The 56,212-nt window shown below is 66.5% G+C and carries 55 protein-coding genes (2 of these 55 running past the window's edge); 42 read left to right on the plus strand and 13 right to left on the minus strand.

Annotation, left to right across the window (positions count from 1 at the left end):
* Positions 1-220: the 5' end (the start) of a vWA domain-containing protein gene (locus tag AC1DX5_RS13310; protein WP_478015920.1), read on the minus strand. Its footprint begins 1,229 nt before the window's first position; 220 of the gene's 1,449 nt are visible here — the first part of the coding sequence; the start codon lies at positions 218-220; the stop codon falls past the left edge of the window.
* Here AC1DX5_RS13310 and AC1DX5_RS13315 point away from each other — a divergent pair.
* The gene (locus AC1DX5_RS13315) at positions 219-458 is read left to right on the plus strand and encodes a hypothetical protein (protein WP_478015922.1); all 240 of its coding nucleotides are present in this window, start codon (positions 219-221) and stop codon (positions 456-458) included. The genes AC1DX5_RS13310 and AC1DX5_RS13315 overlap by 2 nt on opposite strands.
* A gap of 356 nt (positions 459-814) precedes the next feature.
* Here AC1DX5_RS13315 and purD read toward each other — a convergent pair whose 3' ends face one another.
* Complete coding sequence (purD, locus tag AC1DX5_RS13320) at positions 815-2,077, minus strand: phosphoribosylamine--glycine ligase (protein ID WP_478015924.1); 1,263 nt, start codon at positions 2,075-2,077, stop codon at positions 815-817.
* On the opposite strand from purD, the gene xseA reads away from it, so the two are divergent.
* From xseA to AC1DX5_RS13340, 4 genes are all read left to right on the plus strand, one after another.
* Positions 2,076-3,464: an exodeoxyribonuclease VII large subunit gene (gene xseA / locus AC1DX5_RS13325; protein ID WP_478015926.1), complete on the plus strand. Its 1,389-nt coding sequence runs from the start codon at positions 2,076-2,078 to the stop codon at positions 3,462-3,464. The genes purD and xseA overlap by 2 nt on opposite strands.
* A gap of 11 nt (positions 3,465-3,475) precedes the next feature.
* The gene (locus AC1DX5_RS13330) at positions 3,476-3,676 is read left to right on the plus strand and encodes a DUF2093 domain-containing protein (RefSeq protein WP_465171535.1); all 201 of its coding nucleotides are present in this window, start codon (positions 3,476-3,478) and stop codon (positions 3,674-3,676) included.
* Positions 3,673-4,593 (plus strand): M23 family metallopeptidase, encoded by a 921-nt coding sequence (locus tag AC1DX5_RS13335; protein ID WP_478015928.1) that lies wholly within the window; start codon positions 3,673-3,675, stop codon positions 4,591-4,593. Before AC1DX5_RS13330 ends, AC1DX5_RS13335 begins: the two co-directional genes overlap by 4 nt.
* Before the next feature lie 264 nt (positions 4,594-4,857).
* Positions 4,858-7,905, plus strand: a complete 3,048-nt coding sequence (locus AC1DX5_RS13340) for a TonB-dependent receptor domain-containing protein (RefSeq protein WP_465175482.1) — start codon at positions 4,858-4,860, stop codon at positions 7,903-7,905.
* Between the two features lie 87 nt (positions 7,906-7,992).
* Here the strand turns inward: AC1DX5_RS13340 and clpB are convergent, their stop codons facing one another.
* The gene (gene clpB / locus AC1DX5_RS13345) at positions 7,993-10,572 is read right to left on the minus strand and encodes an ATP-dependent chaperone ClpB (RefSeq protein ID WP_478015929.1); all 2,580 of its coding nucleotides are present in this window, start codon (positions 10,570-10,572) and stop codon (positions 7,993-7,995) included.
* Positions 10,573-10,819: 247 nt separating this feature from the next.
* On the opposite strand from clpB, the gene AC1DX5_RS13350 reads away from it, so the two are divergent.
* The 4 genes from AC1DX5_RS13350 to AC1DX5_RS13365 all read left to right on the plus strand — a co-directional run bounded on the left by AC1DX5_RS13350 (position 10,820) and on the right by AC1DX5_RS13365 (position 18,583).
* Entirely contained in the window at positions 10,820-13,108 is a 2,289-nt protein-coding gene (locus AC1DX5_RS13350; protein WP_465175484.1) for a TonB-dependent receptor, read from the plus strand.
* 109 nt (positions 13,109-13,217) lie between these two features.
* Positions 13,218-15,359 carry a penicillin acylase family protein gene (locus AC1DX5_RS13355; protein WP_478015931.1) on the plus strand — a complete coding sequence of 714 codons (2,142 nt, stop codon included), beginning with the start codon at positions 13,218-13,220 and terminating at the stop codon, positions 15,357-15,359.
* 72 nt (positions 15,360-15,431) lie between these two features.
* Positions 15,432-18,263 carry a M16 family metallopeptidase gene (locus tag AC1DX5_RS13360; RefSeq protein WP_478015933.1) on the plus strand — a complete coding sequence of 944 codons (2,832 nt, stop codon included), beginning with the start codon at positions 15,432-15,434 and terminating at the stop codon, positions 18,261-18,263.
* A gap of 20 nt (positions 18,264-18,283) precedes the next feature.
* Positions 18,284-18,583 (plus strand): hypothetical protein, encoded by a 300-nt coding sequence (locus tag AC1DX5_RS13365; RefSeq protein ID WP_465171542.1) that lies wholly within the window; start codon positions 18,284-18,286, stop codon positions 18,581-18,583.
* A gap of 57 nt (positions 18,584-18,640) precedes the next feature.
* On the opposite strand, the gene AC1DX5_RS13370 is transcribed toward AC1DX5_RS13365, so the two are convergent.
* The 3 genes from AC1DX5_RS13370 to gpmA form a co-directional block, all read right to left on the minus strand.
* Positions 18,641-19,711 carry a 5-(carboxyamino)imidazole ribonucleotide synthase gene (locus AC1DX5_RS13370; RefSeq protein WP_465171543.1) on the minus strand — a complete coding sequence of 357 codons (1,071 nt, stop codon included), beginning with the start codon at positions 19,709-19,711 and terminating at the stop codon, positions 18,641-18,643.
* Complete coding sequence (gene purE / locus AC1DX5_RS13375; protein ID WP_478015935.1) at positions 19,708-20,193, minus strand: 5-(carboxyamino)imidazole ribonucleotide mutase; 486 nt, start codon at positions 20,191-20,193, stop codon at positions 19,708-19,710. The genes AC1DX5_RS13370 and purE overlap by 4 nt, the downstream gene beginning before the upstream one ends.
* 73 nt (positions 20,194-20,266) lie before the next feature.
* Positions 20,267-20,953, minus strand: a complete 687-nt coding sequence (gene gpmA / locus AC1DX5_RS13380; protein WP_465171545.1) for a 2,3-diphosphoglycerate-dependent phosphoglycerate mutase — start codon at positions 20,951-20,953, stop codon at positions 20,267-20,269.
* A gap of 110 nt (positions 20,954-21,063) precedes the next feature.
* Here gpmA and AC1DX5_RS13385 point away from each other — a divergent pair, with 110 nt between their 5' ends.
* Positions 21,064-21,786, plus strand: a complete 723-nt coding sequence (locus AC1DX5_RS13385; RefSeq protein WP_478015937.1) for a dienelactone hydrolase family protein — start codon at positions 21,064-21,066, stop codon at positions 21,784-21,786.
* Between the two features lie 121 nt (positions 21,787-21,907).
* Here AC1DX5_RS13385 and AC1DX5_RS13390 read toward each other — a convergent pair whose 3' ends face one another.
* Together AC1DX5_RS13390 and AC1DX5_RS13395 are read right to left on the minus strand one after the other, a co-directional pair.
* Positions 21,908-23,026, minus strand: coding sequence for a M14 family metallopeptidase (locus AC1DX5_RS13390; RefSeq protein ID WP_478015939.1), 1,119 nt, complete (start codon positions 23,024-23,026; stop codon positions 21,908-21,910).
* On the minus strand, positions 23,023-23,643 hold the full coding sequence (locus tag AC1DX5_RS13395) for a DUF4136 domain-containing protein (RefSeq protein ID WP_465171548.1): 621 nt from the start codon (positions 23,641-23,643) through the stop codon (positions 23,023-23,025). Before AC1DX5_RS13395 ends, AC1DX5_RS13390 begins: the two co-directional genes overlap by 4 nt.
* Before the next feature lie 164 nt (positions 23,644-23,807).
* On the opposite strand from AC1DX5_RS13395, the gene ykgO reads away from it, so the two are divergent.
* From ykgO to AC1DX5_RS13415, 4 genes are all read left to right on the plus strand, one after another.
* Positions 23,808-23,933, plus strand: a complete 126-nt coding sequence (ykgO, locus tag AC1DX5_RS13400) for a type B 50S ribosomal protein L36 (protein WP_004210176.1) — start codon at positions 23,808-23,810, stop codon at positions 23,931-23,933.
* Entirely contained in the window at positions 23,934-24,551 is a 618-nt protein-coding gene (locus AC1DX5_RS13405) for an HAD family hydrolase (protein WP_465171549.1), read from the plus strand.
* Between the two features lie 357 nt (positions 24,552-24,908).
* The gene (locus tag AC1DX5_RS13410; RefSeq protein WP_465171550.1) at positions 24,909-25,193 is read left to right on the plus strand and encodes a type II toxin-antitoxin system Phd/YefM family antitoxin; all 285 of its coding nucleotides are present in this window, start codon (positions 24,909-24,911) and stop codon (positions 25,191-25,193) included.
* Positions 25,190-25,579: a type II toxin-antitoxin system VapC family toxin gene (locus AC1DX5_RS13415; RefSeq protein WP_478015941.1), complete on the plus strand. Its 390-nt coding sequence runs from the start codon at positions 25,190-25,192 to the stop codon at positions 25,577-25,579. The genes AC1DX5_RS13410 and AC1DX5_RS13415 overlap by 4 nt, the downstream gene beginning before the upstream one ends.
* 3 nt (positions 25,580-25,582) lie before the next feature.
* Here AC1DX5_RS13415 and pyk read toward each other — a convergent pair whose 3' ends face one another.
* Positions 25,583-27,040: a pyruvate kinase gene (gene pyk, locus AC1DX5_RS13420; protein WP_465171552.1), complete on the minus strand. Its 1,458-nt coding sequence runs from the start codon at positions 27,038-27,040 to the stop codon at positions 25,583-25,585.
* A 74-nt stretch (positions 27,041-27,114) separates the two neighbouring features.
* Here pyk and AC1DX5_RS13425 point away from each other — a divergent pair, with 74 nt between their 5' ends.
* From AC1DX5_RS13425 to AC1DX5_RS13450, 6 genes are all read left to right on the plus strand, one after another.
* Entirely contained in the window at positions 27,115-27,411 is a 297-nt protein-coding gene (locus AC1DX5_RS13425) for a DUF1244 domain-containing protein (protein ID WP_478015943.1), read from the plus strand.
* A gap of 64 nt (positions 27,412-27,475) precedes the next feature.
* Entirely contained in the window at positions 27,476-27,715 is a 240-nt protein-coding gene (locus tag AC1DX5_RS13430; RefSeq protein ID WP_465171554.1) for a DUF2312 domain-containing protein, read from the plus strand.
* Between the two features lie 118 nt (positions 27,716-27,833).
* Positions 27,834-28,577 carry a YebC/PmpR family DNA-binding transcriptional regulator gene (locus AC1DX5_RS13435; protein ID WP_465171555.1) on the plus strand — a complete coding sequence of 248 codons (744 nt, stop codon included), beginning with the start codon at positions 27,834-27,836 and terminating at the stop codon, positions 28,575-28,577.
* Positions 28,578-28,605: 28 nt separating this feature from the next.
* A complete protein-coding gene (gene ruvC, locus AC1DX5_RS13440; protein WP_465175491.1) occupies positions 28,606-29,100 on the plus strand; it encodes a crossover junction endodeoxyribonuclease RuvC in 495 nt (164 codons plus the stop codon).
* Between the two features lie 109 nt (positions 29,101-29,209).
* Complete coding sequence (gene ruvA, locus AC1DX5_RS13445; RefSeq protein ID WP_478015944.1) at positions 29,210-29,803, plus strand: Holliday junction branch migration protein RuvA; 594 nt, start codon at positions 29,210-29,212, stop codon at positions 29,801-29,803.
* Positions 29,800-30,102 (plus strand): antibiotic biosynthesis monooxygenase family protein, encoded by a 303-nt coding sequence (locus AC1DX5_RS13450; RefSeq protein WP_478015946.1) that lies wholly within the window; start codon positions 29,800-29,802, stop codon positions 30,100-30,102. The genes ruvA and AC1DX5_RS13450 overlap by 4 nt, the downstream gene beginning before the upstream one ends.
* Positions 30,103-30,232: 130 nt before the next feature.
* On the opposite strand, the gene AC1DX5_RS13455 is transcribed toward AC1DX5_RS13450, so the two are convergent.
* Entirely contained in the window at positions 30,233-31,135 is a 903-nt protein-coding gene (locus AC1DX5_RS13455; RefSeq protein ID WP_478015948.1) for a 2-hydroxyacid dehydrogenase, read from the minus strand.
* A 59-nt stretch (positions 31,136-31,194) separates the two neighbouring features.
* Between AC1DX5_RS13455 and ruvB the strand changes: the two genes are divergently transcribed.
* The 7 genes from ruvB (at position 31,195) to ftsH (ending at position 40,395) form a co-directional block, all read left to right on the plus strand.
* On the plus strand, positions 31,195-32,217 hold the full coding sequence (ruvB, locus tag AC1DX5_RS13460; protein ID WP_478015949.1) for a Holliday junction branch migration DNA helicase RuvB: 1,023 nt from the start codon (positions 31,195-31,197) through the stop codon (positions 32,215-32,217).
* 92 nt (positions 32,218-32,309) lie between these two features.
* Positions 32,310-32,786, plus strand: a complete 477-nt coding sequence (locus AC1DX5_RS13465; RefSeq protein ID WP_465171561.1) for a hypothetical protein — start codon at positions 32,310-32,312, stop codon at positions 32,784-32,786.
* A 130-nt stretch (positions 32,787-32,916) separates the two neighbouring features.
* Complete coding sequence (gene ptsP, locus AC1DX5_RS13470; protein ID WP_478015950.1) at positions 32,917-35,187, plus strand: phosphoenolpyruvate--protein phosphotransferase; 2,271 nt, start codon at positions 32,917-32,919, stop codon at positions 35,185-35,187.
* A 110-nt stretch (positions 35,188-35,297) separates the two neighbouring features.
* Positions 35,298-36,203: a helix-turn-helix domain-containing protein gene (locus AC1DX5_RS13475; protein WP_465171563.1), complete on the plus strand. Its 906-nt coding sequence runs from the start codon at positions 35,298-35,300 to the stop codon at positions 36,201-36,203.
* 61 nt (positions 36,204-36,264) lie between these two features.
* On the plus strand, positions 36,265-37,254 hold the full coding sequence (locus AC1DX5_RS13480) for a hypothetical protein (RefSeq protein ID WP_478015952.1): 990 nt from the start codon (positions 36,265-36,267) through the stop codon (positions 37,252-37,254).
* 54 nt (positions 37,255-37,308) lie between these two features.
* Positions 37,309-38,355: a tRNA lysidine(34) synthetase TilS gene (tilS, locus tag AC1DX5_RS13485; RefSeq protein WP_478015954.1), complete on the plus strand. Its 1,047-nt coding sequence runs from the start codon at positions 37,309-37,311 to the stop codon at positions 38,353-38,355.
* 78 nt (positions 38,356-38,433) lie between these two features.
* A complete protein-coding gene (gene ftsH / locus AC1DX5_RS13490; protein ID WP_478015955.1) occupies positions 38,434-40,395 on the plus strand; it encodes an ATP-dependent zinc metalloprotease FtsH in 1,962 nt (653 codons plus the stop codon).
* A gap of 50 nt (positions 40,396-40,445) precedes the next feature.
* Here ftsH and AC1DX5_RS13495 read toward each other — a convergent pair whose 3' ends face one another.
* On the minus strand, positions 40,446-42,830 hold the full coding sequence (locus tag AC1DX5_RS13495) for a hypothetical protein (protein WP_478015957.1): 2,385 nt from the start codon (positions 42,828-42,830) through the stop codon (positions 40,446-40,448).
* A 13-nt stretch (positions 42,831-42,843) separates the two neighbouring features.
* A complete protein-coding gene (locus AC1DX5_RS13500; protein ID WP_478015959.1) occupies positions 42,844-44,541 on the minus strand; it encodes an Hsp70 family protein in 1,698 nt (565 codons plus the stop codon).
* 152 nt (positions 44,542-44,693) lie between these two features.
* On the opposite strand from AC1DX5_RS13500, the gene AC1DX5_RS13505 reads away from it, so the two are divergent.
* A complete protein-coding gene (locus AC1DX5_RS13505) occupies positions 44,694-45,065 on the plus strand; it encodes a hypothetical protein (RefSeq protein ID WP_465171570.1) in 372 nt (123 codons plus the stop codon).
* Positions 45,066-45,101: 36 nt separating this feature from the next.
* Here AC1DX5_RS13505 and AC1DX5_RS13510 read toward each other — a convergent pair whose 3' ends face one another.
* A complete protein-coding gene (locus tag AC1DX5_RS13510) occupies positions 45,102-46,169 on the minus strand; it encodes a DUF3667 domain-containing protein (RefSeq protein WP_465171571.1) in 1,068 nt (355 codons plus the stop codon).
* Between the two features lie 79 nt (positions 46,170-46,248).
* Between AC1DX5_RS13510 and AC1DX5_RS13515 the strand changes: the two genes are divergently transcribed.
* The 14 genes from AC1DX5_RS13515 to AC1DX5_RS13580 form a co-directional block, all read left to right on the plus strand.
* The gene (locus tag AC1DX5_RS13515; RefSeq protein WP_478015961.1) at positions 46,249-47,514 is read left to right on the plus strand and encodes a glutamate-5-semialdehyde dehydrogenase; all 1,266 of its coding nucleotides are present in this window, start codon (positions 46,249-46,251) and stop codon (positions 47,512-47,514) included.
* 114 nt (positions 47,515-47,628) lie between these two features.
* A complete protein-coding gene (locus AC1DX5_RS13520; RefSeq protein WP_478015963.1) occupies positions 47,629-48,666 on the plus strand; it encodes an aldo/keto reductase in 1,038 nt (345 codons plus the stop codon).
* 31 nt (positions 48,667-48,697) lie between these two features.
* Positions 48,698-48,955: a CopG family ribbon-helix-helix protein gene (locus AC1DX5_RS13525; RefSeq protein ID WP_465171575.1), complete on the plus strand. Its 258-nt coding sequence runs from the start codon at positions 48,698-48,700 to the stop codon at positions 48,953-48,955.
* The gene (locus AC1DX5_RS13530; protein WP_465171576.1) at positions 48,955-49,236 is read left to right on the plus strand and encodes a type II toxin-antitoxin system RelE/ParE family toxin; all 282 of its coding nucleotides are present in this window, start codon (positions 48,955-48,957) and stop codon (positions 49,234-49,236) included. The genes AC1DX5_RS13525 and AC1DX5_RS13530 overlap by 1 nt, the downstream gene beginning before the upstream one ends.
* The gene (locus AC1DX5_RS13535) at positions 49,233-49,850 is read left to right on the plus strand and encodes a nicotinate-nucleotide adenylyltransferase (RefSeq protein ID WP_478015965.1); all 618 of its coding nucleotides are present in this window, start codon (positions 49,233-49,235) and stop codon (positions 49,848-49,850) included. Before AC1DX5_RS13530 ends, AC1DX5_RS13535 begins: the two co-directional genes overlap by 4 nt.
* 8 nt (positions 49,851-49,858) lie before the next feature.
* On the plus strand, positions 49,859-50,275 hold the full coding sequence (gene rsfS, locus AC1DX5_RS13540) for a ribosome silencing factor (RefSeq protein ID WP_465171578.1): 417 nt from the start codon (positions 49,859-49,861) through the stop codon (positions 50,273-50,275).
* Between the two features lie 109 nt (positions 50,276-50,384).
* Positions 50,385-50,807, plus strand: coding sequence for a 23S rRNA (pseudouridine(1915)-N(3))-methyltransferase RlmH (locus AC1DX5_RS13545; protein WP_465171579.1), 423 nt, complete (start codon positions 50,385-50,387; stop codon positions 50,805-50,807).
* Between the two features lie 3 nt (positions 50,808-50,810).
* Positions 50,811-52,004: a murein hydrolase activator EnvC family protein gene (locus AC1DX5_RS13550; protein ID WP_478015967.1), complete on the plus strand. Its 1,194-nt coding sequence runs from the start codon at positions 50,811-50,813 to the stop codon at positions 52,002-52,004.
* A gap of 125 nt (positions 52,005-52,129) precedes the next feature.
* Positions 52,130-53,461: a S41 family peptidase gene (locus AC1DX5_RS13555; RefSeq protein ID WP_465171581.1), complete on the plus strand. Its 1,332-nt coding sequence runs from the start codon at positions 52,130-52,132 to the stop codon at positions 53,459-53,461.
* Positions 53,462-53,576: 115 nt separating this feature from the next.
* Positions 53,577-54,083 carry a disulfide bond formation protein B gene (locus AC1DX5_RS13560; protein ID WP_478015969.1) on the plus strand — a complete coding sequence of 169 codons (507 nt, stop codon included), beginning with the start codon at positions 53,577-53,579 and terminating at the stop codon, positions 54,081-54,083.
* Positions 54,080-54,616, plus strand: a complete 537-nt coding sequence (locus AC1DX5_RS13565; protein ID WP_478015971.1) for a demethoxyubiquinone hydroxylase family protein — start codon at positions 54,080-54,082, stop codon at positions 54,614-54,616. Before AC1DX5_RS13560 ends, AC1DX5_RS13565 begins: the two co-directional genes overlap by 4 nt.
* Before the next feature lie 26 nt (positions 54,617-54,642).
* Positions 54,643-55,113, plus strand: a complete 471-nt coding sequence (locus AC1DX5_RS13570; protein WP_478015972.1) for a hypothetical protein — start codon at positions 54,643-54,645, stop codon at positions 55,111-55,113.
* 255 nt (positions 55,114-55,368) lie between these two features.
* Positions 55,369-55,878, plus strand: coding sequence for a DUF2306 domain-containing protein (locus AC1DX5_RS13575; protein ID WP_478015974.1), 510 nt, complete (start codon positions 55,369-55,371; stop codon positions 55,876-55,878).
* A gap of 4 nt (positions 55,879-55,882) precedes the next feature.
* On the plus strand, positions 55,883-56,212 hold the 5' end (the start) of the coding sequence (locus AC1DX5_RS13580; RefSeq protein WP_478015976.1) for a hypothetical protein. It continues 1,149 nt past the right edge of the window; 330 of the gene's 1,479 nt are visible here — the first part of the coding sequence; the start codon lies at positions 55,883-55,885; its stop codon lies beyond the right edge, outside the window.

Consider the following 56,212-nt stretch of genomic DNA (forward strand, 5'->3'; position numbering starts at 1 on the left):
TCATCTCCTCGGTGCGCACGGCCTCGGGCGGCGGGGCTTCGCCATGGTTCAGAAAGCGTCGGACATTGGCATAGGAGCCGGTGTCGACATCGACCGAGAAGGTGGAGACGGGGTTGGTCGAGACGCGCTGGATCGGGGCGACGGGCCGGCCGTCATAGCGTTCGGTGTTGCCGGGCGCACCATAAGGCGCGGTGGGGGAGGACGGCAGCGCCAGCATCATGGCGGGCGGCGCCCTGTTGAATGAGGATGTCGGCTCGACCGGCGGCGGCATGGGCTCCATGACATCCATCGATCGAAGCGCTTCGGTAAGCTTCCGCACCGGCGGTTGCGACAACGATGTGATCAACAGACTGATCAATCCTGCCGTGAGCAACAGGCTGATCGATCCGGAAGCGATAGCGGGACGAAACCTCATCGACTCTCTCCCTTATCTTCTCTCCAATGATGTAATGGTATAACATAATATAACTGTTGCCAAGCCAGCCGAGAGAATGGTGTGGCGCGTCGATTCAACATCGCAGCGAATCATGGCAGCGTGAATTTGGACGACGCCCTTGTCAGGTACGTCCCGCTCTTTCTCAGTTGAAGATTGCAGGAGATCCGCTCGAACCAATTACCGGCCGTGCCACCTGTTATCGACCTGTTTCCGACCTGTTATTCAGTAACAGGTGCTTGGGCAGTAACAGTCTGAAACATCACCACAAAAGAAGGATCGGAATCCAACATAACAGGTGAGAAAAAAATTTCGTCGAAATAACAGGTGGAACAGGTGACGCATTCTCCTCGCCGAGGCCTGGGGCGATGCGACCCGGAATCAGCGGGTTCGGGCGATCTCGCGCCAGCCGATGTCGCGGCGGCAGAAACCGGTCGGGAAATCGATCGCATCGACGGCGCGATAGGCGTCCGTCTGGGCGGTCGCGATATCGGGGCCGGTCGCAGTGACCGCCAGAACACGCCCACCTGAGGCGACCAGCTTCCCGCGGTCGAGACGCGTGCCCGCCTGGAACACCCGCGCGCCGAGCGCCTCGGCGGCATCGATCCCGGCAATGGCGCCGCCGGTCTCGGGCGTGCCGGGATAGCCCCTGGCCGCCATCACCACGGTCAGCGCGGTATCGGGCGAGAAGCGCAACGGCGCGCGACCGGCCAGCCGCCCTTCGGCGGTGTCGAGCATCAGCTCAAGCAGGTCGTCCTCGAGCCGGGTCATCAGCACCTGGCATTCGGGGTCGCCGAAGCGGGCATTATATTCGATCAGCTTGGGCCCGTCGGCGGTGAGCATCAGCCCTGCGAACAGCACGCCCGAAAAGGGCATGCCGGCCGCCTTCATCGCCGCCACGGTGGGCAGGATGATTGCGTCGATCGCCTGCTGCTCCAGTTCGGGCGTCAGCACGCGCGCCGGGCTGTACGCGCCCATCCCGCCGGTATTGGGGCCGGTATCGCCGTCGCCGACACGCTTGTGGTCCTGGGCCGATCCGAACACCAGGATAGCCTCGCCGTCGGCGAGCACGAACAGGCTGGCTTCCTCGCCGTCGAGGAATTCCTCGATGACGGCTTCGGCGCCGCGCACCGCGAACAGCTCGTCGAGTGCTGCCTCGGCCTCGGCGCGGGTGGTCGCGACCGTCACGCCCTTGCCGGCGGCGAGGCCGTCTGCCTTCACCACCACGGGCAGGCCGAACTCGCCGAGTGCCGCCTGCGCTCCGTCGCGCGAGGTGACGCGGACATAGCCGGCGGTCGGGATCTTCGCCCGCTTGCACAGATCCTTGGTGAAGCCCTTCGATCCTTCGAGCTGGGCCGCCGCCTTGTTCGGGCCGAACACTGGAATGCCCATCATCCGGATATTGTCGCCAAGCCCGTCGACCAGTGGCGCTTCGGGCCCGATCACGACCAGGCCGATCGATTGGCGGTGGCAGAAATCGATCACCGCACGGTGATCCGCCGGGTCGAGATCGGCCAGGTCGGCATGCTCGGAGATGCCCGGATTGCCGGGCGCCGCAAACAGCTTGCCGAGGCGCGGCGATTGCGCGAGGCGCCACGCGAGCGCATGTTCACGGCCACCGGAGCCGATCAGCAGGACATTCATGACCGACCCCTTTTACGACGATCTCGACGACAAGACCGGGCGGCTCGTAGCCGAGCAGATGCCGGGCGACAACGCCGCGCCGCTCGGCGTGGGCGAACTGGCGCTGAAGCTCAAGCGCGTCGTCGAGGGCGAGTTTGGCCATGTCCGGCTGCGCGGCGAGATTTCAGGCTACAAGCGCGTCGCCTCGGGCCATGCCTATCTCAGCCTGAAGGATGACAGCGCGGTGATCGACGGCGTGATCTGGAAGGGCCAGATCGCGCTGATCCCGTTCCAGCCGCAGGACGGGATCGAAGTGATCGCGACCGGCAAGGTCACCACCTATCCCGGCCGCTCCAAATACCAGATCGTGATCGAGCGCATGGAGCTGGCGGGCGAGGGCGCGCTGATGGCGCTGCTGGAGAAGCTCAAGGCCGGGCTCGCCGCCGAGGGGCTGTTCGACAATGCGCGCAAGAAGGTGCTGCCCTATCTGCCCCGGGTGATCGGGGTCATCACCTCGCCAACCGGTGCCGTGATCCGCGACATCCTGCACCGGCTCGAGGATCGCTGCCCGACTCATGTGCTGGTCTGGCCGGTCAAGGTACAGGGCGACGCCGCCGCGGCCGAGGTCGCGGCGGCGCTGCGCGGGTTCGACGCGATCCAGCCGGGCGGGCCGGTGCCGCGCCCCGACCTCGTCATCGTCGCGCGCGGCGGCGGCTCGATCGAGGACCTCTGGGCGTTCAACGAGGAAGTGGTGGTGCGCGCCATCGCTGCCTGCTCGATCCCGATCATCTCGGCGGTCGGGCACGAGACCGATACGACGCTGGCCGATTTCGCCGCCGACCTGCGCGCCCCGACGCCGACCGCCGCCGCCGAGATGGCGGTGCCGGTGCTCGCCGATCTGCGGCTGACGCTCGCCGCGATGGGCCAGCGGACCGAACGCTGCGCGCGGCGCTATCACGAACGCGGGCGCGAACGGCTCGACGCGCTGGTGCGGGTGATTCCGAAGCGCGACGCGCTGCTCGGTCCGCAGCGCCAGCGCGCCGACGATCTCGGCGCGCGGCTCGATCGCGGGCTGGAACGGCGCGTGACGCTGGCGCGCGGCGTGCTCGATCGTTCGGCCGGGGCGCTGCGGCTGTCGGTGCTGGAGCGCCGGCTGGAGGATGCGCGGACCCGGCTCGACCGGACCTGGCGACTGGCCGAATCGCTCAATCCCGACAAATTGCTGGAGCGCGGCTATGTCCGCGTCTCGGCGCGGCCCTCGGGCGCCGTCGTCACCACCAGCGCGGCGGCGCGCACGGCGGGCGCCATCACGCTCCACTTCCGCGACGGGCCCGTCGATGCGCGGGTTGAGCGGGCGGGCGGCAAGGCATATGACAAGGCAAGCCCGGAACAGCCGAGCCTTTTGTGAGCGGAAATACGATGTTGATGTCGAACAGCGATCGCCCGGCGCGGCTTCATTACATGGCCAATGGCTTCCGCGTGCTCGCGACCGGCGACCATGTCGTCTGCGCGGTCTCCGGCCAGCGGATCGCGCTCGAAGATCTGCGCTACTGGAGCGTCGCGCGGCAGGAGCCCTATGCGACCCCGGAACTGGCGATGCAGGCGATGGCGCCGCAATGACGCCAGGCTGGCGCGGGGTGGTTGGAATCGCCGCGCTGATCGTCGCCGGAGGCTGTGTGAGGGCGTCGCCGGCGGCGCCCGGGGTCGGGCAGCCCGTGGCAAGCCCGCAAGCCGCGCCGACCGTCCCGCCCTGGCCGACCCCGGTTCCGGCGCGCTTCAGCTATTCGGGCAGCATGATCCAGGGCGGCCTGGTGATCGGCATCGCGCCCGCCGGCACCAGCCAGCTCACCTTCGACGGCACCGCCATCCCGGTCGCGCCCGACGGCCGGTTCCTGATCGCGTTCGACCGCGACGCGAAACCGACCGCCAGCCTGGTGGCGACTCTGGCCCGCGGCGGCGATGTGCGCGACACACTGACGGTCGCGCCGCGCGCCTGGGACATTTCGAAGCTCGACACCGTGCCGAAATATCCGGTGCCGCAGCCCGAGTTCGAGAAACTGCGTCCGGCCGAGCTTGCCCAGATCGCCGCCGCGCGCGGGATCGGGACGGATGCGGACGGCTGGCGCGGGCCGTTCATCTGGCCGGTGACGGGGCGCATCTCGACCTTGTTCGGGTCGCAGCGCATCTACAAGAATGGCGAAGCGGGCAGCTATCATTCCGGGCTCGACATCGCCCGTCCGACCGGCACCATAGTGGTCGCGCCCGCTGACGGCGTGGTGATTCTCGCCGCCGATCATCCCTTCACGCTGGAGGGCAATCTGCTGATGATCGATCACGGCATGGGCTTGAACACCGCGTTCCTGCATCTGTCGAAGATCACCGTCCGCGTCGGCGACAAGGTGCGGCGCGGCCAGCCCGTCGGCCTGATCGGCATGACCGGCCGGGCCTCCGGACCCCATCTCCACTGGGGGATGAAGTGGCGCGATTCCCGCATCGATCCGCTGCTCGTGGCGGGTCCGATGCCGGTTACTCCATAGCAAGTCAGGCCTTCGCAGGCGCAGCACGGTATCCTGCGATACCGGCCGATTGCTGCCGAAACGCGTCGTTTCTGTGTCTTTTTGGATACAGCTAGGGCGAAAGCAGCGCAGCGAAGATGAATGCTACCTTTACAGAAACTGAGCGCTTGGCCCATCACACCGCCATGTCTCTTGGGGCCGTATTGCGTGCGGCCGATGGGGGCTTGGCAATCACCTTGCCGGACCGCGCAAAGCGGCCGGAGGGGTCAAGCGAGGGAAAAATTCGTGATCAATCCAGACAATTTCGCGCGTAAGGCGCGTCTGCTCGCCACCGCTGCGCCATTCGCGCTGGTGCTGGCGGCCACCCCTGCGTTCGCGCAGGAGACCCCGGCTCCGGCCGCACAGGAAGGCCAGACGGCCGCTGCGGACGACAATAGCGACATCGTCGTGACCGGTACGCTGTTCCGCCGCACCGACACCGAGACGGTGTCGCCGGTCACGGTCGTGACGACCGAGGCGATGGACGCCCGCGGCATCAACACCGTGCAGGACGCGATCCAGCAGCTGTCGTCCAACAACGGTCCGGCGCTCGGCAACTCCTTCACCGCCAACGGCGCGTTCGCCGGCGGTGCGTCGTCGGTCTCGCTGCGCGGCCTGTCGACCAACTCGACCCTGGTTCTGTTCGACGGCCTGCGCGCCGCTTATTATCCGCTGGCCGATGACGGTTCGCGCAACTTCGTCGATCTCAACACCATCCCGGACGACATCGTCGAGCGGATCGAAGTGCTGCGCGACGGCGCGTCCTCGTCCTACGGCGCAGACGCGATCGCGGGCGTGGTCAACATCATCACCAAGCGTTCGGTCACTGGCGTCCAGGGCCGCGCGGAAGCCGGCGTCGCGGAGCGCGGCTTCGGCGGCAATCAGCGCCTGTCGCTGACCGCCGGCATCGGCGATCTCGATGAGAAGGGCTTCAATGCCTATATCAGCGGCTTTTATTATCGCGCCGAGGAAGTCGAGAATCGCGACCTGGGATATCCGTACAACACGTCGGATCAGACCGGTCTCTGCAGTTCGCGTGTCGACCCGAACGTCTGCGGTCATAACGGCCAGGCTTATGGCCTCGAGAATGGCGTATTGCCGAACAACGGAAACCTGACGGCCCAGGCGGACGGCAATTATAACCTGTCCAACATCTATGTCCGCCCGGCGGATCAGGCCAACGCCGCAGTCCCCGGAACGCGCTATCAGCTGCTGAACCCCGGCGTCTGCAACGGCGGCGTTGCCTATAACCCGACTGCCGCGGATCGCGTACCGTCGCTAAACGCCAACCTGCCGACCACCGTGTGCCGCGAAGACGGCGTCAACAAATATGGCACGGTTGCACCGCACATCGAGCGTTTCGGGGCCTCGTTCAAGGTCACCGCGATGCTCGGCGACAATACGGAAGGCTATTTCCAGGGCAACTTCCAGCAGGCCAGCACCTCCTATGATGGCGGCCCGCCCACCATCCGTGGCAACGCGCCGACCGGGATTTTCTACCCGCAGTTCTCGACCTCGAGCGCCGCGGCGATCCGTGCACCCGGCTCGTTCGTCCTGTCGCTGCCGACCTATGTCTGCCCGCGCGGCACGATCGCTGCCTGCACCGCGACCAACGGTACGCTCAATCCAAACAATCCGTTCGCGGCTGCCGGTCAGCGCGCGCTGGTCATCGGCACGATCCCGCAGGTTTCCAGCAACTTGACGCGCAGCCGCGTGTACCGCGCCGCTGCCGGTGTGTCCGGCGACGTGTTCGACGGCATCAGCTACAAGGTCGACTTCACGGCGATGCACACCGATCTGAAGCGCACGTCGCGTGGCTATGTGTACATCCAGCACCTGCTCGACGTGGTGAACGACGGCTCGTACAATTTCGTGAATCCGCTCGCGAACAGCCAGGCGGCGCAGGATTATCTGACGCCGGACAACGTGACGAACTCGTCGTCCGATCTGTTCCAGGGGCAGATCAGCCTGGGCAAGGAACTGGCGCAGCTCCCGGGCGGCCCGCTCCAGCTCGGCGTCGGCGGATCGGTTTATTACGAAGCGGTGGACGCGCCCAGCGCGAACTCCGACGTCAATGGCCCGACCCAGCGTTATTTCACGCTCAATGCGTTCGGCACCAAGGGCAATCGTACCGTTTCCTCGGCCTTCTACGAACTCAACGCGCCGGTCATCGATCAGATCGAGCTCAACGCCTCGGGTCGTTACGATCACTATTCGTCGGGCCAGAGCGCTTTCTCGCCGAAATTCGGTGTGAAGCTTAAGCCGATCCGCCAGTTGCTGATCCGCGGGACCTATTCCAAGGGGTATCGTATCCCGTCCTTCGGTGAAGCAAACGCTCTGCCGACGACTGGCTATGTCTCGCAAACTGTCGGGAATATCCCGCAAAATTTCCGCGCTCTGTACGGCGCGGCATGCGGTGCGAATGCCAACAACTGCCCGTCGTATCTCACCAACTACTCGATCGGTCTGACGACGCTTGCCTCGCCGAACCTGAAGCCTGAGAAGTCGCGCAGCTTCACCGCCGGCGTCCTTTTCGAGCCGATCCGCAACGTCTCGTTCACGGTCGATTACTACAACATCAAGAAGACCGGCGCGATCACCTCGCCGTCCTCGGCACCGGCTATCGCAGCTTATTATGCCGGCCAGCCGATCCCGGCGGGCTACAACGTCATCGCTGATGCGGCGGACATCAACAATCCGACCGCCAAGCCGCGTATCGCCTTCGTTCAGTCGGCCCTGATCAATGCCAACACGATCAAGTCGGAAGGCATCGATTTCGGCGCGAATGCGAAGTTCGACCTGGGTGCGGTCAAATGGACGTCCGTCCTCGACGCCAGCCTGATCCTGGAGCTCAGCACGACCTTCCCGGACGGCACCAAGGAGACGTATGTCGACACGCTCGGCAACTTCAACCTGACCGCTGGCTCGGGCACGTTCCGCTGGCGCGGCAACTGGCGGAACACGCTGGAGTACAACCAGTTCGCTCTCACCGGTACCGTGAACTATACTTCGGGATATGATCTCTCGGCTGAGGATCAGGGCACCGTCGCTGGCGATTGCGGTCTCGCGCCGGATTACACCGGCTGCCGCGTTAAGAGGTACATCACGTTCGACGCGAACCTGTCGGTTAAGGTCAACGACCAGTTCACCTTCTACGCGAACGTGCTCAACTTGACGAACGCCAAGCCGGGTCTCGATGCGGTCACCTATGGTGCGTATCTCTACAACCCGGTTCAGGCCGGTTACAACATCTTCGGCCGTCAGTTCCGCGCCGGCGCGAAGTTCAACTTCTAAGCCACGCAGAACGAAAAAATCGGGGCGGATCCTTCGGGATCCGCCCCTTTTTTGTCCGTCGGTGTTGCGGGGCCGGGGCCCGGGACATCACCCCACCGCAAGCTCCAGCTTCCCGTCGCCCTCATCGACCTTCACCGTCGACCCATCCTTCACGTCGCCGCGCAGGATCAGGTCGGCCAGCGGGTCCTGCAGATAGCGCTGCACCGCCCGCTTCAAGGGCCGCGCGCCATAGACCGGGTCGTAGCCGACCCGGCCGAGCCAGGCGCGTGCCCCATCGGTCAGCTCCAGCACCACCTTGCGGTCCGCCAGCAGCTTCTGCACGCGCGAGACCTGGATATCGACGATCGGTGCCATCTCGCTCTGCCCGAGCCGGTGGAACAGGATGATCTCGTCCAGCCGGTTGAGGAATTCCGGGCGGAAATGCCCGCGCACGATCTCCATCACCTGCGGCTCGACCGAGGACGCGTCCTCGCCGTCGCCCAGGCTCGACAGATACTGGCTGCCCAGGTTCGAGGTCAGGATGATCAGCGTGTTGGAGAAGTCGACCGTGCGGCCCTGGCCGTCGGTCAGCCGCCCGTCGTCGAGCACCTGGAGCAATATGTTGAACACGTCGCCATGGGCCTTCTCGACTTCGTCGAACAGCACGACCTGATAGGGCCTGCGCCGCACCGCCTCGGTCAGCACGCCGCCTTCCTCATAACCGACATAGCCGGGAGGGGCGCCGATCAGCCGGGCGACGGCGTGTTTTTCCATGAACTCGCTCATGTCGATGCGGACCAGCGCATTGGCGTCGTCGAACAGGAACTCGGCGAGCGCCTTGGTCAGCTCGGTCTTGCCGACGCCGGTCGGGCCGAGGAACAGGAAGGACCCGAGCGGCCGGTTCGGCTCCTGCAGCCCGGCCCGCGCGCGGCGCACCGCGGTCGAGACCGCGCGGACTGCCTGGGCCTGGCCAATCACGCGCTTGCCCAGCGCTTCTTCCATGCCGAGCAGCTTGGCGCGCTCGCCTTCCAGCATCCGGTCGACCGGGATGCCAGTCCAGCGGCTGACCACGGCGGCGATATCGTCGGCAGTCACTTCCTCGCGCAGCATCGCGCCCTTGGTGGTGGCCTGCGCCTCGTCGAGCTGGCGGGTGAGTTGCGGGATGGTGCCGTAGGACAGCTCGCCCGCCTTGGCGAGATCGCCGGCGCGCTGCGCCTGCTCAAGCTCGAGCCGCGCCGCGTCGAGCTGTTCCTTCAGCTTCGCCTCGGCGTTGATCTTGTCCTTCTCGCCCTGCCAGCGCGTGGTCAGCTCGGCCGATTGTTGTTCGAGATTGGCGAGCTCGGCCTCGAGCGTGACGAGGCGATCGCGCGAGGCCGCATCGGTCTCGCGCTTCAGCGCTTCGCGTTCGATCTTGAGCTGAATGATCCGCCGGTCGAGCGTCTCGATCTCCTCGGGCTTCGATTCAACCTCCATGCGGATTCGGCTAGCCGCTTCGTCCATCAGGTCGATCGCCTTGTCGGGCAGGAAGCGGTCAGTGATGTATCGGTTTGAAAGGGTAGAGGCAGCGACAATCGCGGCGTCAGTGATGCGCACGCCGTGGTGAAGTTCGTATTTCTCCTTCAGCCCGCGCARGATCGAGAYSGTGTCYTCGACYGTCGGCTCGYCGACGAAMACCGGCTGGAAGCGCCGCTGGAGTGCCGCGTCCTTCTCGACATATTTGCGATACTCGTCGAGCGTGGTSGCGCCGACACAGTGCAGCTCGCCACGGGCCAGCGCGGGCTTGATCATGTTGGACGCGTCCATSGCGCCRTCGGYCTTGCCGGCRCCGAYCAGSGTGTGCATCTCGTCGATGAACAGGATGATGTCGCCTTCGCCGGCGCGCACTTCGTCGAGCACGCCCTTCAGCCGCTCCTCGAACTCGCCGCGATATTTGGCGCCGGCGATCATGCTGCCGATGTCGAGCGACATCAGCTTCCGGTCCTTCAGCGTGTCGGGCACGTCGCCATTGGCGATGCGCAGCGCAAGACCTTCGGCGATCGCGGTCTTGCCGACGCCGGGTTCGCCGATCAGCACCGGGTTGTTCTTGGTGCGGCGGGCAAGGATCTGGATGGTGCGGCGGATTTCCTCGTCGCGGCCGATCACCGGGTCGAGCTTGCCGTCGCGCGCGGCCTGGGTGAGGTCGCGCGCGAATTTGTTGAGCGCGTCGAACCGGTCCTCGGCACCCGCACTGTCGGCGGTGCGGCCCGCGCGGATCTTGTTGATCGCGGCGTTCAGGGCATCGGCCTTCACGCCCGCCGCGGCGAGTGCCTTGCCGGCAGTGGTCGTGGTGGAGAGCGCAAGCGCGAGCAGCAGCCGCTCGACCGTGACGAAGCTGTCGCCCGCCTTGGTTGCGGCCTGCTCGGCCTGGTCGAGCACGCGCACCGCGTCATTGTCGAGGCCGGGCGTCTGTTGTGCGCCGCCGCCCGAGACGGCTGGCACCTTTGCCAGCGCCGCGTCGGTCTCGGTCGCCGCGCGCTTTGCGTCGCCGCCGGCGGCGGTGATCAGCCCTGCCGCCATGCCCTGCTCGTCCTCGAGCAGCGCCTTCAGGATATGCTCGGGCGCAATGCGCTGATGGCTCATCCGGATCGCGACGGTCTGTGCCGATTGCAGGAAGCCCTTTGCGCGGTCGGTGAATTTTTCCAGGTTCATTGTTGTCCCTCCAGGTCCGGCACGGATATGGTGTTGTATATATGCAACACAAGCCTCTTGCGCCCGACTTTTTCGCCCTCGCTGCCGACAGATAGATACGTGTCACGAACCTGTCTCACCAGTCACGCGGTAACGACTTGTTCCTCCCATAATTGTGCAACGCACAACGCCTAGGCGGCTCCGAGGCGCCGGGAGTGGGGCGCCGCGGAAAAACACGCCCAATTCACGCCCAAGGGGGACAATCGACATGCGCCATCTTCACGCCTGGCTGCTGGCTGGCACCGCTTTGTGTTCGCCTTTCGCCGCGAACGCCGCCGTCATCGAAGACAAGCCCGCCGCCGCGACCGATGCGACGACGGCTGATCCCGTGGCCGACGACGACGCTACCGCCGACATCATCGTCATCGGCCGCGGCGAAACGCGCCAGGTGCAGCGTATCAGCCAGGTCGATATCGAGCGCCTGCCGGCGGGCACCAGCCCGTTGAAGGCGATCGCCAAGCTGCCCAGCGTGAATTTCCAGTCGGCCGATGCCTTTGGCGCCTATGAATGGTCGGAACGCGTCTCGATCCGCAGCTTCAACCAGAACCAGATCGGCTTCACGCTCGACGGCATCCCGCTCGGCGACGGCAGCTACGGCAACACCAACGGCCTCCACATCAGCCGCGCGATCTCGTCGGAGAATATCGGCCAGACGATCGTGTCGCAGGGCGCCGGGTCGATCGGGACTCAGGCGACCAACAATCTCGGCGGCACCATCGAGTTCCTGTCGAGCGACCCCAAGCCCGTCTTCGGCATGACGCTGAACGGCACCTATGGCAGCGAGAACACCGTGCGCGCCTTTGGCCGGCTCGACACCGGCGTGCTCGGCGAGAACGGCCCGAGCGCCTATGTCTCCTACGGCTTCCTCGATACCGACAAATGGAAGGGGTTCGGCTCGCAGCGCCAGCACCAGATCAATGCGAAGTTCACTGCCCCGGTCGGCGCCATGCGGCTCGTCGGTACCTTCGATTTCTCGGACCGGCGCGAGAACGACTATCAGGATCTGTCGCTCGACATGATCCACCGCCTCGGCCTGCGTAACGACAATATCTCGAACAATTATCCGCTCGCCGTCGTGATCGCCGATACGCTGGCGTATAACAGCGCGCATCCGACCGCGCCGATCCCCTATCCCGCACCTTATGGCACCGCCGACGACGTCTATTTCGATGCCGCCGGTCTGCGCGTCGACTATCTCGCGTCGCTCGGCATCGAGACGGCGAAGGACGCGCCGATCCACGGCATGCTCAAGGCCTATTATCATTCGAACCATGGCCAGGGCATCTGGTACACGCCGTACACCGCGACGCCCGGCGGCGCGCCGCTCTCCGTGCGCACCACGGAATATGACATCCGCCGCAAGGGCGTGTTCGGCTCGGTCGGCGGCATGCTGGCCTTTAACGACATCACCGTCGGCGGCTGGTACGAGAAGAATGATTTCCGCCAGGCGCGGCGCTTCTACGGCCTGACCAGCCGCAACGTCTCGACGCGGGATTCGCTCGACTTCCAGACCAATCCCTTCTTCACCCAGTGGGATTTCAATTACGATACCGAGACGGTCCAATATTACGTCCAGGACAAGATCGCGCTTGGTGCCCTGACGCTCGATTTCGGGTGGAAGGGCTTCGACGTCCGCAACGCGGCCGCGCCGATCGTCGGGGGCGGGCTCGCCGCCGGCAAGATCAAGGTGACTGACTGGTTCCAGCCGCATGCCGGCTTCAACTACAAGCTGAACGACAGCGCCGAGCTGTTCGGCGATTTCACGCAGGTGAAGCGCGCCTTCGTGTCGTCGGCCACGACCGGCCCGTTCGCGACGACTCAGCCGGGGTTCGATGCGCTGCTGACCACGGCCAAGCTCAAGCCCGAGGAATCGGATACCTATGAGCTGGGTGGCCGCTTCAAGAACCGCTGGTTCAACGGCCTGATCGCCGCATATTATGTCGATTTCCGTAACCGCCTGCTCGGCGTGACGACGGGTGCCGGCATCGTCGGCAATCCGGTGATCCTGCAGAATGTCGGCTCGGTCCGCGCTTACGGGTTCGAGGCGGCGGGCGAAGTGAAGCTGCCGTACGGCTTCGGCGTCTTCGCCTCGTACAGCTATAACGACTCGACCTATCGCGACAATGTCAGCGCGACCGTCCTGACCAAGGGCAAGACCACCGTCGACAGCCCGAAGCACCTCGCCAAGGGCGAGATCACCTATGACCAGGGCATGTTCTTCGGCCGGTTCGGCGCGAATTACATGAGCCGGCGTTATTTCACCTACACCAACGACCAGTCGGTGCCGGGCCAGGTGATCTTCGACGCGACCCTCGGCGCCCGCGTCACCCTGCCGGGCGATCGCAAAGTCGAGGTGCAGCTCAACGCGACCAACCTGTTCGACAAGAAATATGTCTCGACCATCGGGTCGAACGGGTTCGGCAACAGCGGCGACAACCAGACGCTGCTCGCCGGCGCGCCGCAGCAGTTCTTCGTCACGGTGAAGACCGCTTTCTGATCGATCGTATCGCCGCCGTTCCCCGCTTCGGGCAGGAACGGCGGCGATCGCTCTCGCCGGGGCCCTCCGGTACCGCTACACCGGCCGTATATAAGGCAGGTGAGGGTGGATGCGGCGTTTTCTGGTGCGGGGCCTGGCCATATTGGCCGGCCTGTTGATCGTCGTCGCCATCGGCCTCGCGGTGTGGGAACCGCTGACCGCGTCCGCCCCGCCTGCGCCCCCGGCGCATGCCTATGACGTGACGATCGCGCGCGACACTTTCGGCGTGCCGCATATCTTCGGCAAGACCGACCCCGACGTCGCCTATGGCATCGCCTATGCCCATGCCGAGGATGATTTCTCGACCCTGCAGGAAGTGCTCGCGATGACGCGCGGGCGCCTCGGCGCGATGACCGGCGGAGACGGGGCGAAGACGGATTATGTGCTTCATCTGCTCGGCGCGCGCGAGACGGTGGCGCGCGATTACATGAAACAGCCCGCGGACGTGCGGGCGCTGCTCGACGGCTATGCCTCTGGCCTCAACCATTATGCCGAGAAGCATCCGGGCGAGGTGCGGCTGGCGAAACTCTTCCCGGTCGAGGGCCGGGATGTCGCGACCGGCTTCGTGCTGCGCTCGCCCTTCTTCTTCGGGCTGGATGCCGTGCTGGGGGCGCTCGCCGGCGACACGCCGCTGCCGAAGGAGAATGCCGGGGCGGTGCCGGACGCGCCGGATATCACGCCGATCGGCCCCAACGGTAACGAGAATGGCTCCAACGCCTTTGTCGTCGCGCCGAAGCGGTCGGCGGACGGCTTCACCCGGCTCGTCTCCAACTCGCATCAGCCGTGGCGCGGCGGCGCTGCCTGGTATGAGCTGGTGGTGCATTCGCGGACCGGCTGGGATTTCGCCGGCGCGACTTTCCCCGGCGCGCCCTATCCGCTGCTCGGCCATAACCGCACGCTCGGCTGGACTAACACGGTCAACCGGCCCGATCTGATCGATGTCTACAAGCTGGTGCTCAACGCGGCGGGCGACGCCTATCGCTTCGACGGGAAATGGCGCCCGCTCGAAAAGACGCGGGTGTGGCTGCATGTGAAGCTCTGGGGTCCGTTCGTGCTGCCGGTGCCGAAGACGGTGCTGCGCGCGGTGCAGGGCCCGGTGGTCGAGAATGCCAAAGGCGCCTTCGCGCTCCGTTATGGCGGGGCTGACCAGTTGAAGATGGTCGAGGAATATTACCGGCTGAACCGCGCGCGCGACTTCACCGAGTGGCAAAGGGCGCTGGCGATTCAGGGCGTGCCGGCGACCAATTTCCTCTATGGCGACGCGGCCGGGAACATCGCCTATTTCTACAATGCCGGCTTCCTCAACCGGAAGCCGGGTTATGACTATGCCGGGGTGCTGCCGGGGGATACCTCACGCGATCTGGCGCCGGGCACCGTGCCCTGGGCGCAGGTGCCGCGCAATATAAACCCGGCTTCGGGCTTCCTGATCAACGCCAACAACACGCCTTTCCAGGCGGCGGGGGCGGGCTCGGAAATGAACCCGGCGGACTATTCGCCGCTGCTCGGCATCGAGACCGACACGACCAACCGCGCGACCCGCGCGCTCGAGCTGATGGGTGCCGATCCGTCGATCAGCGACGCGGACCTGCACCGCATCAAGTTCGATACCGGCGTCAGCCGGGTGAGCTGGGCGGCGAAATGGTTCGCCGATATCGCGGCGGTCGACCCCAAAGGAGACAAGACACTGATCAATGCCCAGGCGCTGCTGGCGAAATGGGACTGGAACTATGACGGCAGGAGCCCGGCTGACGCCATCGCCGCGCTGTTGCTGCGCGCCGGCAACAAATGGCATTACCAGCGCCGGCCGGAGGCCGATCCGCGCGGGGAACTCGCCACTGCCGCTGCTTATCTGACGACGCATTTCGGCCGGCTCGACCCGCCGCTCGGTGCGGTGCTCCGTGTGCGCCAGGGCAAGGTCGATATGCCGATGGATGGGGGCCCCGACGTGCTCCGCGCGGCTGCCTTGTGGGACGAGGCGGCCGATGGCCGGCTGGCGGTGAAGCATGGCGACAGCTTCATCATGTTCATTGCCTGGGACAGGCAGGGCAAGGTCAGCTCGCAGTCGATCCAGCCCTTCGGCGCTGCCACCACGCGCCCCGATTCGCCGCATTATGCCGATCAGGCGCCATTGTTCGTCCGGCACCAGCTGAAGCCTGTATGGTTCGATCCGGCGCAGCTCAGGGGCCATGTCGAGCGGGTCTACCGGCCCTGATCGCCCCGATTGCGCGCTGAAATCGCCGCGTTATACCTGCGCAATATAATTGCTTTTCGAGGACGCATTTTCATGAACATCAAGTTGTTCGCGCTTGCGGGCGTGGCGCTCGGCGCGCTGGCGACTCCCGTCGTGGCGGCGCCGCCTCAGGCGGCGACCAGGCCAGCTGCGGCCAAGCCCGCCCCGGTCTCCGTGCTCGCGAAGAGCGTCGACATTCCGTATCAGGAATTCACCCTCGCCAACGGCCTGCGGGTGATCGTCCATACCGATCGCAAGGCGCCGATCGTCGCGGTCTCGGTCTGGTACAATGTCGGCTCCAAGTTCGAGCCCGCCGGCAAGACCGGCTTCGCGCATCTGTTCGAGCATCTGATGTTCAACGGCAGCGAGAACGCGCCCGGCGATTATTTCGGACCGATGAAGGAAGTCGGCGCGACTGACCTGAACGGCACGACCTGGTTCGACCGCACCAATTATTACGAGACGGTGCCGACCCCGGCGCTTGAGCGCGCTCTGTTCCTCGAGAGCGACCGCATGGGCTATCTCACCGGCGCGGTGACTCAGGGCGTGCTCGACGAGCAGCGCGGCGTCGTCCAGAACGAGAAGCGCCAGGGCGACAACCAGCCCTTCGGCCTGGTCGAATACAGCCAGCTCGACGCGCTGTTCCCGGAAGGCCATCCCTATCGCCACTCGACGATCGGCTCGATGGCCGATCTCGATGCCGCCAGCCTCGCCACGGTGAAGGACTGGTTCCACGATCATTATGCGCCGAACAACGCGATCCTGTCGCTGGCGGGCGATATCGACCTCGCCACGGCGAAGCCGCTCGTCGAGAAATATTTCGGTGCGATTCCGCGCGGCCCGGTCAGCGTCGTGCCCAAGGCGGACGTCCCCGACCTCGCCGCCGCCAAGGCGGAGGTGATGAAGGACCGGGTCTCGACCACCCGCATCTACCGCATGTGGGCGGTGCCCGGCGTCAACGACAAGGACGCCGTGCTGCTCGACGTGACGGCGGGCGTGCTCGGTGGGCTGTCGAGCTCGCGGCTCGACAATGCGCTGGTGCGCAAGGAAAAGATCGCGGTCCGCGTTTCGGCGAGCAACCAGACCTTCGCGCAGGTCGGCCTGTTCGAAGTCTATGCCGATGTGAAGCCGGGCGTCGATCCGGCGCTGGTCGCGAAACGGCTCGACGAGGTGATGGCCGATCTGGTCGCCAAGGGCCCGACCGCCGATGAGGTGCAACGTGTCGCCACGGGCAGCGTGACCAGCACGATCCAGGGCCTGGAATCGGTCGGCGGCGGCAATGGCAAGGCGGCGCAGCTCGCGCAGGGCGCGCTCTATTCGAACGATCCGGCCTTCTACAAGAAACAGCTCGCGACCATGGCGGGCGCGACGCCGGCGAGCGTCAGGGCCGCGACCGCCAAATGGCTGACTCGCCCGGTCTATGCGCTGACCGTCGTGCCGGGCCCGCGCGAGGCCTATACCGAGGCAGCGCCGGTCGAGCCCAAGCCGTCGACGGACGTGCCGGTCAAGGGCACGCGCGGTGCAATGCCCGGCGTGGCCAATATCTCCGACATCGATTTCCCGCCGGCGGTGCACACCAGCCTGAAAAACGGCATCGAGCTGATCTATGCCCAGCGCGGCGCCGTGCCGATCACCCAGGCGGTGATCAGCTTCGACGCCGGCGTGGCGGCCGATCCGGCGACCAGGCTGGGCACGCAGCAGCTGACCCTCGGCATGATGGACGAAGGCACGACCAATCTCGATTCGATCCAGATCGCCGAGGCGAAGGAGCGGCTCGGCGCCGCGATCGGCTCCGGCGCCAGTTCCGACCGCACCAGCCTGACCCTGTCGGCGCCCAGCCCGAACCTGGTGCCGGCGCTCGACCTGTTCGCCGATATCGTGCGCAACCCGGCCTTCGCGCCGGCCGAGGTCGACCGGGTCAAGAACCAGCAGCTCGCGCAGATCCAGGCCGAGCTGACCAACCCGGGTGGGCTCGCGACGCGCGTCATGCCGCGGCTCGTCTACGGCCCGGCCTCGCCCTATGCCAAATCGTTCGGCAGCGGCGATCCCAAGGCCGTCGCGGCGCTGACCCGCGACGATCTGATCGCGTTCCAGCGCGCCTGGCTCCGACCGGACAAGGCCCGCATCTTCGTGGTCAGCGATCGGCCGCTCGCCGAGGTGAAGGCAGCGCTCGACGCCGAATTCGGCGACTGGACCCCGACCGGTGCGGCGGGCGTGAAGGATTTCTCCGCGCCCTCGACGCCCTCGGCGCCGAAGATCGTGCTGATCGACCGGCCGGATTCGCCGCAGTCGCTGATCTATGCCGCGACCCCGACCAGCCTGAAGGGCACGGACGATTTCGTGCCGCTGCTCGCGGCCAACGACACGCTTGGCGGTGGCTTCCTGTCGCGGATCAACATGGATCTGCGCGAGGACAAGCACTGGTCCTATGGCGCCGGCGGCGGCTTCCAGCGTGCCGAATTCGCCGCGCCCTATGTCATCCAGGCGCCCGTCCAGGCTGACAAGACCGGCGCCTCGATCGCGGCGGTTCGGGCTGACGTGCAAGACTTCCTGACGACCAAGGGCATCACCCCGCTCGAATTCGACCGGACGATCACGGGCACGATTCGCTCGCTGCCCGGAAACTTCGAAACGGCGGGCGCGGTGCTGTCGGGCATGCAGTCGAACAGCCTCTACAAGCGGCCGGACGATTATTATGCGAAACTTCCCCAGGTCTATCGCGGGCTGAAGGTTGCCCAGCTTGACGCTGCGGCACGCGCGGTAATCGATCCGTCCAAGCTGATCTGGGTGGTCGTGGGCGATGCGAAGACAGTTCGGCCCCAGCTTGACAGCCTCGGGCTGCCGGTTGAGGTGGTGCCCGCGGCGTCCGTCGCGGACGTGCGCTAGGGATTCATGGAGAGACGGATATGGCTGGAATCGACGGCACCTGGGATGCGACGGTCAAGTCGCCACTTGGCGATCAGAAGATGACGCTGACGATCAAGACCGATGGCGGCACCTTCACCGGTACCAACAGCGGCGCGATGGGGTCGACCGACATCAACGGCACCGTGGACGGCGACACCATCCACTGGAGCATGAACATCACCGTGCCGATGCCGATGACGCTGGACTGCACCGCGACCGCGGACGGCGACACGCTGGCCGGCTCGGTCGGCGCCGGCGCGTTCGGCAGCTTCCCGCTGACGGGCACGCGCACCGGCTGATCCGCCGGCTCTGGTGACATGAAGAGGCCCGCTTTCCGCAAGGAAGGCGGGCTTTTTCTATGAGCGCGCCAGCCGGGTCACATGGCCCATCTTGCGGCCCGGCCGCACCGTCTTGCCGTACAGGTGCAGATGCGCGCCCGGCTCGGCGAGGATCTCCGCCCAGCGATGGGCGTCCTCGCCGATCAGATTTTCCATCTCGACGCCCGGCGCCGTCAGCCCGGTGTCGCCGAGCGGCAGGCCGCAGATCGCGCGGATATGATTCTCGAACTGTGAGGTGACCGCGCCCTCGATCGTCCAGTGCCCCGAATTATGGACGCGCGGCGCCATCTCGTTGAACACCGGACCATCCTCGGTCGCGAAGAACTCCAGCGTCAGCACGCCGACATAGCCGAGCGTATCTGCCAGGCGTCCGGCCAGCGCCGCCGCTTCGGCCCAGTGGCGCGCGATCTCGGCGGGGGCGGGCAGCGAGGAACGGTCGAGGATGCCCGCGACATGCTGGTTCCAGGGCGGCGGATAGCTGACCATCGCGCGGTCGACGCCGCGCGCGAGGATGATCGAGAATTCGTGGCTGAAGGTGACGAAGCCTTCGAGGATCGCCGGACGCGCGCCGATCTCGGCCCAGGCGCTTTCCGCATCGTCGGCGGTGCGGAGCCGGACCTGGCCCTTGCCGTCATAGCCGAGCCGCAAGGTTTTGAGGATCGCCGGGGCGCCGATCTCGGCCAGTGCCTGTTTCAGCTCGTCGAGCGTGGTGACCTTGCGCCATGGGGCGGTGCGGCCGCCGAGGCCGTCGACGAAGCTCTTCTCGGTCGCGCGGTCCTGCGCGACTTCCAAGGCGGCGGGGGCAGGGTGCACCGGCAATTTGGTCGCGAGATAGCGGACCGGGTCGATCGCGATATTCTCGAACTCATAGGTGACGACATCGGCCGAGGCGGCGAGCTCGTCGAGGATGATACGGCTGTGATAATCGGCACGGGTGAAGCTCGACGCGGTCTGCGCGGCGACGCTCTCGGCATCCGGCGCGAGGATCTGGGTGCGATAGCCAAGCTGTGCCGCCGCGACCGCGAGCATCCGCCCGAGCTGGCCGCCACCGAGGATGCCGATCGTGGAGCCGGGTGGAAGCATCGTCATTCGGGGTCGGTCGCGACGCTGTCCGTCTGTGCGGCACGCCACTTCTTCAGCCGCTCGGCGAGCAGCGCGTCGCTGGTGGCGAGGATCGCGGCGGCGAGCAGGCCGGCATTCTTCGCGCCGGCCTTGCCGATGGCGAGCGTGCCCACGGGCACGCCGCCGGGCATCTGCACGATCGAGAGCAGGCTATCCATCCCCTTCATCGCCTTGGATTCGACCGGCACGCCCAGCACCGGCAGGTGAGTCATCGCGGCCGCCATGCCGGGCAGATGCGCGGCCCCGCCCGCGCCGGCGATGATCACCTTCAGCCCGCGATGCTCGGCCTGGGCGGCATAGTCGTAAAGCCGCTGCGGGGTGCGGTGCGCCGACACCACCTTGGTCTCATGCGGCACGCCCAGCGCGGCGAGCGCGTCTGCGGCATGGCGCATCGTGTCCCAGTCGGACGCGCTGCCCATGATGATGCCGACAAGGGGATGATCCGACATGAAATACCCCGGTGAAAAAGGAGCGGTTTCCTAACCATGGGACACCGCAAGGGCAACGTACTTACTCAAAAGGTCAGCGCTCGCTCAGATAATAGCGATCGGTCGCGTTCAGCGCCTCGTCGAGTTCATAGACGATCGGCTGGCCGGTGGGGATCTCCAGGCTGGTGATCTCGTCGTCGGGAATATTCGACAGATGCTTGACCAGCGCGCGCAGCGAATTGCCGTGCGCCGAGATCAGCACGCGCTGCCCGGCCTTGAGCGCGGGGGCGATGCGGCCGTCCCAATAGGGCAACACGCGCGCGATCGTGTCCTTCAGGCTCTCGGTGTCGGGAATGGCGATCCCGGCATAGCGGCGGTCCTGCGACAGGTCGAACGGCCCGCCCGCTTCCATCGGCGGCGGCGGGATGTCGAAGCTGCGGCGCCAGATATGGACCTGCTCCTCGCCATGCTTCGCCGCGGTCTCGGCCTTGTCGAGGCCGGTCAGGCCGCCATAATGCCGCTCGTTGAGATGCCAGTCCTTTTCGACCGGTAGCCACAGCCGCCCCATTTCCTCGAGCGCGAGGTTGAGCGTCTTGATCGCACGGGTCTGAAGCGAGGTGAAGGTCAGGTCGAAGTCCAGGCCTTTCTCCTTCATCAGCCGGCCGGCGGCACGGGCTTCCTCGGCGCCCTTTTCGGTCACGTCGACGTCCCACCAGCCGGTGAAGCGGTTCTCGAGGTTCCAGGCGGACTGGCCGTGGCGGATCAGGACGAGGGTGGGCATGGTTTCTCCCGGGCTATCGATGACGCGCCCGTCTCTAACGATTGATGTCCATGAGGCAACTTGCCCTGTGCATTCCCGGCGTGGCAATTGACCGCAAAAGGAGACTCTCCATGGCGATCGTACGGCAGACACTCGTATATAACGGGCCGGGCGGGCCGTTCGAGGGCGTGATCGCCTATGAGGACGAGATCACCACGATGCGGCCGGGCGTGCTCGTCGTGCCCAACATCCGCGGGCAGAAGGAAGCCGACACACTCAAGGCCGAGGCGCTGGCGAGGCTCGGTTATGTTGGGTTCGCCTGCGATGTGTTCGGCCAGGGCAAGCGCACCACGCATGAGTCACCCGACATGGCGGTCTATATGAACGAACTGAACGCCGATCGCGGGCTGTTGCGCGACCGGTTGCAGGCGTCGCTCGATGCGTTGAAGGGGTTCGACCGGGTCGATCCGGCAAAGACCGCGGCGATCGGCTTTTGCTTCGGCGGCAAATGCGTGCTCGACATGGCGCGCGCCGGGCTGGACACGCTTGGCTGTGTCAGCTTCCACGGCGTGTACGACCGCCCCGACCATGCCAATACCGTGCCGATCAAGCCGAAACTGCTCGTCTGCCATGGCTGGGACGACCCGCTGGCGCCACCCGATGCAATGGTGGCGCTCGGCCGCGAGCTGACCGAGGGCGGGGCCGACTGGCAGATCCATGCCTATGGCAATGCCGGCCACGCCTTTACCGACCATGCGGCGAAAACCTCCACCCGGCCCGGCGTCGCCTATGAGGAACGCGCTGACCGGCGGAGCTGGGAAGCGATGAAGGGCTTCCTGGCGGAGCTGTTCTAGCGAACCGCCACCCTTCCCGTTCGCCCTGAGCTTGTCGAAGGGCTGTTCTTTTTTTTGGCGGTTAAGAAAGAGCAGTGCTTCGACAAGCTCAGCACGAACGGGGTGAGGGTGCGCTCTTCCCTCAGATCGAGTCGATCACCTCGGCCAGCACTTCGAGGCAGCTATGCCCGAGTTGCTTGCTCCGCTCCGGCGACCAGCCGAACTCGGCGTCCGGGTTCGGATCATGGTCCTTGAACGGCATCTCCAGCGTCATCGCCACCGCGCCGAAGCGTTCGGCGAGCTGGTTGGTCGACATGGTGAGATTGGCCTTGCCCGGGCTCGACTTCTCATAACCCTTCTCGATCTGGAAATCGGGGGTATGGGCCGCGAGGCGGCGGGCATAGTCGTAGAATTTGTCGCCGAGCGCGTCGGTCCACCCCGGAATGCCCTCGAAGCCGGCGAGGAAATTGGCGGGGATCGCTTCGTCGCCATGCACGTCCATCGCGAAAGCGACGCCGGTCTCGTCCATCGCGTTGCGCACGCTCAGGACCTCGGGGCTCTTCTCGGGCGTCGGGGCGTGCCATTCGCGGTTGAGGTTCACGCCCGCGGCATTGGTGCGCAGATGGCCGCGAAAAGATCCGTCCGGGTTCATGTTCGGCACGACATGGAAGGTCGCCTTGGCGAGCAGCGCGGCGGTGACTTCGTCCTCGGTGTCGGTCAGCCGTTCCAGCGCGCCCTCCATCCACCATTCGGCCATGGATTCGCCGGGATGCTGGCGGGCATAGAGCCAGACCTGCTTCGGCCCCTCGCCGATGCGGAAATAGTCGATCGCGCGGCCGTCGAGCGACTGGCCGAGCTGGCGGTGAGTCACGCCGGGCTGCAGTGCGGTCGCGGCGACCAAAGCGTCGTGGCGCTCCATCGTATAGGGGGCGAAATAGGCGAACCAGACCAGCTCGCTATCGCCCTCCCAGTCGAACTCAAGCACGCCGTCGGCATAGCGCGTCTCGGTCATGCGCCAGTCGATCCGGTTGGTCGAGACGCGTGCCTTGTAGCCGGGCCAGCCGAACGGATAGGCCGAAGACCCCGCATTGACGATGCGATAGGTCAGCTTGCGCCCCTTCGCCCCGGCGACGCGGAAATAGAACCATTGGAAGAAGTCCGACTGGTGATCCTGCACGATCTCCAGGTCGATCCGGTCGCCGGCAATGGCGACCAGGCGGATGTTGCCGCCATCGAAGGCGGCGTTGATCTGAATGCTCATCTGACGGTGATAGAACGGCCGGATTCGCCGGGGAACCCCAGGAACAGGGCATGCGCCAATTTGCTCGCCGCCGCGTTTGCCTGCGCCTCGGGCGCCTTGTCGTCGGCCTGAGTCTGGGCGCGGCCTTCCCAGATGGTCGTGCCGTCGCTGCGCCGGCGGATCTGCACTGACAGCTCCGTCGCGACGACATAGCGCGACTTCGCCTTGCCGATCGGGAAGGAAACGCCGCCGCCGACCCCGACTCCGCCGCCACGCCCGCCGCTATAGGAGCCGCCGCCAAGGCCGATGCTGAATGGCGGTGGCTTGGGTGGTCCCTCCAGCGTGGTGCGGGTGAAGCCGACCACGGCGAGATACTGGCCGCGCACGTCGGCGGGCGCCGCGGTATAGCCCGACTGGACCAGCTCGGCCTCGACCGCCGAGGCATAGGTCGCGAATTCGAGGCTCGCCGGCCCGCCGCCGGGCAGCGGCTCGACCGTGACGGTGCCGCGCTCGAGCGGCGCGCCGAGATGGAAGCGCGTCACCTGGACCGGGCCGCTGACGGTCGTCGCACATCCTGCCAGGCTGGTCGCCGCGAGTGCGATGAACAATGTCCGTGCCGTCGTCATGCTGCCCGTCATCTTAGCCTGTCCTTCGAACCGATCGTTGCGTCACTGTAACGCTGTAAGCGATAACGCACGATAGACGCATCCGGGTTCCGTGTCGCGCGGGTTGACTTGGGACCCGCTCGTCCATATGCGGACGCCTCTTTCCAAAACCCGAGAATCAAAGAAGCGAATCGATCATGAAGATCCGCAATTCCCTGAAGTCGCTCAAGGGCCGGCATCGCGACAACCGCGTGATCCGCCGCCGTGGCCGCACCTATGTCATCAACAAGACGAACCGCCGCTTCAAGGCCCGCCAGGGCTAAGTGAGCCGGCCGGCTGCCGTCGTCTTCGACGTCGGCAACGTCCTGTATGACTGGAACCCCCGGTTCCTTTACGAGCGCCTGATCGAGGACGATCGGGCGCTCGATGCATTCCTGCGCGATGTCGCGACCAAGGAATGGCATTTCCAGCACGATCTGGGCCGCCCCTTCGCCGAGACCTCGGCGGAGCTGAGCGCGTTGTACCCGGAATATGCCGAGATGATCGCCCTTTGGGGGCCGCGCTTCAGCGACACGATCCCGGGCTTGCTGCCGGGCATGGGCGAGCTGGTCGAGGAGATCGACGCGGCCGGCGTGCCGCTGTTCGCCATCACCAATTTCTCGGGCGAGTTCTGGCGCCCCTTCCGTGACCGTGAAGCCGCCACCTTCGACCGGTTCCGCGATATCGTGGTCTCGGGCGACGAGCGGCTGGTGAAGCCCGATCCCGCCATCTACCACCTCGCGCTCGACCGCTTCGGCCTTCAGCCGGGCGAGGCGGTGTTCATCGACGACCGCGAGGACAATGTCGCCGCGGCGAACGGAGTCGGGATGCGCGGCCTGCAGTTTGTCGACGCTCCGACGTTGCGCGGGCAGCTCAGCGCGCTGGGGCTACTCCGCGCCTGATTCGTCCAACAGCGACCCGGGTTTTTCGCTGTTACGCCGCTCCCCTTTTTTCTTTCGCTGTTATGTTGGAATTCCGGGCCGATTTGGGCGAGCGATTCCAGCGGGTTGGGGTGGCTTTTCCCTGTTGCGGCGTAACAGCGGAAAAAATGCCGAAAAAATGTCGAAAACGGCGCGGTTTTTCCGCGTAACAGGGGCGTGGCACCGCGCCGTTATCGTCCAACATCATCCAGCCATGTCAAAGAGCGCGCCCGGCTTGCGGACCGCGTCACGCTCTCATGATCGGCGCCTGCGTTGAATCGAGGCTGCTTGTCCGCATGCGCATATTTGTGTACACCGTGTACATATCTGGAGGCGATCATGGAAATGTCGGTTCGCGAGGCACGGGCGCAGTTTGCGCGGGCTCTCGCCGCGGTTGAACGCGGCGAACGTGTGACGATCACCAAACACGGCGTTGCGGTGGCGGAACTCGGTCCGGCTCCGGCAAGGAAGACGCTGGACTGGAGGGCACTCGAACGATTTCGCCAAGATCGGGGTTGGGGCGCTCTTACGGCCGAAGAAATGTGGCCGGCTGATTTCAACGATCCGGAATATAGTCGCAGGGCACTGATGCTTGATGGGAATCCTGACGTCGAACCGCAATGACACTGCTGCTCGATACGCATATCGCACTCTGGCTCGTGCGCGACCCGAGCGTGTTGCGTCCGGCGGAATTGGCAGCGATCGAAGAAAATGATTCCCTCGTATCGGCGATCTCGCTCTGGGAGTTGCGCCTCAAATGGGAGCGCGTCACGGCCTCGGGTGCGAGAAAGGGGCCAGCCGATCCGGTCGAGATTCGAGCGGGGCTCGATATCCTGGGCATCGGCATCCTGGTCCTGACACCCGATCAGGCCGTCGCATCGCTAAAGCATCCGACACCGCACCGAGACCCGTTCGACGAAATTCTGCTGATCCAGGCACAGGAGTTGGGCGTCAAACTGCTTACCCGTGACCGGTTGCTGGCCAGCCACCCTTTGGCGCTTACGCCTTAGGAACTAGCCGCCATAGCCTTTCAACTCGTCGCCGATCACCCGCACGACGTGCAGCACATTGGTCGAGCCGGGCGTGCGGAACGGGACACCGGCGATGATGATCAGCCGGTCGCCGGCCTTGGCGATATTGTGGCGGATCGCCATGCGCTTGGCCTTGGCGACCATGTCCTCGAAGGATTCAACGTCGCGGGTGTGCACCGCATGCGTGCCCCAGAGCAGGCCGAGCCGCCGCGCCGTCTCGATCTTCGGGGTTAGCACCAGCAGCGGCACCGAAGGCCGCTCGCGTGCGACGCGGCGGGCGGTGGAGCCCGACGAGGTGAAGCAGATGATCGCCGCCGCGGTCACGGTCGCCGCGATGTTCTTCGCCGCCTCGGCCAGCGCGTCAGCGGTGGTGGGGTCGGGGCGGGTGACGGTGAAATGAATTCGGTCGCCGTGCATCGGGTCGCGCTCGACCGCTTCACCGATCGAATTCATCATCGCGACCGATTCGATCGGCCAGGCACCCGCCGCGCTTTCCGCCGACAGCATGATCGCGTCGGCGCCGTCATAGACCGCGGTTGCCACGTCGGAGACTTCGGCGCGGGTCGGGGTCGGCGCGGTGATCATCGATTCGAGCATCTGAGTCGCCACGATCACCGGACGGCCGAGGCGGCGCGCGGTCTCGACGATGCGCTTCTGCAGCGGCGGCACCGATTCGGGTGGCAGCTCGACGCCGAGATCGCCGCGCGCGACCATCACGCCATCGCATTGCTCGACGATCTCCTCCAGCCGGTCGATCGCCGACGGCTTCTCTATCTTGGCCATCAGCGCGGCCTTGCCCTGAATCAGCTTGCGCGCCTCGGCGAGGTCCTCCGGGCGCTGGACGAAGCTGAGGGCGATCCAGTCGACGCCCTGGTCGATCGCGAAGGCCAGGTCGCTGCGGTCCTTTTCGGTCAGCGCCGCCATCGGCACGACCACGTCGGGCACGTTCAGCCCCTTGTTGTTGGACAGCGCACCGCCGACCACCACGGTGGTGACGATCTTCTTTTCCTCATGGCTCTCGACCCGCAGCACCAGCTTGCCGTCGTCGAGCAGCAGCCGTGCGCCCGGCTCGATCGCCTCGAAGATCTCGCGGTGGGGCAGCTCGACCCGGGTCGCGTCGCCCGGCGTCTTGTCGCGGTCGAGGATGAAGGTCGATCCGGTGACCAGCTCGGTGCGGCCGCCCTCGAACTTGCCGACGCGCAGTTTCGGGCCCTGCAGATCGGCGAGGATGGTGGTGGGGCGGCCATATTTCTTTTCGAGACTGCGGATCGCCTGGATCACCGCGACCTTCGAGGCCTGGTCGCCGTGGCTCATGTTCACGCGGAAAGCGTCGGCGCCTGCTTCGAACAGCTTGCCGATCATCTCGGCGGTGCTGCTGGCGGGCCCCAGTGTCGCGAGCACGCGCACCTTGCGCGATCGGGGGCTGATGGCCTTGGTCATGTAACGCGTTCCTCGGCTTGTGCGCGCTTGGCTCTAACCCCTATCACGGGGGGATCAACCGTGGAGCGCGTAAAATGGCCGAATTGGAGACGATCGACGATGCCGTGGCGGCAGCCGCCTTCCGCCGGCTCGTGCTGCATTTGCGCCACCGCAGCGATGCGCAGAATGTCGACCTGATGGGACTCGCCGGATTCTGCCGCAACTGCCTGTCGGACTGGATACAGGAGGCGTCCGACGGCGCGCTCGACAAGGAGGGCGCGCGCGAAGCGATCTACGGCATGCCCTATGCGCAGTGGAAGGCGGACCATCAGGGCGAGGCGTCGCCCGAGCAGCTCCGGCGCATGGCGGAGAGCGTCGCGAAGAATGCGTGACGGGGGCGCCGCGCTGGCTTAAAGCCCCCCACCTTTCCAACGAATCAACCCCGGGGACTATTTCATGAGCGACGTGATCGCCGCCGACCAGCTTCGCCTTTTGATCGAGCGCATCGAGCGGCTCGAGGAAGAGAAAAAGGGCATCGCGGACGACATCAAGGACGTCTACGCCGAATGCAAATCGACCGGCTTCGACACCAAGACGATCCGCACAATCGTCAAGCTGCGCAAGATGGAAAAGCATCACCGCGACGAGGCCGAGATGCTGCTCGACACCTACAAGGCAGCGCTCGGACTCGACTAAGCCACCCTTTTCCGTTCGTCCCGAGCTTGTCGAAGGACTGTTCTTTCTTCTACCTCAGGTGCAGCAAGGGCAGGGCTTCGACAAGCTCAGCCCGAACGGTTAGTTTTCAGGACGTCCCATGGCAGGCCATTCCAAATACAAGAACATCATGTACCGCAAGGGCGCACAGGACAAGAAACGGTCCGCCGCCTTCTCCAAGCTCAGCCGCGAAATCACCGTGGCGGCGAAGATGGGCACGCCCGATCCGGACATGAACCCGCGGCTGCGCGCGGCGGTCAACGCCGCCAAGGCGCAGTCGATGCCCAAGGACAATATCCAGCGCGCGATCGACAAGGCCGAGCGGGGCGACGGGGAGAATTACGAAGAGATCCGCTATGAGGGGTTCGGCCCCGGCGGCGTCTCGCTGATCATCGAAGCGCTGACCGACAATCGCAACCGCACCGCGACCAATGTCCGCACCGCCGTTTCGAAGAATGGCGGCAATCTGGGCGCGAGCGGCTCGGTCAGCCATGGCTTCGACCGGATGGGCCTGATCTCCTATCCGGCGAGCGCCGGCGATGCGGAAAAGGTGTTCGAGGCAGCGCTCGACGCGGGTGCCGAGGATGTCGAATCGGGCGATGATGGCCATGAGATCTGGACCTCGAACGACGCGCTGCACGAAGTGGTGAAGGCGCTGACCCCGGTGCTCGGCGAGCCCGAGGGCGCGAAGCTCGCCTGGAAGCCGCAGACGATGGTCGAGGTCGGCGAGGACGATGCCGGCCTGTTGTTCAAGCTGATCGATGTCCTCGACGAGGATGATGACGTGCAGCAGGTATGGGGCAATTACGACGTGTCCGACGCCGTGCTGGAGAAATTAGGGTGACCTCAATCCTCCCCGGGCCGGGGAGGATATGATCATCCTCGGCCTCGATCCCGGGCTCGGCACGACCGGCTGGGGGCTGATCCGTGCCGATGGCAACCGGCTGTCGCACCTCGCCAATGGCCGGCTGAAGACCGACAGCGCCGCGATGCTCCCCCGCCGGCTGGCGCACCTCGATGCGATGCTGGGCGCGCTGATCGTCGACCATGCGCCCGACGCGGCCGCGGTCGAGGAAGTGTTCGTCAACGCCAACCCGCAATCGACGCTGAAGCTCGGCCAGGCGCGCGGCGTGGTGCTGTGCGCGCTGGCGCGGACGGGGCTGGAGGTCGGCGAATATGCCGCGCGGCTGGTCAAGAAGGCGGTCGTCGGCACCGGCGCGGCGGAAAAGGCGCAGGTCCATGCCATGGTGGGGCGCCTGTTGCCGGGCGTGAAGATCGACGGCCCCGATGCCGCCGACGCGCTGGCGGTGGCGATCTGCCATGCGCATCACATCGCGAGCGCGCGCTCCCTCTCCCGTTCGTCCTGAGCTTGTCGAAGGACTGTTCTTCTCTCTACGGTAGCCAGAAAGAACAGGGGTTGGCCTGCGGCCGGCCTCCGGCTCGACAAGCTCAGCCCGAACGGAAGATTTTTGGCCCATGATCGCCCATCTCAAAGGCCGCCTCGACTCCCTTGGCATCGATCATGCGGTGATCGATGTCGGTGGCGTCGGCTATCTCGTCGGTGCGTCGTCCCGCACCCTGGCCGCGATCGGGCCGGTCGGTGAGGCGGCGATGCTGCACACCGAGATGCTGGTCGCGGAGGATTTTATCCGCCTGGTCGGCTTCGCCACCGCGAGCGAGCGTGACTGGTTCCGGTTGCTGACCGGCGTTCAGGGCGTCGGCGCGCGCGTGGCGCTGGCGATCCTGTCGGCGCTCGACCCGTCCGACCTCAGCCGCGCCATCGCCGCGCAGGACAAGGCGATGGTCGCCCGCGCCAATGGCGTCGGGCCGAAGCTCGCCGAGCGCATCGTGCGCGAGCTGAAGGACAGGATCGGCGGCATCGCGATCGGCGGGGCGAGCCCGGTCGCGGCGAGCGGCGCGGGCGCGGATGCGATCTCGGCGATGCTCAACCTCGGTTTCCGCCCCGCGGAGGCCAGCGCCGCGGTTGCCGCGGCGGAGGAAGAGCTGGGTTCGGGTGCCACGCTGGACGCGCTCGTGCGGCTGGCGCTGCGCAAGGCGTCCAGGGCGTGATCGCGCGGCTGTGGTATGGCGCCGTCCCGGCAGCCAAGGCGGAGGCCTATCTGGCGCATATGCGTGAGGTTGCCCTTCCCGACTATAAGTCGACGCCGGGCAATCTCGGCGCCTGGTGCCTGCACCGGGCCGAGGGCGCGGTGGTGCATTTCCAGATGCTGAGCTTCTGGCCGGACCTGGAAGCGATCAGGCGCTTTGCGGGCGAAGATCATGAGGTCGCGAAATATTACGACTTCGACCGGGATTTCCTGATCGAGCTGGAGCCGCACGTCACGCATTATGAGGTGCATGACGGGTAGGGTGATTCACCCCCCGTTCGCCCTGAGCTTGTCGAAGGGCTGTTCTTCCCTTGGGCGGAAGAAAGAACAGGGCTTCGACAAGCTCAGCCCGAACGGGGAGAGGAAGACCCGTCCAACGCTCGAACAGGGCTCAAGCGATCGGCGTGAGCAGCGGCTTGCCCGCGAAATGCGCGTCGAGATTGGCCACCACCAGCGCCGCCATTTCCGTGCGGCTCTCGACCGTGGCGCTGCCCTGGTGCGGGATGAGCACGACCTGATCCAGCGTCCGGAACGCTTCCGGGACATGCGGCTCGTCGGCGAACACATCGAGGCCCGCGCCACGGATCGTCCCTGCCTCCAGCGCGGCGATCAGCGCAGGCTCGTCGACCAGGCTGCCGCGCGCGACGTTGATCAGCACGCCGTCCTTGCCGAGCCTGGCCAGCACATCGGCATTGACGATGTTGCGCGTCGCGTCGCCGCCAGGCGCGATCAGGATCAGCGTGTCGCACGCTTCTGCCAAAGCGCCGATGTCCGGCACGAAGCGATAGCCCGAGTCCGGCCGCTCGTGCCGGGCGGTATAAAGCACGTCGCTGGCGAACACCGCGGCGCGCTTCGCGATCGCCTGACCGATCGTGCCGAAGCCGAAAATGCCGATTCGCCGACCACTGGAGCGCCGGCCAAGCGGGACGTTCCAGCCGCCTGCGCGAACCGTCCGGTCGTTGAAGGCGAGGCGCCGGTCGACCGCCAGCATCAGCCCGATGGCGAGATCGGCGACATCGTCAGTGAGGATGTCGAGCGTGGTCGTCACCCGCACGCCGCGCGCGCGGACCGCGTCGAGATCGATCCGCTCATAGCCGACGCCATTGACCGAGACGATCTCCAGCGCGGGCAGCCGGTCGAGCAGCGCCTGGTCGACCACCACCGATCCGCCGCCGACGATGGCGCGCGTTGTCGGTGGCGGATTGTCGCGGTGCACGACGAAGCGTTTTTCCAGCTCGTCCATCAGGGGGCCGGCCATCGCGGCGGGGAGATACAGGTCGGGAAGGTCGTTCATTGCGCCCTCATAGTGCGCGCGCCTTGCCCCCGCCAGCGTCGGCGCGCTATCGCCGCTCAGTGAGTGACAGCGACCGCCTTATCACGCCCGGACGCAAGCCCGAGGATATCGACGCGGCGCTGCGTCCGAAGTCGCTCGACGAGTTTGTCGGGCAGAAGGCGGCGCGGGAGAATCTGCGCGTCTTCATCTCGGCGGCGAGATCGCGCGGCGATGCACTCGATCATGTGCTGTTCTTCGGCCCGCCCGGGCTCGGCAAGACCACGCTGGCGCAGATCATCGCGCGCGAGATGGGCGTGGGGTTCCGCGCCACCTCCGGCCCGGTCATCGCCAAGTCGGGTGACCTCGCCGCGCTGCTGACCAATCTCGAGGATGGCGACGTGCTGTTCATCGACGAGATCCACCGCCTCGCGCCCGCGGTCGAGGAAGTGCTCTATCCCGCGATGGAGGACCGTGCGCTCGACCTGATGATCGGCGAAGGACCTTCGGCGCGCTCGGTCAGGATCGATCTGCCGCGCTTCACTCTGGTCGGTGCGACCACGCGCCAAGGCCTGCTCACCACGCCGTTGCGCGACCGGTTCGGCATTCCGGTGCGGCTCCATTTCTATACCGTCGACGAGCTGGAAAAGGTCGTCACCCGGGCGGCGGCGTTGCTCGACCTGCATGTCTCGCCCGATGGCGCGCACGAGATCGCGCGCCGGTCGCGCGGCACGCCGCGCATCGCCGGGCGGTTGCTGCGGCGGGTGCGCGATTTCGCCAATGTCGCCGGGCGCGAGACGGTCGACGCGGTGGCGGCGGATGCGGCGCTCAACCGGCTCGAAGTCGACAAGCTCGGGCTCGACGCGATGGACCGGCGCTATCTGATGATGATCGCCGATGTCTATCGCGGCGGGCCGGTCGGGGTGGAGACGCTGGCGGCGGGCCTCAGCGAGCCGCGCGACACGGTCGAGGAAGTGATCGAGCCCTATCTGATCCAGTTGGGCCTGATCGCGCGCACCGCCCGGGGCCGGATGCTCAATGCGGGGGGGTGGAAACATCTTGGGCTCAATCCACCGGCCAGTACGCAGGATGGGCTGTTCGACTAGCCTGGAGCGCTTGTCCTCGGTTGAACGCCTCTGTCGACCTCGCGATTTTACCACTACGCTCCATCCGTTCTTGACTATTCCGAGGACTCGCGATGCTCACAGTGATGGCGATAGTGCTGCAAATAGCTGCGCCGCCCATTGACCCGTTTGCAGATCGTGCCTGGGGCCACTTCTCGCGAAGCCCCACGCTGGAGCATCGGACCGAAACGGTTGATATCGGGACCGACGGGAACGCGGGCGGCGTCGTGCAATATAAGCTGCGGCTGACGCAGCGCTTTCGTGACGGCTCTCTCACACGCGTTTGGGCCGACAGCCGGAGTTGCCCCGCCGTACATATGGTGATGGCGCGGCTTCGCGCCCTGAAGCCGCCGGCGATCGTGCCGCCCGGCCTCGGACCCGCGCCGACCGAAATTCTGGTTGACGGAATCGGCTATGGACTCACGATGCCGGTCGAGGATCAGCTTGGGCTCAGCCGCATGACGTGGACGAGCGATGTCGGCACGCCGCTTGCGGACTGGGTCGAGGATAGCCTCGCGCGCTTGAAATCATGCTGGAGGCCCAAGCCCTGAGCGCGGTGTGGCTGGTATCCGCAGCGGCGAGCAGGGCCGTGGCGAGCGGTGATCGCCACTTCTTCCCGGAACAGCAATCATGTTGCGCAGCATTATGGCCCAGCCCTTCACAATCTGTTAGCGCCAGATCATGCCCAGCGCCGCCGCCTCCGCCCGTGAGATCCTCGTCCGCCTCCACGACCTGATGGCGTCGCGCACCACGGCGCAGGCAAAGCTCAATTCAGTGGTGCAGATCGTCGGCGAGGCGATGTCGAGCGAGGTCTGCTCGATCTATCTGCTGCGCGACGGCGTGCTCGAACTCTACGCCACGCGCGGGCTGGCGCAGGAGGCGGTGCATGTCACCAAGCTCGCCATGGGCGAGGGGCTGGTCGGCACGATCGCGCAGGAAGTCGAGACGCTGAACCTGGACGAGGCCGCGTCGCACCCCGATTTCGCCTACAAGCCCGAAACCGGCGAGGAGAAATTCCACAGCTTCGCCGGCGTTCCGATCATCCGGCGCGAACGTGCGGTGGGTGTGCTGTGCGTCCAGCATGCCGATCCCCATAAATATGACGATGTCGAGATCGAAGCCCTGCAGACCGTCGCCATGGTGCTGAGCGAGCTGATCGCCAATGCCGATCTCGCCGATGCGAGCGGCGGCGCCTCGGCGCGTCCGCAGTCCACCGCGCCGATGCGCATCCCGGGCCTCAAGCTCGTCGATGGCATGGCGTCGGGCTATGCCGTCTATCACCAGCCGCGCATCACCATCGAGCATACCGTCGCGGACGATACCGAGGCGGAGCGCCACCGGGTCTATGCCGCGTTCGACAAGATGCGCGAGCAGATCGAGCGCATGGCGGCACAGGCCGAGTTCGGCGTGGGTGGCGAGCATGACGAGGTGCTGCAGACCTACAAGATGTTCGCCTATGACGAGGGCTGGAGCCGCCGGATCAACGAGGCGATCGATTCCGGCCTGACCGCCGAGGCAGCGATCGAGCGTGTGCAGCAGCGCACCCGGATGCGCATGCGACAGATCGACGATCCGCTGCTCGCGGATCGCATGCACGACCTGGAGGACCTGTCCAACCGGCTGCTGCGCATCGTTTCCGGCCAGATGGGCACCGCGGCGCAGATGGGGTTGCGGCAGGACACCATCCTGATCGCGCGCAATCTGGGTCCGGCCGAACTGCTCGAATATGACCGTCGCCGGCTGAAAGGTGTGGTGCTCGAGGAAGGCTCGCTCACCGCGCATGTCACGATCGTCGCGCGCGCCATGGGCGTGCCGGTGCTGGGTCGGGTCAAGAGCGTGCGCCAGCTGATCGGCGAGGGCGATCTGCTCCTGCTCGACGTGACCGAAGGCACCGTCTTTGCGCGCCCCTCGGCCGCGATGGAGGAAGCGTTCGAGACCAAGCTGCAGCTTCGCCAGAAGCGCCGCGCCGCCTTCGCCGCGCTCAAGACCGAAGCGCCGATCACCCTGGACGAACACCGGGTGACCGTGATGGTCAATGCGGGTCTTCGCAACGATGTCGCCGCGCTCGACCTGACCGGTGCTGACGGCATCGGCCTGTTCCGCACCGAATTCCAGTTCCTGATCTCGGCGACGCTCCCGGCGCGCGAGCGGCAGCAGCGGCTCTATCGCGACGTGCTCGACGCGGCGGGCGACCGGCCGGTGATCTTCCGCACCGTCGATATCGGCGGCGACAAGGCCCTGCCCTATCTCAACAAGGAAGATGCCGACGAGGAGAATCCGGCGATGGGCTGGCGCGCGCTCCGGCTCGCGCTGGATCGCGGCGGCCTGATGAAGGTTCAGGCCCGCGCGCTGCTCGAGGCGGCGTCGGGGCGCACGCTCAACGTGATGTTTCCGATGGTCTCCGAGCCCTGGGAGTTCGACGAGGCGCGCGGTTTGTTCGAGGCGCAGCGCGACTGGATGGCGGCGCGCGGGCGCAAGCTGCCGGCCGAGATTCGCTACGGCGCGATGCTTGAGGTACCGGCCCTGGCCGAGCAGCTCGACCTGCTGTTGCCCCATATCGATTTCCTGTCGGTCGGCACCAATGATCTGACTCAGTTCCTGTTCGCCGCGGACCGCGCCAATCCGAGGCTTGCCGAACGCTATGACTGGCTGAGTCCGGCGATCCTGCGCTTCCTGCGCCGGCTGGTCGCGCCGACGCGCGCCTCGAACGTCCAGCTCGCGGTATGCGGCGAGATGGGCGGGCGGCCGCTCGAGGCGATGGCGCTGATAGGGCTCGGCATCGACCGGCTGTCGATCACGCCCGCCGCGGTCGGGCCGATCAAGGCGATGGTCCGTTCGCTCGACCGCGCCGCGCTGGTCGCGTTCATGGACGAGCTGCTGGCGAAGCCGCCGCGCGACATGCGCGGGGCGCTGACGGCCTGGGCGGCAAAAAGCGGCGTCGAACTGGCATGATAGTGTGACAGGCAGCACCGCAGGCCGTTGACTCAGCGCAGTCCCTTTGTGAGACACGCGGCGGCGCGGGAAAATCATAGAGGGCGCAACCTGCCTCGCCGGAGAAGATCATGACCGACACCGATTCCGGCGAAGAAGCGACATTGTTCCCCAAGACCGCTGGCGAGCGTCTGCGCGAGGCGCGCGAGGCGCAGGGCCTGTCGCTGGCCGAGATCGCGGCGCGGACCCGCATTCCGATTCGTCAGCTCGAGGCGATCGAGGCATCCAACTTCGCGGCGCTGCCCTCGATCACCTATTCGGTCGGCTTCGCCAAGGCCTATGCCCGGGCGGTCGGCGCCGACGAGGTCGCGATCGCGCGCGACGTACGCAGTCAGAACGACCAGGGCGTGCGCCGCACCGATTATGAAACCTATACGGTGGCCGAGGCCTCGCGGGTGCCGACTGCCGGCATCGCGATCATCGCGTGCATCCTTGCGCTGTTGCTCGCGATCGGCGGGGGGCTCTGGTACGGTACCAGCCTGTTCCGTGCGGAGGAGGCGCCCGCCCCTGTGCTGAGCGAGACCGCCGAAGAGCAGCCGGCGCCCGCCCCGACGCCCACGCCGGCCGCGAGCGGGCAGGTGACCCTGACCGCAACCGACGAGGTGTGGATGCGGGTCTATGACGCGGCCGGCACCACGCTCTACGAAAACACGCTGAAGCCGGGCGACCGCTATGACGTGCCGGCCGATGCGAATAATCCGATGATCAATATCGGGCGGCCGGACAAGCTGCAGGTGATGCTCAACGGGTCGCTGGTGGCGCCGCTCGGCGACGGCAGGGTGGCGATCAAGGACGTGCCGATCGGGGCGGCCGCGCTGCAGGCCCGGGCCAATGGCACGCCCTTGCCGGTCGCACCGGCGGCAGTGGCGCCGACGCGGCGCGCGCGGAGCACGACCGTCGAGCCGGCCCCGACGCCGACCGACGTTGCCGCGCCGCCGGCCTTCGCCCCGGCGCCCGCCCCGACCGCGACACCTTAAGGCTGGCGACAGAATGTCGGTGTCAGCTATAGCCTGACACTCAGGATAGCGGGACGTGTAGATGCGTAATTTCGTGATGATGGCGACGACGGCGATGATGGTGGCGGGGGTTGGCCTCGTGCCGGGTGTCGCCCAGGGCCAGGCGGCGATCGAGGGTCGCGTCGGCCGCCTCGAGAGCGAGATGCGCGCGGTGCAGCGCAAGGTGTTTCCGGGCGGCAGGGATCAGTTCGTCCAGCCCGACATCACCACGCCTCAGCAAAATCCCGACATCCCGGGAAGCCCGGCATCGAGCCCGGTCGCCGATCTCGACGCGCGGGTGAACGCGCTCGAATCGCAGATCACCAGCCTGACCGGCCAGGTCGAGACCAGCCAGTACCGGATTCGCCAGGTCGAGGAGGCCTTTGAGGCGTACAAGCGCACGGTCGATGCCCGGCTGCGGGTGCTGGAAGACAATGCCTCGTCGGCGGGTATGGGCGCGAGCCCGGTCGGTGCGCCGGTGGCCGGCACGGCCGAGGTGGTGACGCCGCGGGCGGGGTCGAGCACGCGGCCACCGGCGGCGACGCCGGGCCGCCCGGCCGCGACGCCACCCGCGCCTGCCAGCGCGGCCAAGGACCCGGTGCGCGCCCAGAAACTGGCGGCGGTCGAGAAGTCGGTCAGCGACGATCCGGCCGAGGATGCCTATCTCTATGGCTATCGCCTGTGGCAGGGCCAATTCTATCCCGAGGCGGAGGCGCAGCTGAAGAAGGTCGTCACGACCTATCCCAAGCACAAGCGCGCCAGCTATGCGCAGAACCTGCTCGGCCGCGCCTATCTCGACGAAGGCAAGCCGTCGCTCGCCTCGATCGCCTTTTACGACAATTACAAGAAGATGCCCGATGGCGAGCGGGCGCCCGACAGCCTTTATTATCTGGCGTCGGCGTTGATGAAGCTCGGCAAGCCGGGCGATGCCTGCAAGGTCTATGGCGAACTGAGCGACGTCTATGCGGCGAAGATCAGCGCGACGATGAAGACCGACATCGCGCGCGGCCGGACCGAGGCGAAGTGCAAGTGACCCGCGCCGGCGGGTCATCCCGGCGCAGGCCGGGATCCAGCTAAGCAAGTGCGCGTGAGCGCGCCGGATACTGTCTCGGTCGATCGATTCCGCAAAGATGTCCACGCGGTGCTGGGGCGTGTCCCGGCGCCGAACGAGCGGATCGCGCTGGCGGTGTCCGGCGGACCCGACAGCATGGCGATGCTGGCGCTGGCCGCTACCGCCTTTCCCGGGCAGGTGATCGCGGCGACGGTCGACCATGGCCTGCGGCCCGAATCCGCTGATGAGGCGGCGATGGTGGCCGGCTGGTGTGCCGGCGCGGGCATTGCGCACCGGAGCCTGCGCATCGCCGTTCCACCCGATGCCGGCGACAATATCCAGGCCTGGGCGCGGCAGGAACGCTATGTGCTGCTGCGGCGCTGGGCAATCGAGTCGGGGGCGGTCGCGCTGGCGACGGCGCATCATGCCGATGATCAGGCCGAAACCTTCCTGATGCGGGCGGCGCGGGGCGCGGGCCTTTCCGGGCTCGCTGCGGTGCGGGCGCGGCAGGAGCTCGACGTGCCGATGTCGGTCGTCGAGGAAGAAATGGGCGTCGCGATCTCCTATGCGCCGCTGCTGCTCGTCAGGCCGCTGCTTGGCTGGCGTCACCGGGAACTGGTGGCGCTGGCGGAGGCGATGGGGCTGCCATTCGTGGACGATCCGAGCAATGACGACGACCGGTTCGACCGGACCCGGTTCCGCCGACTGCTTGGCGCCGCGCCGTGGATCGATCCCGTCCAGATCGGGCGCTCCGCGGCCTATCTGGCGGACGTCGACGCCGATCTGCTCGCGATCAGCCAGTGGCTATGGCAGGAGCGGGCGCTGCCGGCCGGGGATTTCGAGGCGAAGATCGATGTCGGGGGCCTGCCTCGGGCGATCCGCCGCTATCTGGCGCGGATGGCGATCGACCATGTGATCATGATGAACGGCATGGGCGGGGGGCATTGGTCCCGTTCCGCCAACCTCGAATCGCTGCTCGACGCGCTCGAAGCCGGAAAAGCCGCCACCCAGGCCGAGGTGATGGCGTCGGCAAAAGGTGATCTGTGGCACTTTCGTGAGGCTCCGCCGCGCCGATCACACTGATCAACGAAAGCATTGCGTTGTTCCATTGCCATTAACCTCACACCGCTTATCTTGTAGCGTGAAAGGTACCGGATACCCATGAACGAGAATGACAAGCAGCCGAGCCCGGATAGCGGGGGCGGCAACCCCTGGATGAAGAGCCTGTTGATCTGGGTCGGCATCCTCGTCGCGCTTGCGCTGTTCGTGACGCTGATCGACGGTCGCGCCCAGCCGGTGGCGAGCAGCACCATTCCCTATTCGACGTTCCTCGACAAGGTCGAGGCCGGCACGGTCCAGGACGTCAACGTCGCGGGCGAGGTGATCACCGGCACGCTGAAGGATTCGAGCAAGTTCCGCACCTATGCGCCGGCCGATCCCAAGCTGACCGACCGCCTGCGCGACAAGAATGTGACGATCACGGCGCGGCCTGAGGATGGCCCGCCGATCTGGCAATATCTGCTGGTCCAGTCGCTGCCGTTCCTGCTGTTCCTGGGCATCGCCTTTTTCGTGCTGCGCCAGATGCAGAAGAATTCGGGCTCCGGCGCGATGGGCTTCGGCAAGAGCCGCGCGAAGATGCTGACTCAGCGCGAAGGCAAGGTAACCTTCGACGACGTCGCCGGCATCGACGAGGCGCGCGAGGAGCTGCAGGAGATCGTCGAGTTCCTGAAGGACCCGACCAAGTTCGCCCGCCTCGGCGGCAAGATCCCCAAGGGCGCGCTGCTGGTCGGCTCGCCCGGTACCGGCAAGACGCTGCTCGCCCGCGCCATCGCGGGTGAGGCGGGCGTGCCCTTCTTCACCATCTCGGGCTCCGATTTCGTCGAGATGTTCGTCGGCGTCGGCGCCAGCCGCGTGCGCGACATGTTCGAACAGGCCAAGAAGWCCGCGCCGTGCATCRTCTTCATCGACGARATCGACGCSGTCGGCCGCCATCGCGGCGCCGGCCTGGGCAACGGTAATGACGAGCGCGAGCAGACGCTGAACCAGCTCCTCGTTGAGATGGACGGTTTCGAGGCGAACGAAGGCATCATCATCATCGCCGCGACCAACCGTCCCGACGTGCTCGATCCCGCGCTGTTGCGCCCGGGCCGTTTCGACCGCCAGGTGGTGGTGCCGCGTCCGGACATCGAGGGCCGGGTGAAGATCCTCCAGGTCCATATGAAGAAGGTGCCGCTGGCGCCCGACGTCGATCCGCGCGTCATCGCGCGCGGCACGCCGGGCTTCTCGGGCGCCGATCTCGCCAACCTCGTCAACGAGGCGGCCCTGACCGCGGCGCGCAAGGGCAAGCGGCTGGTCGCCATGGCCGAGTTCGAAGAAGCCAAGGACAAGGTCATGATGGGCGCAGAGCGGCGTTCCATGGTGATGACCGAGGACGAGAAGCGCATGACCGCCTATCATGAGGCGGGCCACGCGATCGTTTCGATCCATGAGCCGGCATCGGACCCGATCCACAAGGCGACGATCATCCCGCGCGGCCGCGCGCTCGGCATGGTCATGCGGCTGCCGGAACGGGACAGCTACAGCTATCACCGCGACAAGATGTACGCGAACCTCGCGGTCTCGATGGGCGGGCGCGTCGCCGAGGAAGTGATCTTCGGCTATGACAAGGTCTCGTCCGGCGCGTCGAGCGACATCCAATATGCCACGGGCCTGGCCCGCGACATGGTCACGCGCTGGGGCATGTCCGACAAGCTCGGCCCGCTCGAATATGCCGAGCCCGAGGGCGAAAGCTTCCTCGGCTATTCGTCGAGCCGTCCGGTGCGCATGTCCAACCAGACCGCGCAGCTGATCGACGACGAGATCAAGACGATCGTCGAGGGCGGCCTCAACCGCGCCAAGGAGCTGCTCCACAAGCATCTCGACCAGCTTCATCTGCTGGCCGGCGCTTTGCTCGAATATGAGACTCTGTCGGGCGACGAGATCAAGAAGCTGATCGCCGGCGAGGAAATCGGCCGCATCGACAGCGGCCCCAAGGGCCCGGCGGTGCCGACCGGCGGCACCTCGATCCCGCGCACGCGGCGCCCCAAGGGCCCGTTCGGAACGCCGGCGCCCCAGGGCGCCTGAGATCCTACGGTCCTCAGCTGCCCGGGCGGGTTGCCCGGACGATCCCCATCTCAAGCCGGCGGCTGCACCTTGCGGCCGCCGGCTTTTTCCTGCGCCGGCGGAGGGACGGGCTTGGCATCCCGCGCGCGGCTGAATTCGGCCCGCAAGGTCGCGGCGATATCGTCGAGACTGTCGCTGTCGAGCAGCGCCTGAGTCAGCGCGATCTTTGCGTCGCAGGCGAGCACGTCGCCGCGCTTTCCGTCGAGCCGCTCGATCAGCGCCCGCTGGTCGATGTGCAGCGCGGCCGACGCCCGGCGGACAAGCGTGCTGCCGCTGATGACCCGGCCCCGGGCCATCTCCTCGGGCGTGGCCGAGGTCGTGGAGACGATGTCATAGGTTTGGGCGCTGGCCCGCCGGCGAATCCGCTCGGGTACCATGTCGTCGTCCATCGCGGTCTTTTCCGAGGCGCACAGGGCGGGCTTGGCCCTTCGTAGTGCCTCGAGCCGGTCCATCCGGATTCGCAGCCATTCGACCAGCGGGCCGGTCTGCGCCTCGGGCAATCTTTCGCGAAGCTCCGCGGTGACGAGCGTCCCGATCTGCGCATTGGCCTGATCGCGGGTGATCTCGTTGCTGCGATACCGGACCATCACCGCGCGGATGGCGTCGTAAAGATCGGGATTGCCCTGCCGGACCTGGGAGAAGCCGCTGACATTGGCCTCCATCCGCCTCATATCCGCATCGGCATTCCCAAGGTCGCCACCCAGGACAAAGGGTACGCCGCTGGCGTTGGTCGACGTCCGGGGTTCTGACGGTGGTACCGATGCGCCGAACGCCCAGAAAAAGGCGAGGATCAACAGCGTGCGCGCGATCCAGCGCGGCGGCCCGCCAAAACCGCGTGCCGGCGCGCCGACCAGCGGCACCAGCGCGATGGCGGCGAGCGCCACCGGATAGAAGGGCAGGACCGGCTGCCACCGCTCGCGCAGCAGCCAGATGCCGACGGCTGTGCCGAGCCCGGCGACGATACTGGCCAGGATGATCCATTCGCGGTGCTGCCAGAGCAGATCCTCGATCATGGTCCGCACCGCCGGCCAGGCCCCGATCCGCAGATAGACCAGCAGCGCAGCCATCGTCCCGAGCGCGAAGGCTTCGGCGGGCGCGAGCTGGTCGAACATCACCAGGCCGAAAAAGCCTGCGATGGCAAAGGTCACGGCGCTGCCGCCGATCCGCAACGGGCCCGGTTCGGCGCGCGGGGTCGCGACATAGGCCCAGCCAGCGATGACGATGGCGGGCAGCAGGATCAGCGCCGGCCACCACGGACGCGGCAGCGCCGACGCGACGAAACCGAGCAGCGCATAGGCGATAAGCCAACCCTCGCGCTGCCAGCGCGGGCGGTGCTCCGCCGCGCGCCAGCGTTTCCGCGCCGGCGCGAGAAGGAGCAGGATCGCCACCGGCGTCACGAAGCCGATCGCTGCCATGCCCGCGATCAGCCAGGCTTCGCTCACCACGCCAGTTCCGGCGACGACATAGCCGAGCCACAGCGCCGCCAGGAACGCGATCGGCATCATGGCGAGCATGCCGAGAGTCAGGCGCGGCCTGGCGAGGAAGGTCCGCCAGCGGGCGACCGAATCGCTCTTGAACGAATGATGCAGGCCGGGTGCGACCTCGCCATGATCGCCCAGCAACGTCTCCACCCCGTCGATCATGCCGGGCCGGAACGCGTCCAGCCGCCACGACCACCACGCCCCGGGTGGCCGGGTCAGCGATCGCCAGGCCGGGTGATAGGCATGGCTGTGATGATTGAGCCCCTCGATGATCCGCCATTCGTCGAGCCGGCCGAGCACCGCGGAGATCGACCAGCTCGTCCCGCGCAGATGATGATCGTCGCCGCCCCAGCCGAACGCCTGGATCGATTGCATCAGCACGGCGTCGCTCTGCGGGATGGTCGAGGCGAGCAGGTCGGCGAGCCAGGGCTCGACATCGTCGCGGATACGGATCTCGCCCATGGCCGGCGATGTCAGGATCGCCTCGAGCCGCTCCTCGAGCACGGCGTCGTCGGGACGCCAGGGGCCGCGCAACCCCGCTTCGAGATCGGCCATTGCCGCGCGCAGCGCCGCCAGTTCCTCCTCGCGCCCGGCAAGCATTGCGTCGAGCTCGGGCGTCGCGGGCGCCGGGATCGGATCGCCGGGATCATCGCGCCGCGCGCGCGCGCTCCAGTCATGAGGTGCCGCTTCGGCGGGGTCGCCTTCTATCCCGCCGTCCGCATCATCCTCATCATCGGCCCAGCGGGCGACATAATCATGCTGTTCGAGCGCTGCCTCATAGGCTTCGCGCAATTGCTTGAATCCTTCGGGATCGTCTTCCGGATGCGTGACGCGCAGCTTTTTCGCATAGGCGCGGCGGATGGCGTCGCGGTCGCTGCCCCGGGGAATCTCCAGGACGTCCCAGACGCTGTTCATGGCCGGACGCTCCTCACAGGAAGCGCTCGCCCTCGATCCGGTCCAGTGCCTCGTGGAATTCCTGCCGGGCATGCTCGACGGCGCGCGGATCCTGTCCGTCGAGCACGCGCTGGAACTGCGAGATCAGGTAATCGATCGCCGCGCGTTCGTCGCCGAGGAAATTCTCGAAGCATTTCTCGCCGCGCGCCAGCGCCGCGCGGTTGAGCTCGTCCTCGCGCGGATGCGTCTTGAGCGCGGCGAGCGCGGCGCGGCGCTCGGCGATCGCCTTCTCGTCGCCGCCCGGATCGTCGTTGATCAGCAGCTGCGTGCGCAGCCCCGATTTCTCGACCAGGATGTCGACCTCGAGCAAGCCGCTGACGTCATAGGAGAAACGCACGTCGATCCGCTCTCCGGCGGGGCCGCGCGGCACCTTCACCCTGGTCTCGCCGATCTTCACATTGTCGCGGACGAGCCGCCCCTCGCCCTGATAGATGCCGAACACCACGTCGGTCTGGTTGGCCTGCAGGGTCGAGAAGCTGTGGATGCGGCTCGCCGGAATGACCGTGTTGCGCTCCAGGATCGGCGCGAACAGGCCGTGCTCATAGCCGCCGCCGGGAAGCTGGCGGCTGACCTCGACGCCCAGCGAATAGGGGCAGACATCGGTAATGACGACTTCCTTCAGCGCCGAATCGCGCGCCTTCAGCCCGGCCTGGACCGCGGCGCCGAGCGCCACTGCCTCGTCGGGATTGACCGTCGCGTTGGGAAAACGGCCGAACATGCGCGCGACCGCGCGGCGCACCACCGGCATGCGCGTCGCGCCGCCGATCAGGATGATGTCGGACAGCGCCTCGGGCCGGAGATTGCTGTCGCGCAGCGCGCGGAGCACCGGCTCGCGCAGCCGCTCGATCAGCGCGGCCGCCTGAGTCTCGAACGCAGCGGTCTCGATCTCGATCTCATAGGGAATGTCCTGCCAGACCAGGCGCATCGTGGCCGACGGGGCGGCGGACATGTCGCGGCGGGCTCGCTCGGCCGCCTCGCGCAATTTCTGGTAGAGCGCGTCGTCGCGCTCGAACCGCTTCCAGTCGTCGGCGAACCTTGCCCGCATCAGGCCGATCAACACTTCGTTGAAATCCTCCCCGCCCAGCTGATTGTCGCCGGTCGAGGCGCGGACTTCGATAATGCCTTCGAAAATCTCGACGATCGAGACGTCGAAGGTGCCGCCGCCCAGGTCGAACACGAAGAAGCGTGCCTCGCGATCGAGATTGTGGATGCCATAGGCCAGCGCGGCGGCGGTCGGCTCGTTGATCAGCCGCTCGACGCGCAGGCCGGCGATCTCGCCGGCGCGGTGAGTCGCCTTGCGCTGCTGGTCGTTGAAATAGGCGGGTACGGTAATCACCGCTTCGGTGACCGGCTCGCCGAGATAGGCCTCGGCATCCTCCTTCAGGCTGCGCAGCACCAGTGCGGAGAGCTCCTCCGCGCTGTAATCGCGCCCACCGAGCCGCGTGGTGCGCTTCGTGCCCATATAGCGCTTGAAGGCAGTGGCGGTGGCCTTGGGATGGCTCGCCTGGCGGTCGCGCGCGGCAAGGCCGACCAGCAAGCTGCCATTGTCGTCGATACTGACCGCCGAGGGCGTCAGCGTCTGGCCAAGGCGGTTGGGAATCAGCGTCGCCGCGCCGTCCTTCCACACTGCCGCGGCACTGTTGGTCGTGCCGAGATCGATTCCGATGATCATCGCGTGCGCTGGTCCCCACCCTGATTTCAACCGCATAACCGCACGGCTCGCGGCGGTGAAGCACCGGATTGCCCGGGCGCCCCGTTTCAGTTCATTTTCGGTTCACCGGCTGGGCCGCCATCGTGGGCGCGCGTGCGGATGAGGGGATGGGAATGCGCAGATCGATGATGGCGGGCGCGCTGGCGCTGTTGGTGTTGCCGGTCGCGGCGCAGGCAATGACGGTCGACGAATTTCTCGCCAAGGCGGCGGCACTCAAGGCGAAGGGCATGGCGGCGATGATGTCGTCCGATCTCGGCCTGCTGCGCGGCGAGGTGACGACCGCGGCCGAGGCCTATCGCGCCCAGATCGACGCGGACAAGGCGGCCGGCCGCAAGCCGCGCAGCTGCCCGCCGCCCAAGGGCCAGGCCAGGATCGATTCGAATACGTTGATCGCGTCCTTCCAGACCCTCCCGGAGGGAAAGCGCGGGATAAGCGTGAAGACCGCCTTCTACAGCTTCATGGACAAGCGGTACCCCTGTCCCTGAGTCCCCTGTCCCTGAGTCGCCTGTTCCYGGGCGTCTTCATTTCATCAGCCCGAGCACCAGCAGCAGCATCGAGAAGGCCAGCAGCGCGATGAACGCAAAGTGGAGCAGCACCACGGTCCGCCACAAGGCCGATCTCTTGCGCAGCGAATAGGCGCCGCGCAGCTGCGCGAACATGTGCACCGGCGGCGCCACGATGGCGACGAGCGCGATCAGGCCGCCGGATAGCCCGAGCGTGCCGCCAATGCTGAGCGTGACGACCAGCAGCATCATGAAGGCAAGCGAGTAGGTGACAAAGATCGCATGGTCGTACAGCTTGTACTGGCGCCGCCAGAGGAACAGCAGCGCCACGAACGGCACCGAGATGGGTATGAGCGCCCAGGAATATTTATAGGCGCTCGACTGTAGCTTGTAGAGCGCAAGGCCGGGATTTGCCTTGAACTTCTTGACGCCATGCTCGAGCGCGGGCCAGCCGAGCTTGGTGTCGAAATCGGTGACCGGGATGCCGTCCTTCCCGGACAGGATTCCCTGCCGCGCGGTGGTGAGCGAACTGACCACGGCGCGGGCGGCGATCAGATCGCCGTCCGGAATGCCATTGTCCTTGTGCGCGGCCTCGGCCTGTTTCAGCTCGACCTTCGCCTTGGCGAGCTGGCCGTCGATCTCTGCGATCTGCTCCTGGCGCTTGGCCGGGCTGATGCTGCCAGGGGGTTCGATGTCGCCGTCGAAAGTGTGGATCGACGCGAACATCAGGAACACCGAAAACAGGAACAGGGCCAGCGGCGACACGAAGCGCGCGCGCTCGCCGGCGATGTAGCGCCGGGTCAGCGCGCCGGGATGAGTCACCAGCATCGGCAGGGTGCGCCAGATCTTGCCCTCGAAATGAAACACGCCGTGGAGCAGGTCGTGCCCGATCGATGCGAGCGACCGATGGACATGCTCGGCCTGGCCGCAGGCATGGCAATAGTCGCCGATCAGCGCCGTGCCGCAATTGAGGCACAGGCCATGTCCGGTGCCGTGCGCATGGCCTTCGCCGGCATGCGGTTCGACGGCGCGCCCGATCAGGACGCCGGTGGCGATGTCGCCGGCTGCTTCGATTCCCCCACTCATGCGATGCGAATATCATCTTGAGGGGGCAAAAGGCGATAGCGCTTTGGCGAGGATCGACGCTCGTGGTAGCGACGCCGCCATGGCCGATGTCCAAACCGATTCCGTTGCGCTGATCGCCGATATGGGGCGCCGCGCCCGCGCCGCCGCCCATGTGCTCGGCGGCCTGTCCAGTGCGGTCAAGGCGCGGGCGCTCGATTCCGCCGCCGAGGCGATTCGCGAGGCCGCGCCGGCGATCGCGGCCGCCAACGACGAGGATATGGCGCGCGCCAGGGCCGCGGGCCTGTCGGGCGCCATGCTGGACCGGCTGCGCCTTGACGCCGGACGGATCGAATCCACGGCGGCGGGCGTCGCCGCGGTGGCCGGCCTGCGCGATCCGGTCGGCCAGCTGATCGACGAGACCCGCCGCCCCAACGGCATGGTGCTGCGCCGGGTGCGCGTGCCGATCGGGGTGATCGGCATCATCTATGAAAGCCGCCCGAACGTGACGGCAGACGCGGCGGCGCTGTGCATCAAATCGGGCAATGCGGTGATCCTGCGCGGCGGGTCCGAAGCGATCGGGAGCAACCGTGCGATTCATGCCGCGCTCGTCGCCGGTATGGAACGCGAGGGCGTGCCGGGCGATGTGGTGCAGCTGGTGCCCGTCACCGATCGCGCGGCGGTCGGCGCAATGCTCGGCGCGGAGGGCATGATCGACCTGGTCGTGCCGCGTGGCGGCAAGAGCCTGGTCGCCCGCGTCCAGGCCGAGGCGCGTGTGCCGGTGCTCGCGCATCTCGACGGGATCAATCACGTCTATGTCGACGCCTCGGCCGATCCGGCGATGGCCGAGGCGATCACGGTCAACGCCAAGATGCGCCGCACCGGCGTGTGCGGGGCAATGGAGACCCTGCTGATCGACCGGGCCTATGCGCACACGGCCGAGCTGGTGAAGGTGCTGGGCGACACCGGCTGTGAAGTGCGCGGCGACACGGCGATCCGCGCGCTGGTGCCGACCGCCCGGCCCGCCGACGCGGCCGATTGGGACACCGAATATCTCGACGCGATCGCCTCGGTGGCGATGGTCGACGGGGTGGAGGGCGCGATGGCGCATATCGCGGCGCACGGATCCCACCACACCGATGCGGTGGTCGCGGAGAATGAGGGCGTCGCCGAACGCTTCCTTGCCGGCGTCGACAGCGCGATCGTGCTGTGGAACGCCTCGACTCAGTTCGCCGATGGCGGCGAGTTCGGGCTTGGCGCGGAGATCGGCATCGCCACCGGCCGGCTGCACGCGCGGGGGCCGGTCGCGCTGGAAGGGCTGACGACCTACAAATGGATCGTGCGCGGGACGGGGCAGACGCGGCCCTAGGTCCGCCGATTATTCCAACAAACCCCTTTATTCCAACAAACCCATTGTCGCCCTTCCGACGGATACGCATATCCGGAGCGCCGACGGGAGTGGCATCGATAAAGGGACCCCAGCATGCGTTACAATCCGCTCGGGCGCACCGGCCTGTTCGTGTCCGAACTGTGCCTGGGAACCATGACCTTCGGCGGCGAGGGCTTCTTCGCCTATATGGGCCAGGTGAAGCAGGATGAGGCCGATGCCTTGCTCAGGGCCTCGGTCGATGCCGGCGTGAACTTCATCGACACCGCGAACGTCTATTCGCAAGGCTTGTCGGAGCAGATCACCGGCCAGGCGATCAAGAATCTGGGATTGAGGCGCGAGGAGGTGATCCTGGCCACCAAGGTGATGGGCCCGATGGGCGAGGGGCCCAACAGCCGCGGCAATTCGCGCGGGCACATCATGGACGAGGTCAAGGCGAGCCTGACCCGGCTCGGCACCGATCATATCGATCTCTACCAGATCCACGGCTTCGATACGCTGACGCCGATCGAGGAGACGGTGCGCGCGCTCGACGATCTCGTGCGTCAGGGCCATGTCCGCTATGTCGGCGTGTCGAACTGGGCGGCGTGGCAGATCGCCAAGGCACTGGGCATCGCCGAGCGGCTGAACGCGGCGAAATTCCAGAGCGTGCAATCCTATTACACCATCGTCGGCCGCGATCTCGAGCGCGAGGTGGTGCCGATGCTGCAGTCCGAAGGCCTGGGCCTGATGGTGTGGAGCCCGCTCGCCGGCGGCTATCTCTCGGGCAAATATCGCGATGGCGACAGCGACGGCCGCCGTGCCACGCGCGATTTCCCGCCGGTCGACAAGGCGCGCGGCGACAAGGTGCTCGATGCGCTCGGGTCGATCGCCAGGGCGCATGGCGTGTCGGTCGCGCAGATCGCGATCGCCTGGCTGCTCCACCAGCCGCACGTCACCAGCGTGATCGTCGGGGCGAAGCGGCAGGACCAGCTCGACGACAATCTCGGGGCGACCAGGGTCGCGCTGAGTGCCGACGAGCTGGCGACGCTGGATGCGGTATCGACGCTGCCGGCGGAATATCCCGGCTGGATGACCGCGCTTCAGGCCACCTATCGCGACAATGTGCTGAAGCAGCCGCCGCGCGGGGATTGATAAGGATGTATCGGATGTATACGTTCGATACATGAGCAAGACGGCAGTGATCACCGCGCGAGTCGATGAACAGACGCTTCAATCCCTCGACGCGCTGGCCGAAAGTCAGGAACGCACGCGCGCCTGGCTCGTCGCCAAGGCCATCCAGCGGTACGTGAAGGAAGAAACCGAGTTTCGTGCCTTCATCAAGGAAGGCGAGGATGCGATCGACCGCGGCGATTATCTGACCCATGAGGAAATGATCGCGGATATCAAGAGCTGGAAGCTTGGCCGGAAGCGCGCTGCCTGATGCGCCTCCTCTGGTCGCGGCCCGCTCGCGACGATGTCTTTGCGATCGCCGACTATTATGATGCGATCGATCCCGACCTTGCCGAAGCGATCGTCGATCGAATTGATGGTGCCGCATCGGTGCTGTTGGCCAATCCCCATATCGGCCGGCCGCTGGTGACGCTCGATGTCCGCAAATGGAGTGTACGACACACGCCATTCGTGCTGCTCTACGTCGTTCGCGGCGACGACATCGAGATTCGTCGCGTCAGGCACGGCGCGGCGGACTGGCTGGCCGAATGATCCGGATCGGCATCCTCGGCGGCTCGTTCAATCCGGCGCATCGCGGCCACCGCGCGATCAGCCTCGCCGCGATCCGCGCGCTGGGACTGGACGAAGTGTGGTGGCTGGTTTCGCCCGGCAATCCGCTCAAGGAGGCGGCGGGCGATATGGCGCCCTTTGCGATCCGCTTCGCGTCGGCGCGGCGGATGGCACGGCATGCGCCGATCCGGCCGAGCGCGATCGAGCTCGACATGCACACGCGCTTCACCATCGATACGATCCGCACGCTCAGGCGGCGCTACCCCAACAAACGCTTCATATGGCTGATGGGATCGGACAATCTCGCCCAGTTCGACCGGTGGAAGGACTGGCGCGGCATAGCACGCGAGGTTCCGATTGCGGTGGTCGCCCGTCCGGGCTATGATGGCGCTGCCCACGCGGCCCCCGCGATGGGTTGGTTGCGGCGCTTCATCCGGCCCGTGGACCAGGCAAAGAGCTGGACGAAGTGGAGAATGCCGGCACTCGTGCTGTTGCGATTCCGCCCCGACCCGACTTCTGCGACCCGGCTTCGTTTGGCCGATCCCGCCTGGCAGCGCCGTTTTGCGCGGCCAGTGCCACCTTCACCCTCAACATAGGAATCGTCTTGGCCTCATCTTCCCCTGCGTATCGTGCGTCCGAACCCGATGAGGTGGAGGCGCTGCACAAGCTCGTCCTGGCGTCGCTCGACGACGATCAGGCAGTCGATACCATCTCGATCCCGCTGGCGGGCAAGAGCAGCATCGCCGATCACATGGTGATCGCGAGCGGCCGCTCGACGCGTCAGGTCGCCTCGATGGCATCGAAGCTCGCCGAGAAGATCAAGGGCGAGCTGGGCCGGTCGACCCGGATCGAGGGCCTGCCGACCGCCGACTGGGTGCTGATCGATGCGGGCGACGTGATCGTCCACCTGTTCCGCCCGGAAGTGCGCAGCTTCTACAATCTCGAGCGGATGTGGGCGTTCGGCGACGCGCCGCTGCCGACCCCGGATTCGCCTGGCGCGACGCCGACGCCTGACGCGTAATCATCTTTCCGTTCGTGCTGAGCCTGTCGAAGCACTGTTCTTTCTTTCGACGCCGGAAAAGAAGAGCAGCCCTTCGACAAGCTCAGGGCGAACGGGCTAGGGGTCCGGCATGCTGCTCCATATCGTCGCGCGCGGCCGGATCGGGCGCGGGCCCGAAGCCGAGCTGGTCGATCGTTATGTGAAGCGGCTCGCCTGGCCGGTGAAGCTGACCGAACTGCCTGATACCGGCGGCAGGATGCCCGCGATCGAGCCGGGTACGCGCATCGTCATGCTCGACGAGACCGGTGAGGTGCTGCCCTCCCGCGTTTTCGCCGATCGGCTGGAGAAATGGCGCGACGGCGGCGTGCGCGAGGCGCGATTCCTGATCGGCGCGGCCGACGGCTTCGACGATGCGCAGCGCGCCAGTGCCGATCTGCTGCTGTCCTTCGGCCGCGCGACCTGGCCGCATTTGCTCGCCCGCGCGATGCTCGCCGAGCAATTGTGGCGGGCGACGAGCATCCTTGCCAACCATCCCTATCACCGCGAAGGATAGGCCATGCGCCGGGCATGGACAGCATCGATCGCCGTCGCGGTCACCCTGGCCGGCATCGGCATCGCGGCCCTCTCGGCCCAGACCCCCGCCGCGGAGCAGCAGCGCCTGATCGCGGCAAGGCAGCAATCCGCCGCCGCCGCCGCGCGATCGGCCCGGCTCGCGCAGGACGCAGTGCGCGAACAGGATGAGGCGGCCCGAACGCGCGCGCAGGAGGCCGCGGTCGCCGCGCGCATCCAGCAGGCCGAGGCGGATATCGCCGCGGGCCAGGCGCGGATCGCGATCATCGACCGGCTGCTCGCGTCGCAGCGCGCGCGGCTCGCATCGCGGCAGGGGCCGGTCACGCGGCTGATGGCGGCGCTGCAGTCGCTGGCCCGGCGGCCGGCGCTGGTCGGCATCGTTCAGCCCGGATCGGTCAGCGATATCGTCCATGTCCGTGCGGTGCTGGCAAGCACCTTGCCACTCGTCCGCGCCCGTACAGCGGATGTCCGCGCCGACCTTGCCCGCACCCGCCAGCTCCAGGCAGGCGCGTCGCTTGCCGCGCGGCGCCTCGCCGAAAGCAGGGCGCAGCTGCGGGACCAGCGCCTCGCGCTCGCCCGGCTCGAGGTCGCGCACCGCCTGCGCGCGCAGGCGCTCGGGCGCGACGCGCTGTTCGAATCGGACCGGGCGATCGCGCTGGGCGAGCGCGCCCGCGATATCGTCGATCTGATGGACCAGCTCGCCGACCAGGCCGCGACCCGGGAGGCGCTGCAGTCGCTGCCCGGCCCGCTGCCGCGCCCGGCGCGCCCGGGTGAAGTCGCCTCGCCGATCGAGACATTGTCCTGGTCGGGCGGCACGCCGCCCTACCGGCTGCCCGTCGCGGGACGGGTGGTGACCGGGCTGGGCGAGCTCTCGGACGCCGGCGTGCGTGCGCGTGGACTGACCATCGCCAGCGCCGCCGAGGCGATGGTGATCGCGCCGGCGGCGGGGCGGATCGCCTATGCGGGCCCTTTTCGCGGCTATGGCACGATCGTGATCATCGATCATGGCGGCGGCTGGACCTCGCTGATCGCGGGGCTCGGTACGGTTTCCACCCGGGTCGGCGCGACGGTGGCGCAGGGATCGCCGATCGGCCGGGCCGGCACCGGCGAGGATAGGCGCATCACCATCGAGCTGCGCCGGCGCGACCGAGCGGTCGATATGACGCCGCTGCTGGGATGAAGGGACGCCTGCCTCCCGCGCGGGCGGCGGAAAGACGCGGAGTCACCTCCCGTTCAGCCGTGCCGCGCTTTCATCCGCGGCGTTTGAGCGCTACGATGCCCGCAAACCGGTTTGGGTAAAAGCTTATGTCACGTGCACTTCTTCAGGCCACCGCGATCGCCGCGGTCCTTGCGATCATTCCCATCGGCACCAGCGCGATGGCTACAGTCGACAGCAATACCTATCGCGAGATCGACCAGTTCATGGACGTCTTCAACCGGGTGAAGGTCGATTATGTCGACAAGGTCGACGACAAGACGCTGATCAAGGGCGCGATTTCCGGCATGCTCGCCGCGCTCGATCCGCACAGCGCCTATGAGACCGGGCTCGATTACGACAATCTGCGCATCCAGACGCTCGGCAGCTATGGCGGGCTCGGCCTGACCGTCACGATGGAGGACGGCGCGGTCAAGGTGATCTCGCCGCAGGAAGATACGCCGGGCTGGCGCGCGGGCGTCAAGTCGGGCGACTATATCACCCATATCAACGGCAAGCTGATCTATGGCGAGACGCTCGACGAAGCGATCACCGAGATGCGCGGCCCCCCCGGCAGCAAGATCCAGCTGACCCTGATCCGCCCCGGCCGCGACAAGCCGATCGAGGTGTCGATGGTGCGCGAGAAGATCGTGCAGAAGCCGGTGAAGTGGGAAGTGAAGAACGGCATCGGCATCATCAACATCAACACCTTCTCGGAAAATACCGGCGAGGCGACCAAGGCGGCGATCCTCGGCATCGAGAAATCGCTCGGCCATGCCCCGCTCGGCTATGTCGTCGACCTGCGCGACAATGGCGGCGGGCTGCGCGACGAGGCAGTGAGCGTCGCCGACAATTTCCTCAATTATGGCGAGATCGTCTCCGAACGCGGCCGGGAGAAGAACGACATCCAGCGCTTCTATGCGCATAATGGCGATTATGCCCGCGGCCTGCCGGTGATCGTGCTGACCAATGCCGGCACCGCCTCCGCCTCGGAGATCGTCGCCGGCGCCCTGCAGGACCATCACCGCGCCCTCGTCATGGGCGAACGCTCGTTCGGCAAGGGATCGGTGCAGACCGTGCTCGATCTCGGCAATTCGACCGCGCTGCGCCTGACCACCTCGCGCTACTACACACCCTCCGGCCGATCGGTGCAGGAAGGCGGGATCGAGCCGGACATCAAGGTGCCGCAGATCTCCGACGTCGACTACAAGTCGCGCCCGGTGTTCCGCGAGGCCGATCTGCGCCGCCATCTGATCAACGAGGTCAAGGCCGATAATTCGGTGCTCGAGGAAGACACCAAGACCGATCCGCGCTTCGCCGCCACGCCGGAACAGCTCAAGGAGAAGGGGATCGAGGATTTTCAGCTCGATTATGCGCTGAAGACGATCGGCCGGCTCGCCACGACCCCGGCGCCCCAGGTCGCGGCGGTCGCGAAGAAGTGAGGCACTGTCCCGTCCGTCACCCCGGACTTGTTGCGGGGTCCATCGTGCCGCAACCGATGGCGGCGCTTGCTGAACGATGGATGCCGGAACAAGTCCGGCATGACGAGGTAGCCTAATGATCCAGGACCGTTTCCCCACCGCCCGTTGGATCGCCCTATTGCTCCCCGCCGGCTTGATGGCCGGCGCGCTGGGGTCGCAATATATCGGCGGGCTGTTCCCGTGCGAGATGTGCCACTGGCAGCGCTGGCCGCATTACACCGCGATCGTGCTGGCCGCGCTCGCCTTCGTGGTGCCGGGCGCCGTCCTGAAGCGCGGGCTGGTCGTGCTCGCGGCGCTCGCCATCCTGGTCAGCGGCGCGATCGGCGTGTTCCATGCCGGGGTCGAATATCATTGGTGGCAGGGCATCACGGCCTGTTCGACGACGATGCAGGGCACCGGCGGCTCGGTCCAGGACATGCTCAAGCGGATCATGGATGCGCCGGTCGTGCGCTGCGACGTGCCGCAATGGTCGCTGTTCGGCGTCTCGCTCGCGGGCTTCAACGCGATCTTCTCGCTCGCTGGCGGCCTGGCGATCTTGTGGCTGCTGCGCCGCCCGCGCAAGATTTCGGCCTTCGCGAAATGAACGGCTGGCGGCCCGGCGACGCGAAACGCGCCACGCAGTCGATGATCCGCGTCGATCAGGCGGGCGAATATGGCGCGACGCGCATCTATGCCGGCCAGCTCGCGGTGATGGGCGACCGGACCCCGGCCGCGCGGAAGATCGCCGGCATGGCCGGGCAGGAGGAGCGCCACCGCGCCTTTTTCGATGCGATGATGGCCCGGCGCGGCGTTCGGCCGACCCTGCTCCAGCCCTTCTGGGACGTGGCCGGTTTCGCGCTCGGCGCGGTGACGGCGGCGCTCGGGCCGGAGGCGGCGATGGCCTGCACCGCCGCGGTCGAGACCGAGATCGACAAGCATTATTCGGAACAGCTCGCCGCGCTCGGCGAGAGCGATCCGGAACTGTCCGAGGCGATCGCGGATTTTCAGGCCGAGGAGGTCGAGCATCGCGATACCGCGCTCGCCTCCGGCGCCGAGCGTGCGCTAGCCTATCCCCTGCTGAGCGGACTGATCCGCCTCGGCTGCAAGGCGGCGATCGCGACCGCCAAAAGAATCTGATTGAGCGGATTAGACGGGAGAGTGTGATGATTGTCAGGATCATGGCGTCGGCGCTGGCGCTGGTCGCGGCCGGCCCGGCCGCAGCCCAGGTCGCCGGACCGGCATTGCCGGGCCCGCGCGTGGTGGTGCCGCAGGGCCCGGCCGAGGTCTCGCGCAGCGCGCCGGTCAACGGCGTCATCACGTTGTTCGGCAACGAGCGCTGCCCGACCAATGCCGATGGCGCCGAAGTGGTGGTGTGCGTGCGCGGCAACCCGAGCGAGCAGTTCCGTATCCCCAAGGACGTGCGCGAGTTGCAGATCACGCCCGAGAACCAGAGCTGGGCGGTGAAGGCGCAGGGCCTGGTCAACGATCCGACCGTAGCTGGCGGCATAGGCAGCTGTTCCACGGTGGGTGCCGGCGGGCAGAGCGGCTGTTTCCTCCAGCAGGCGCAACAGGCCAAGCGCGAGAACCAGCAGAAAAAGGCCGAGCAGAAGCGACTCGAGGACTCGCTACCCTGAGCCTTAGAGCMGCGTGCGTAAAATCAGAACCGTTCGTCCTGAGTAGGGGCTGAGCTTGTCGAAGACCCGTATCGAAGGACAGGTGTGGCGCGTGACGCTTGTCCTTCGATACGCCATTTCGACAAGCTCAATGGCTACTCAGGACGAACGGCKGTGGTTCAGATTTACCGCWCGMTGCTTTAGACGCCTGAGGCTTTGACCTTGCCTCGACGCTTCGGTTAGGGACTCCGCCTTATTCCGCTAAGGGGCAGGGCAATGGCGACGGTGACGGCCGGAACGGTGCGGGCAAAGCCGCTCGCGGCCGACGGATATGAGAAATTTCTGGCGGTCGCGGCGATCGCCCTGCTGGCGACGGTGCTGGTCGCGCTCGCGCGGGGCTATCCGCATTGGGGCGCGGTGCCGCCGCTCGTCTGGGCGCATCTCGCGACGATCCTGCCAGCGCTCGCGCTGACCCCGGTGATGCTGCTGCGCCCGCGCGGCGACTCGCTCCACCGGCTGCTTGGCAAGATCTGGGTGGCGGCGATGTTCCTGACCGCCCTGGTCTCCTTCGGCGTGCGCGAGAGCCACCATGGCGGCTTCAGCATCATTCACCTCATCTCGGCCTATGTCGTCATCGTCGCGCCGCTGATCTGGTGGACGGCGCGCCATCACAATGTCCGGCAGCACCGCCGGATGGTGCGCGGCATGGTGACGGGGGCGCTGCTCATCGCCGGCTTCTTCACCTTCCCGTTCGGCCGCATGCTCGGCGCCTGGCTGTTCGGCTGACATCATGATCCTGACGACGTCCTCCACGGCCGTGCGCGTGCCGTACAAGCTCGCGCTCGGCCTGTTCCTCCTGGTGTGGATGTCGGTCAGCTGGTTCGGATCCTCCCCCTATAATGCCAACAACGCGACGCGGATGTTCGCGTCCATTTCGCTGGTCGAGCAGCATGACGCGACGATCGACGAGTTCCGCGACCTGACGATCGACAAGGCGGAATTCGGCAAACACACCTATCTCGACAAGGCGCCGGGCATGACGATCATGGCGATGCCCGCGGTGTGGCTCGGCGACGTGATGACCAGCACGACCGCGACGCGCATGCCCAAGGAGATCGGC

Source organism: Sphingomonas sp. P2_B6, assembly GCF_056404755.1.

What these genes read in the sequence shown, in the direction of transcription:
- AC1DX5_RS13315 (WP_478015922.1), top strand. Translation starts at nt 219, where the DNA reads ATGGCGGGCGGCGCCCTGTTGAATGAGGATGTCGGCTCGACCGGCGGC.
- xseA (WP_478015926.1), top strand. Translation starts at nt 2,076, where the DNA reads ATGACCGACCCCTTTTACGACGATCTCGACGACAAGACCGGGCGGCTC.
- purD (WP_478015924.1), bottom strand. Translation starts at nt 2,077, where the DNA reads ATGAATGTCCTGCTGATCGGCTCCGGTGGCCGTGAACATGCGCTCGCG.
- AC1DX5_RS13330 (WP_465171535.1), top strand. Translation starts at nt 3,476, where the DNA reads ATGTTGATGTCGAACAGCGATCGCCCGGCGCGGCTTCATTACATGGCC.
- AC1DX5_RS13335 (WP_478015928.1), top strand. Translation starts at nt 3,673, where the DNA reads ATGACGCCAGGCTGGCGCGGGGTGGTTGGAATCGCCGCGCTGATCGTC.
- AC1DX5_RS13350 (WP_465175484.1), top strand. Translation starts at nt 10,820, where the DNA reads ATGCGCCATCTTCACGCCTGGCTGCTGGCTGGCACCGCTTTGTGTTCG.
- AC1DX5_RS13355 (WP_478015931.1), top strand. Translation starts at nt 13,218, where the DNA reads ATGCGGCGTTTTCTGGTGCGGGGCCTGGCCATATTGGCCGGCCTGTTG.
- AC1DX5_RS13360 (WP_478015933.1), top strand. Translation starts at nt 15,432, where the DNA reads ATGAACATCAAGTTGTTCGCGCTTGCGGGCGTGGCGCTCGGCGCGCTG.
- AC1DX5_RS13365 (WP_465171542.1), top strand. Translation starts at nt 18,284, where the DNA reads ATGGCTGGAATCGACGGCACCTGGGATGCGACGGTCAAGTCGCCACTT.
- AC1DX5_RS13370 (WP_465171543.1), bottom strand. Translation starts at nt 19,711, where the DNA reads ATGACGATGCTTCCACCCGGCTCCACGATCGGCATCCTCGGTGGCGGC.
- purE (WP_478015935.1), bottom strand. Translation starts at nt 20,193, where the DNA reads ATGTCGGATCATCCCCTTGTCGGCATCATCATGGGCAGCGCGTCCGAC.
- gpmA (WP_465171545.1), bottom strand. Translation starts at nt 20,953, where the DNA reads ATGCCCACCCTCGTCCTGATCCGCCACGGCCAGTCCGCCTGGAACCTC.
- AC1DX5_RS13385 (WP_478015937.1), top strand. Translation starts at nt 21,064, where the DNA reads ATGGCGATCGTACGGCAGACACTCGTATATAACGGGCCGGGCGGGCCG.
- AC1DX5_RS13390 (WP_478015939.1), bottom strand. Translation starts at nt 23,026, where the DNA reads ATGAGCATTCAGATCAACGCCGCCTTCGATGGCGGCAACATCCGCCTG.
- AC1DX5_RS13395 (WP_465171548.1), bottom strand. Translation starts at nt 23,643, where the DNA reads ATGACGGGCAGCATGACGACGGCACGGACATTGTTCATCGCACTCGCG.
- ykgO (WP_004210176.1), top strand. Translation starts at nt 23,808, where the DNA reads ATGAAGATCCGCAATTCCCTGAAGTCGCTCAAGGGCCGGCATCGCGAC.
- AC1DX5_RS13410 (WP_465171550.1), top strand. Translation starts at nt 24,909, where the DNA reads ATGGAAATGTCGGTTCGCGAGGCACGGGCGCAGTTTGCGCGGGCTCTC.
- AC1DX5_RS13415 (WP_478015941.1), top strand. Translation starts at nt 25,190, where the DNA reads ATGACACTGCTGCTCGATACGCATATCGCACTCTGGCTCGTGCGCGAC.
- pyk (WP_465171552.1), bottom strand. Translation starts at nt 27,040, where the DNA reads ATGACCAAGGCCATCAGCCCCCGATCGCGCAAGGTGCGCGTGCTCGCG.
- AC1DX5_RS13425 (WP_478015943.1), top strand. Translation starts at nt 27,115, where the DNA reads ATGGCCGAATTGGAGACGATCGACGATGCCGTGGCGGCAGCCGCCTTC.
- AC1DX5_RS13430 (WP_465171554.1), top strand. Translation starts at nt 27,476, where the DNA reads ATGAGCGACGTGATCGCCGCCGACCAGCTTCGCCTTTTGATCGAGCGC.
- AC1DX5_RS13435 (WP_465171555.1), top strand. Translation starts at nt 27,834, where the DNA reads ATGGCAGGCCATTCCAAATACAAGAACATCATGTACCGCAAGGGCGCA.
- ruvC (WP_465175491.1), top strand. Translation starts at nt 28,606, where the DNA reads ATGATCATCCTCGGCCTCGATCCCGGGCTCGGCACGACCGGCTGGGGG.
- ruvA (WP_478015944.1), top strand. Translation starts at nt 29,210, where the DNA reads ATGATCGCCCATCTCAAAGGCCGCCTCGACTCCCTTGGCATCGATCAT.
- AC1DX5_RS13455 (WP_478015948.1), bottom strand. Translation starts at nt 31,135, where the DNA reads ATGAACGACCTTCCCGACCTGTATCTCCCCGCCGCGATGGCCGGCCCC.
- AC1DX5_RS13465 (WP_465171561.1), top strand. Translation starts at nt 32,310, where the DNA reads ATGCTCACAGTGATGGCGATAGTGCTGCAAATAGCTGCGCCGCCCATT.
- ptsP (WP_478015950.1), top strand. Translation starts at nt 32,917, where the DNA reads ATGCCCAGCGCCGCCGCCTCCGCCCGTGAGATCCTCGTCCGCCTCCAC.
- AC1DX5_RS13475 (WP_465171563.1), top strand. Translation starts at nt 35,298, where the DNA reads ATGACCGACACCGATTCCGGCGAAGAAGCGACATTGTTCCCCAAGACC.
- AC1DX5_RS13480 (WP_478015952.1), top strand. Translation starts at nt 36,265, where the DNA reads ATGCGTAATTTCGTGATGATGGCGACGACGGCGATGATGGTGGCGGGG.
- AC1DX5_RS13495 (WP_478015957.1), bottom strand. Translation starts at nt 42,830, where the DNA reads ATGAACAGCGTCTGGGACGTCCTGGAGATTCCCCGGGGCAGCGACCGC.
- AC1DX5_RS13500 (WP_478015959.1), bottom strand. Translation starts at nt 44,541, where the DNA reads ATGATCATCGGAATCGATCTCGGCACGACCAACAGTGCCGCGGCAGTG.
- AC1DX5_RS13505 (WP_465171570.1), top strand. Translation starts at nt 44,694, where the DNA reads ATGCGCAGATCGATGATGGCGGGCGCGCTGGCGCTGTTGGTGTTGCCG.
- AC1DX5_RS13510 (WP_465171571.1), bottom strand. Translation starts at nt 46,169, where the DNA reads ATGAGTGGGGGAATCGAAGCAGCCGGCGACATCGCCACCGGCGTCCTG.
- AC1DX5_RS13515 (WP_478015961.1), top strand. Translation starts at nt 46,249, where the DNA reads ATGGCCGATGTCCAAACCGATTCCGTTGCGCTGATCGCCGATATGGGG.
- AC1DX5_RS13520 (WP_478015963.1), top strand. Translation starts at nt 47,629, where the DNA reads ATGCGTTACAATCCGCTCGGGCGCACCGGCCTGTTCGTGTCCGAACTG.
- AC1DX5_RS13525 (WP_465171575.1), top strand. Translation starts at nt 48,698, where the DNA reads ATGAGCAAGACGGCAGTGATCACCGCGCGAGTCGATGAACAGACGCTT.
- AC1DX5_RS13530 (WP_465171576.1), top strand. Translation starts at nt 48,955, where the DNA reads ATGCGCCTCCTCTGGTCGCGGCCCGCTCGCGACGATGTCTTTGCGATC.
- AC1DX5_RS13535 (WP_478015965.1), top strand. Translation starts at nt 49,233, where the DNA reads ATGATCCGGATCGGCATCCTCGGCGGCTCGTTCAATCCGGCGCATCGC.
- AC1DX5_RS13545 (WP_465171579.1), top strand. Translation starts at nt 50,385, where the DNA reads ATGCTGCTCCATATCGTCGCGCGCGGCCGGATCGGGCGCGGGCCCGAA.
- AC1DX5_RS13550 (WP_478015967.1), top strand. Translation starts at nt 50,811, where the DNA reads ATGCGCCGGGCATGGACAGCATCGATCGCCGTCGCGGTCACCCTGGCC.
- AC1DX5_RS13555 (WP_465171581.1), top strand. Translation starts at nt 52,130, where the DNA reads ATGTCACGTGCACTTCTTCAGGCCACCGCGATCGCCGCGGTCCTTGCG.
- AC1DX5_RS13560 (WP_478015969.1), top strand. Translation starts at nt 53,577, where the DNA reads ATGATCCAGGACCGTTTCCCCACCGCCCGTTGGATCGCCCTATTGCTC.
- AC1DX5_RS13565 (WP_478015971.1), top strand. Translation starts at nt 54,080, where the DNA reads ATGAACGGCTGGCGGCCCGGCGACGCGAAACGCGCCACGCAGTCGATG.
- AC1DX5_RS13570 (WP_478015972.1), top strand. Translation starts at nt 54,643, where the DNA reads ATGATTGTCAGGATCATGGCGTCGGCGCTGGCGCTGGTCGCGGCCGGC.
- AC1DX5_RS13575 (WP_478015974.1), top strand. Translation starts at nt 55,369, where the DNA reads ATGGCGACGGTGACGGCCGGAACGGTGCGGGCAAAGCCGCTCGCGGCC.